The 56,036-nt window shown below is 72.2% G+C and carries 54 protein-coding genes and 1 riboswitch (1 of these 55 running past the window's edge); of the genes, 36 read left to right on the top strand and 18 right to left on the bottom strand.

The window, feature by feature from the left end:
- A protein-coding gene (locus N801_RS07205; RefSeq protein WP_169744223.1) for a D-alanyl-D-alanine carboxypeptidase/D-alanyl-D-alanine-endopeptidase crosses the window boundary here: on the top strand, positions 1–264 show its final stretch. The gene continues 1,176 nt to the left of window position 1, outside the view; only the last 264 of its 1,440 coding nucleotides appear in the window; its start codon lies off the left edge, out of view; it ends in the stop codon at positions 262–264.
- Positions 265–289: 25 nt separating this feature from the next.
- Here N801_RS07205 and N801_RS07200 read toward each other — a convergent pair whose 3' ends face one another.
- Together N801_RS07200 and N801_RS07195 are read right to left on the bottom strand one after the other, a co-directional pair.
- The gene (locus N801_RS07200) at positions 290–691 is read right to left on the bottom strand and encodes a hypothetical protein (RefSeq protein ID WP_156996593.1); all 402 of its coding nucleotides are present in this window, start codon (positions 689–691) and stop codon (positions 290–292) included.
- Positions 692–696: 5 nt separating this feature from the next.
- Positions 697–1,506: a hypothetical protein gene (locus N801_RS07195; RefSeq protein WP_052112716.1), complete on the bottom strand. Its 810-nt coding sequence runs from the start codon at positions 1,504–1,506 to the stop codon at positions 697–699.
- A 79-nt stretch (positions 1,507–1,585) separates the two neighbouring features.
- On the opposite strand from N801_RS07195, the gene hutH reads away from it, so the two are divergent.
- Both hutH and hutU read left to right on the top strand, forming a co-directional pair.
- Positions 1,586–3,151: a histidine ammonia-lyase gene (gene hutH / locus N801_RS07190; protein ID WP_035935516.1), complete on the top strand. Its 1,566-nt coding sequence runs from the start codon at positions 1,586–1,588 to the stop codon at positions 3,149–3,151.
- A 42-nt stretch (positions 3,152–3,193) separates the two neighbouring features.
- The gene (hutU, locus tag N801_RS07185) at positions 3,194–4,852 is read left to right on the top strand and encodes a urocanate hydratase (RefSeq protein WP_035935512.1); all 1,659 of its coding nucleotides are present in this window, start codon (positions 3,194–3,196) and stop codon (positions 4,850–4,852) included.
- A gap of 21 nt (positions 4,853–4,873) precedes the next feature.
- Here hutU and N801_RS07180 read toward each other — a convergent pair whose 3' ends face one another.
- Positions 4,874–5,548 carry a hypothetical protein gene (locus N801_RS07180; protein WP_035935510.1) on the bottom strand — a complete coding sequence of 225 codons (675 nt, stop codon included), beginning with the start codon at positions 5,546–5,548 and terminating at the stop codon, positions 4,874–4,876.
- Between the two features lie 132 nt (positions 5,549–5,680).
- Here N801_RS07180 and N801_RS07175 point away from each other — a divergent pair, with 132 nt between their 5' ends.
- Entirely contained in the window at positions 5,681–7,714 is a 2,034-nt protein-coding gene (locus N801_RS07175; protein ID WP_035935577.1) for an elongation factor G-like protein EF-G2, read from the top strand.
- A gap of 37 nt (positions 7,715–7,751) precedes the next feature.
- Here the strand turns inward: N801_RS07175 and N801_RS07170 are convergent, their stop codons facing one another.
- Entirely contained in the window at positions 7,752–8,252 is a 501-nt protein-coding gene (locus N801_RS07170; RefSeq protein ID WP_035935507.1) for an aminoacyl-tRNA deacylase, read from the bottom strand.
- A gap of 149 nt (positions 8,253–8,401) precedes the next feature.
- On the opposite strand from N801_RS07170, the gene N801_RS07165 reads away from it, so the two are divergent.
- From N801_RS07165 to hutI, 3 genes are read left to right on the top strand one after another with little or no spacing between them, the layout of a single operon-like run.
- Positions 8,402–9,610 (top strand): allantoate amidohydrolase, encoded by a 1,209-nt coding sequence (locus N801_RS07165; RefSeq protein ID WP_281175679.1) that lies wholly within the window; start codon positions 8,402–8,404, stop codon positions 9,608–9,610.
- A complete protein-coding gene (locus tag N801_RS07160) occupies positions 9,607–10,929 on the top strand; it encodes a formimidoylglutamate deiminase (protein WP_035935504.1) in 1,323 nt (440 codons plus the stop codon). The genes N801_RS07165 and N801_RS07160 overlap by 4 nt, the downstream gene beginning before the upstream one ends.
- On the top strand, positions 10,926–12,101 hold the full coding sequence (hutI, locus tag N801_RS07155) for an imidazolonepropionase (protein WP_084108445.1): 1,176 nt from the start codon (positions 10,926–10,928) through the stop codon (positions 12,099–12,101). Before N801_RS07160 ends, hutI begins: the two co-directional genes overlap by 4 nt.
- A 34-nt stretch (positions 12,102–12,135) precedes the next feature.
- On the opposite strand, the gene N801_RS07150 is transcribed toward hutI, so the two are convergent.
- A complete protein-coding gene (locus tag N801_RS07150; protein WP_035935502.1) occupies positions 12,136–12,414 on the bottom strand; it encodes a DUF4235 domain-containing protein in 279 nt (92 codons plus the stop codon).
- A gap of 93 nt (positions 12,415–12,507) precedes the next feature.
- Positions 12,508–12,610, top strand: a riboswitch (TPP riboswitch).
- 76 nt (positions 12,611–12,686) lie between these two features.
- Between N801_RS07150 and N801_RS07145 the strand changes: the two genes are divergently transcribed.
- The 3 genes from N801_RS07145 to N801_RS07135 all read left to right on the top strand — a co-directional run bounded on the left by N801_RS07145 (position 12,687) and on the right by N801_RS07135 (position 16,976).
- Entirely contained in the window at positions 12,687–13,355 is a 669-nt protein-coding gene (locus N801_RS07145) for an ECF transporter S component (RefSeq protein ID WP_052112715.1), read from the top strand.
- Complete coding sequence (locus N801_RS21745; RefSeq protein ID WP_281175678.1) at positions 13,336–15,621, top strand: ATP-binding cassette domain-containing protein; 2,286 nt, start codon at positions 13,336–13,338, stop codon at positions 15,619–15,621. The genes N801_RS07145 and N801_RS21745 overlap by 20 nt, the downstream gene beginning before the upstream one ends.
- Positions 15,622–15,743: 122 nt before the next feature.
- Entirely contained in the window at positions 15,744–16,976 is a 1,233-nt protein-coding gene (locus N801_RS07135) for an MFS transporter (protein ID WP_035935500.1), read from the top strand.
- A gap of 27 nt (positions 16,977–17,003) precedes the next feature.
- On the opposite strand, the gene N801_RS07130 is transcribed toward N801_RS07135, so the two are convergent.
- The 5 genes from N801_RS07130 to N801_RS07110 form a co-directional block, all read right to left on the bottom strand.
- The gene (locus N801_RS07130) at positions 17,004–17,930 is read right to left on the bottom strand and encodes a L,D-transpeptidase family protein (RefSeq protein WP_245618276.1); all 927 of its coding nucleotides are present in this window, start codon (positions 17,928–17,930) and stop codon (positions 17,004–17,006) included.
- Between the two features lie 163 nt (positions 17,931–18,093).
- Entirely contained in the window at positions 18,094–19,140 is a 1,047-nt protein-coding gene (locus N801_RS07125) for a hypothetical protein (RefSeq protein ID WP_156996591.1), read from the bottom strand.
- A 91-nt stretch (positions 19,141–19,231) separates the two neighbouring features.
- Positions 19,232–19,420, bottom strand: a complete 189-nt coding sequence (locus tag N801_RS07120) for a hypothetical protein (RefSeq protein ID WP_035935493.1) — start codon at positions 19,418–19,420, stop codon at positions 19,232–19,234.
- 54 nt (positions 19,421–19,474) lie between these two features.
- Positions 19,475–20,686, bottom strand: coding sequence for an L-2-hydroxyglutarate dehydrogenase (lhgD, locus tag N801_RS07115; RefSeq protein ID WP_035935490.1), 1,212 nt, complete (start codon positions 20,684–20,686; stop codon positions 19,475–19,477).
- Positions 20,679–21,113, bottom strand: coding sequence for a MerR family transcriptional regulator (locus N801_RS07110; protein WP_035935565.1), 435 nt, complete (start codon positions 21,111–21,113; stop codon positions 20,679–20,681). The genes lhgD and N801_RS07110 overlap by 8 nt, the downstream gene beginning before the upstream one ends.
- Positions 21,114–21,166: 53 nt before the next feature.
- Between N801_RS07110 and N801_RS07105 the strand changes: the two genes are divergently transcribed.
- The 3 genes from N801_RS07105 (at position 21,167) to N801_RS07095 (ending at position 24,028) form a co-directional block, all read left to right on the top strand.
- Positions 21,167–22,276 (top strand): DNA polymerase IV, encoded by a 1,110-nt coding sequence (locus N801_RS07105; protein ID WP_035935487.1) that lies wholly within the window; start codon positions 21,167–21,169, stop codon positions 22,274–22,276.
- A gap of 137 nt (positions 22,277–22,413) precedes the next feature.
- Positions 22,414–23,313, top strand: coding sequence for an NAD(P)/FAD-dependent oxidoreductase (locus N801_RS07100; RefSeq protein ID WP_035935484.1), 900 nt, complete (start codon positions 22,414–22,416; stop codon positions 23,311–23,313).
- 16 nt (positions 23,314–23,329) lie between these two features.
- The gene (locus N801_RS07095) at positions 23,330–24,028 is read left to right on the top strand and encodes an alpha/beta fold hydrolase (protein WP_035935481.1); all 699 of its coding nucleotides are present in this window, start codon (positions 23,330–23,332) and stop codon (positions 24,026–24,028) included.
- Positions 24,029–24,033: 5 nt separating this feature from the next.
- Here the strand turns inward: N801_RS07095 and N801_RS07090 are convergent, their stop codons facing one another.
- The gene (locus N801_RS07090) at positions 24,034–24,954 is read right to left on the bottom strand and encodes an alpha/beta fold hydrolase (RefSeq protein WP_035935479.1); all 921 of its coding nucleotides are present in this window, start codon (positions 24,952–24,954) and stop codon (positions 24,034–24,036) included.
- 148 nt (positions 24,955–25,102) lie between these two features.
- Here N801_RS07090 and N801_RS07085 point away from each other — a divergent pair, with 148 nt between their 5' ends.
- Positions 25,103–26,383 carry a hypothetical protein gene (locus N801_RS07085; RefSeq protein ID WP_035935477.1) on the top strand — a complete coding sequence of 427 codons (1,281 nt, stop codon included), beginning with the start codon at positions 25,103–25,105 and terminating at the stop codon, positions 26,381–26,383.
- Here N801_RS07085 and N801_RS07080 read toward each other — a convergent pair.
- The 4 genes from N801_RS07080 to N801_RS20665 are packed head-to-tail and all read right to left on the bottom strand — an operon-like array spanning position 26,361 to position 28,429.
- The gene (locus tag N801_RS07080; protein WP_035935474.1) at positions 26,361–27,041 is read right to left on the bottom strand and encodes a hypothetical protein; all 681 of its coding nucleotides are present in this window, start codon (positions 27,039–27,041) and stop codon (positions 26,361–26,363) included. The genes N801_RS07085 and N801_RS07080 overlap by 23 nt on opposite strands.
- Entirely contained in the window at positions 27,038–27,637 is a 600-nt protein-coding gene (locus N801_RS07075) for a hypothetical protein (protein ID WP_156996588.1), read from the bottom strand. The genes N801_RS07080 and N801_RS07075 overlap by 4 nt, the downstream gene beginning before the upstream one ends.
- The gene (locus N801_RS07070) at positions 27,634–28,254 is read right to left on the bottom strand and encodes a hypothetical protein (protein ID WP_035935467.1); all 621 of its coding nucleotides are present in this window, start codon (positions 28,252–28,254) and stop codon (positions 27,634–27,636) included. The genes N801_RS07075 and N801_RS07070 overlap by 4 nt, the downstream gene beginning before the upstream one ends.
- Positions 28,255–28,279: 25 nt before the next feature.
- Positions 28,280–28,429, bottom strand: coding sequence for a hypothetical protein (locus N801_RS20665; protein ID WP_156996586.1), 150 nt, complete (start codon positions 28,427–28,429; stop codon positions 28,280–28,282).
- A 176-nt stretch (positions 28,430–28,605) separates the two neighbouring features.
- Between N801_RS20665 and dnaK the strand changes: the two genes are divergently transcribed.
- The 7 genes from dnaK (at position 28,606) to N801_RS07035 (ending at position 36,934) form a co-directional block, all read left to right on the top strand.
- Complete coding sequence (gene dnaK / locus N801_RS07065; protein ID WP_035935464.1) at positions 28,606–30,504, top strand: molecular chaperone DnaK; 1,899 nt, start codon at positions 28,606–28,608, stop codon at positions 30,502–30,504.
- Positions 30,501–31,142, top strand: a complete 642-nt coding sequence (grpE, locus tag N801_RS07060) for a nucleotide exchange factor GrpE (protein WP_035935460.1) — start codon at positions 30,501–30,503, stop codon at positions 31,140–31,142. Before dnaK ends, grpE begins: the two co-directional genes overlap by 4 nt.
- 73 nt (positions 31,143–31,215) lie before the next feature.
- On the top strand, positions 31,216–32,244 hold the full coding sequence (locus N801_RS07055; RefSeq protein ID WP_035935458.1) for a DnaJ C-terminal domain-containing protein: 1,029 nt from the start codon (positions 31,216–31,218) through the stop codon (positions 32,242–32,244).
- A gap of 2 nt (positions 32,245–32,246) precedes the next feature.
- Positions 32,247–32,702: a heat shock protein transcriptional repressor HspR gene (locus N801_RS07050; RefSeq protein WP_035935456.1), complete on the top strand. Its 456-nt coding sequence runs from the start codon at positions 32,247–32,249 to the stop codon at positions 32,700–32,702.
- Positions 32,703–32,957: 255 nt separating this feature from the next.
- Complete coding sequence (mmsA, locus tag N801_RS07045; RefSeq protein ID WP_052112721.1) at positions 32,958–34,490, top strand: multiple monosaccharide ABC transporter ATP-binding protein; 1,533 nt, start codon at positions 32,958–32,960, stop codon at positions 34,488–34,490.
- Positions 34,487–35,737, top strand: coding sequence for a multiple monosaccharide ABC transporter permease (gene mmsB / locus N801_RS07040; protein WP_035935450.1), 1,251 nt, complete (start codon positions 34,487–34,489; stop codon positions 35,735–35,737). The genes mmsA and mmsB overlap by 4 nt, the downstream gene beginning before the upstream one ends.
- Before the next feature lie 90 nt (positions 35,738–35,827).
- Complete coding sequence (locus N801_RS07035) at positions 35,828–36,934, top strand: substrate-binding domain-containing protein (protein ID WP_035935447.1); 1,107 nt, start codon at positions 35,828–35,830, stop codon at positions 36,932–36,934.
- 111 nt (positions 36,935–37,045) lie between these two features.
- Here the strand turns inward: N801_RS07035 and N801_RS07030 are convergent, their stop codons facing one another.
- Positions 37,046–37,792, bottom strand: a complete 747-nt coding sequence (locus N801_RS07030) for a FadR/GntR family transcriptional regulator (RefSeq protein WP_035935444.1) — start codon at positions 37,790–37,792, stop codon at positions 37,046–37,048.
- 139 nt (positions 37,793–37,931) lie between these two features.
- Here N801_RS07030 and N801_RS07025 point away from each other — a divergent pair, with 139 nt between their 5' ends.
- The 11 genes from N801_RS07025 (at position 37,932) to N801_RS06975 (ending at position 50,959) form a co-directional block, all read left to right on the top strand.
- Positions 37,932–39,227 (top strand): ABC transporter substrate-binding protein, encoded by a 1,296-nt coding sequence (locus N801_RS07025; protein WP_245618274.1) that lies wholly within the window; start codon positions 37,932–37,934, stop codon positions 39,225–39,227.
- Positions 39,228–39,378: 151 nt separating this feature from the next.
- Positions 39,379–40,275, top strand: a complete 897-nt coding sequence (locus tag N801_RS07020) for a carbohydrate ABC transporter permease (RefSeq protein ID WP_245618272.1) — start codon at positions 39,379–39,381, stop codon at positions 40,273–40,275.
- A complete protein-coding gene (locus N801_RS07015) occupies positions 40,275–41,090 on the top strand; it encodes a carbohydrate ABC transporter permease (protein ID WP_035935441.1) in 816 nt (271 codons plus the stop codon). The genes N801_RS07020 and N801_RS07015 overlap by 1 nt, the downstream gene beginning before the upstream one ends.
- Before the next feature lie 6 nt (positions 41,091–41,096).
- The gene (dgoD, locus tag N801_RS07010; protein ID WP_035935436.1) at positions 41,097–42,248 is read left to right on the top strand and encodes a galactonate dehydratase; all 1,152 of its coding nucleotides are present in this window, start codon (positions 41,097–41,099) and stop codon (positions 42,246–42,248) included.
- Positions 42,248–42,892 carry a bifunctional 4-hydroxy-2-oxoglutarate aldolase/2-dehydro-3-deoxy-phosphogluconate aldolase gene (locus N801_RS07005; RefSeq protein WP_035935433.1) on the top strand — a complete coding sequence of 215 codons (645 nt, stop codon included), beginning with the start codon at positions 42,248–42,250 and terminating at the stop codon, positions 42,890–42,892. The genes dgoD and N801_RS07005 overlap by 1 nt, the downstream gene beginning before the upstream one ends.
- On the top strand, positions 42,889–43,833 hold the full coding sequence (locus N801_RS07000; RefSeq protein ID WP_035935431.1) for a sugar kinase: 945 nt from the start codon (positions 42,889–42,891) through the stop codon (positions 43,831–43,833). Before N801_RS07005 ends, N801_RS07000 begins: the two co-directional genes overlap by 4 nt.
- Before the next feature lie 125 nt (positions 43,834–43,958).
- A complete protein-coding gene (locus N801_RS06995) occupies positions 43,959–44,474 on the top strand; it encodes a gluconokinase (protein WP_035935557.1) in 516 nt (171 codons plus the stop codon).
- Positions 44,475–44,504: 30 nt separating this feature from the next.
- The gene (locus N801_RS06990) at positions 44,505–45,962 is read left to right on the top strand and encodes an LCP family protein (protein ID WP_052112714.1); all 1,458 of its coding nucleotides are present in this window, start codon (positions 44,505–44,507) and stop codon (positions 45,960–45,962) included.
- Between the two features lie 93 nt (positions 45,963–46,055).
- Entirely contained in the window at positions 46,056–48,623 is a 2,568-nt protein-coding gene (clpB, locus tag N801_RS06985) for an ATP-dependent chaperone ClpB (RefSeq protein ID WP_035935425.1), read from the top strand.
- 31 nt (positions 48,624–48,654) lie between these two features.
- A complete protein-coding gene (locus N801_RS06980) occupies positions 48,655–49,350 on the top strand; it encodes an LppX_LprAFG lipoprotein (protein ID WP_052112713.1) in 696 nt (231 codons plus the stop codon).
- The gene (locus tag N801_RS06975; RefSeq protein ID WP_035935422.1) at positions 49,331–50,959 is read left to right on the top strand and encodes an MFS transporter; all 1,629 of its coding nucleotides are present in this window, start codon (positions 49,331–49,333) and stop codon (positions 50,957–50,959) included. The genes N801_RS06980 and N801_RS06975 overlap by 20 nt, the downstream gene beginning before the upstream one ends.
- On the opposite strand, the gene N801_RS06970 is transcribed toward N801_RS06975, so the two are convergent.
- Both N801_RS06970 and N801_RS19650 read right to left on the bottom strand, forming a co-directional pair.
- Positions 50,943–51,515, bottom strand: coding sequence for a hypothetical protein (locus N801_RS06970; protein ID WP_035935419.1), 573 nt, complete (start codon positions 51,513–51,515; stop codon positions 50,943–50,945). The genes N801_RS06975 and N801_RS06970 overlap by 17 nt on opposite strands.
- Positions 51,515–52,042, bottom strand: a complete 528-nt coding sequence (locus N801_RS19650) for a superoxide dismutase family protein (RefSeq protein ID WP_052112712.1) — start codon at positions 52,040–52,042, stop codon at positions 51,515–51,517. Before N801_RS19650 ends, N801_RS06970 begins: the two co-directional genes overlap by 1 nt.
- Positions 52,043–52,226: 184 nt before the next feature.
- Between N801_RS19650 and N801_RS06960 the strand changes: the two genes are divergently transcribed.
- From N801_RS06960 to N801_RS06945, 4 genes are all read left to right on the top strand, one after another.
- Positions 52,227–52,730, top strand: a complete 504-nt coding sequence (locus N801_RS06960; protein WP_245618269.1) for an RNA polymerase sigma factor — start codon at positions 52,227–52,229, stop codon at positions 52,728–52,730.
- Complete coding sequence (locus N801_RS06955; RefSeq protein WP_035935417.1) at positions 52,727–53,362, top strand: hypothetical protein; 636 nt, start codon at positions 52,727–52,729, stop codon at positions 53,360–53,362. The genes N801_RS06960 and N801_RS06955 overlap by 4 nt, the downstream gene beginning before the upstream one ends.
- 58 nt (positions 53,363–53,420) lie before the next feature.
- Positions 53,421–55,271 carry a type 1 glutamine amidotransferase family protein gene (locus N801_RS06950; protein WP_035935412.1) on the top strand — a complete coding sequence of 617 codons (1,851 nt, stop codon included), beginning with the start codon at positions 53,421–53,423 and terminating at the stop codon, positions 55,269–55,271.
- A gap of 74 nt (positions 55,272–55,345) precedes the next feature.
- Positions 55,346–56,036: nucleotidyl cyclase domain-containing protein (locus N801_RS06945; protein ID WP_035935409.1), on the top strand; the 691-nt coding region annotated here is incomplete at its 3' end.

The following is a 56,036-nucleotide window of genomic DNA, read 5'->3' as shown; positions in this document are numbered from 1 at the left end:
ATCTTCGCAGCGAGCGGCATGCCGACCTCCGGCGTCTCGGGCACGCTCGAGAGCCGCTACCGCACCGCTCCCACGAGCTGCGCGCGCTCGGCGGTCCGTGCCAAGACGGGCACCCTCGCCGACGTCGTGGCGCTGTCGGGGGTCTCGACCGGCGTCGACGGTCGCGAGCGGGTCTTCTCGGTGATCGTCAACGGCGTCACATCGACCGACGCCGCCCGGGCCGACGTCGACGCGCTGGCCGCGACGTCGACCGGCTGTTACTGACCGCCCTCGACTCGTACGCCGAGGGTCAGTGACCCCAGGTCTCCTCGACCGCGGCCTCGAGGATGCTGCGGCGCCGGACCTCGGTCGTGCGCTCGAAGTCGAGAGGTCCGCGCCGGTGCCGCGCGAGCTGGCTCGGAGCCGGAGCGCCGAGGGCGGCCATCAGCGCCCGGTACGCGCGGTCGGGGCCCCGTGGCCTCGCGCAGGGCGCGCGCGACCGGCCGGTCCGCAGGTCCCCGAGCACGAGGAGCAGGGCCGGACCGAGGGCGCTGGCCTCCTCCGCCACGCGTTCGAGCGCCGACTGGTTCGGCTCGCCGACGTCGGCCAGGGCCCAGCCGGCCACGTCGCTGTCGACGAGGCGGACGCGGGTGCGCGCCCACGTGACCGGCCGCTGCAGCTCGGCGGCCGTCGCCCGGACCAGCAGGATCATCGAGGTCACGACGCGCCGGCCGCCAGCGCGACGATGTGGGAGCGGTGGGTGAGGAACTCGTCTCGAGCGTCGCCCCAGTAGCGCCAGGGGTAGGACGTGGCGTGGGGCCCGATGAGCTGCATCTGCTCGTACGCCTCACGGTGGCGCTCGAGGTGGAACAGCACCCGGGCCAGCACGTTGCGCGTCTGGGCCGTGAGGTGGTGGCCCGCGTCCGGGTTGGCGTCCAGGTACCCCCGGGCCCTGCCGATGGCGTCCTCGACCCGGTCGGGGTCGGCGGTGAGCGCCGACGGGTCCGAGGCGAGGTGCTCGAGCACGGCGTCGAGCAGGAGCGACTGGACCCGTGCCTCGCGCGGTGCGTTCTCGACGCTGGCGCGAGCGAACTCGAACATCTCCTCGTGCGAGCCGAACCACTTGGCGCAGAGGTACTGCATCGCCTCGTACCGGGCGCCGTAGTGGTGCGGGTCGGTCGCGTCGAGCGCCCCGAGGTAGCGGTCGAAGGTCTCCCGGTCACCCTCCGTGCCGCGGACGTGGCGCAGCACCAGCGCCCAGGGAACTGGGTCGCCGGGGGACGCGTCCACGGCCTGCTGGATGCGCTCGGTGACCTGCACCAACGTCTCGTGGAACGCGGTGAGCTGCTCGGCGCTCACCTGGCTGGCATCGTCGTGGGTGCGCTGCTCCCACGCCTTCTCGACCAGCCGGCGTGCGTCGACGACCGCGAGGTCCGGATCGTCGGGCTGAGCCTCGCGCCAGGCGTCGAGCCACTGCGGCGCGGCGAGGGCTCGTCGGCCCAGGCCGCCGCGGGTGTTGTGGGGCACCGGATCAACGTCTCGGATCCGAGACGGTATGCAGGGTTCGTGGCTGTCGCGGACGGCTCACCGGCGCTTTGCTGGGGGGATGACGGACACCCAGACCCAGCGCCGCCCGGTCATCGTCGGTGGCGACGCCCTGCGGATCGCCGACGTCGTCGACGTGGCCCGGCACGGAGCGCCCGTCGAGATCGGCCCCACGGCGCTCGACGCCGTCCGCGCGACCCGCGCGACGATCGAGGCCCTCGCGAACGACACGGTCGCGCACTACGGCGTCTCGACCGGGTTCGGTGCGTTGGCGACCCGGCACATCCCCGTCGACCTGCGAGCGCAGCTGCAGCGCTCGCTCATCCGCTCGCACGCCGCCGGCGCGGGTCCCGAGGTGGAGCGCGAGGTCGTGCGCGCCCTCATGCTCCTGCGCATCGCGACGCTCGCGACCGGACGCACCGGGGTGCGCGACTCGACCCTCGCGGCCTACGTCGCCCTGCTCAACGCCGGCATCACCCCGGTCGTGCACGAGTACGGCTCGCTGGGCTGCTCCGGCGACCTCGCGCCCCTGTCCCACTGCGCCCTCGCGCTCATGGGGGAGGGCCCGGTCCGCGACGCCGACGGCACCCTCATGGAAGCGGGTGACGCACTGGGGGCCGCCGGGATCACGCCGGTGGAGCTCGCCGAGAAGGAGGGCCTGGCCCTCATCAACGGCACCGACGGCATGCTCGGCATGCTCTGCCTCGCCATCGCCGACCTCCGACGGCTCGTCACCACGGCCGACATCTCCGCGGCGATGAGCGTCGAAGGGCTGCTCGGCACCGACGACGTCTTCGCCGCCGACCTCCAGGCGCTGCGACCGCAGCCCGGGCAGGCGCGCTCGGCCGAGAACATGCGCAAGGTGCTGGCGGAGAGCCCGATCCGGGACTCGCACCGCGACCCCGAGGCCTGCACGAGGGTGCAGGACGCCTACTCGCTGCGGTGCGCCCCCCAGGTCGCCGGCGGGGTGCGCGACACGGTCGACCACGCCGCTCGGGTCGCGGAGTGGGAGCTCGCCGCGGCGATCGACAACCCGGTGGTCACCGTCGACGGCAGGGTGGAGTCCAACGGCAACTTCCACGGGGCGCCGGTCGCCTACGTCCTCGACTTCCTCGCGATCGTCGCGGCCGACCTGGCCTCGATGTCGGAGCGCCGGACCGACCGCTTCCTCGACAAGGCGCGCAGCAACGGACTGCCGCCCTTCCTCGCCGACGACCCGGGGGTGGACTCGGGGCTGATGATCGCGCAGTACACCCAGGCCGCGATGGTCTCCGAGATGAAGCGGCTCGCGGTGCCGGCCAGCGTCGACTCGATCCCGAGCAGCGCGATGCAGGAGGACCACGTCTCGATGGGGTGGTCGGCTGCGCGCAAGCTCCGCCGCTCGGTCGACGCGCTGTCCCGCGTCGTCGCCATCGAGCTCGTCGCCGCCGCCCGAGGCCTCCAGCTCCGCGCCCCGCTCGCGGCGTCTCCCGCGTCGGCCGCCGTCATCGCCGCCCTCGCGGAGACCGTCCGGGTCGACCCCGGCCCGGACCGGTTCCTCGCACCCGACCTCGACGCCGCACACGAGGCCGTCGTCTCCGGCACCGTCGTCGCCGCCGCGGAGACCGTGACCGGCCCCCTCCACTAGCCACCCCGACCGACCCAGGCCTCGATGAAAGGACCCGCCACCATGGACGGTGCACGCCCCGTCCGCGCCCCGCGCGGCACCCAGCTCACCCACGCCACCCACTGGGGGGCCGAGGCCCCGCTGCGGATGCTCATGAACAACCTCGACCCCGAGGTGGCCGAGCGTCCCGATGACCTCGTCGTCTACGGCGGCACCGGTCGGGCGGCGCGCGACTGGAAGAGCTTCGACGCCATGGTGCGCACCCTCTCCACGCTCAAGCAGGACGAGACGATGCTCGTGCAGTCGGGGCGGCCGGTCGGCGTCATGCAGACGCACGAGTGGGCGCCCCGGGTCCTCATCGCCAACTCCAACCTCGTCGGCGACTGGGCGACCTGGCCGGAGTTCCGCCGGCTCGAGCAGCTCGGGCTGACGATGTACGGCCAGATGACCGCCGGGTCGTGGATCTACATCGGGACGCAGGGCATCGTGCAGGGCACCTACGAGACGTTCGCGGCGATCGCCGAGAAGCGTTTCGGCGGGACCCTCGCGGGCACCCTCACCCTCACCGGTGGGTGCGGCGGCATGGGCGGCGCCCAGCCGCTCGCCGTGACGATGAACGAGGGTGTCTGCCTCATCGTCGACGTCGACGAGGCGCGACTGCGGCGCCGGGTGGAGCACCGCTACCTCGACGAGGTCGCCGGCTCGCTCGACGAGGCCGTCGACAAGGCGCTGCGCGCCAAGGACGAGAGGCGCGCAAGGAGCATCGGCGTCGTCGGCAACGCGGCGGAGGTCTTCCCCGAGCTGCTGCGCCGTGGCGTCCCCATCGACATCGTCACGGACCAGACGTCCGCGCACGACCCGTTGTCGTACCTGCCCGAGGGCGTCGCCCTCGAGGACTGGACGGAGTACGCCGCGAAGAAGCCGGAGGAGTTCACCGACCGCGCCCGTGAGTCGATGGCCCACCAGGTCCGGGCGATGGTCGAGTTCCAGGACGCCGGGGCGGAGGTCTTCGACTACGGCAACTCGATCCGCGACGAGGCGCGTCAGGGTGGCTACGACCGGGCGTTCGACTTCCCGGGGTTCGTCCCCGCCTACATCCGGCCGCTGTTCTGCGAGGGCAAGGGGCCCTTCCGCTGGGCGGCCCTCTCGGGTGACCCGAAGGACATCGCCGCGACCGACCGCGCCGTGCTCGACCTCTTCCCTGACAACGACCGCCTGCACAAGTGGATCAGGGGCGCGCAGGAGCGCATCGCCTTCCAGGGCCTGCCCGCACGCATCTGCTGGCTCGGTCAGGGCGAGCGCGACAAGGCGGGACTGGCCATCAACGAGCTGGTCCGCACCGGCGAGGTGAGCGCCCCGATCGTCATCGGCCGCGACCACCTCGACACCGGCTCCGTCGCCAGCCCCTACCGGGAGACGGAGTCGATGGCCGACGGTTCGGACGCCATCGCCGACTGGCCGCTGCTCAACGCCCTCGTCAACACGAGCTCGGGCGCGAGCTGGGTCTCGATCCACCAGGGTGGCGGGGTCGGCATGGGCCGGTCCCTGCACGCCGGGCAGGTCTCGCTCGCCGACGGCACCGACCTCGCGGCCCAGAAGCTCGCCCGCGTGCTGTCGAACGACCCCGCGATGGGTGTCATCCGCCACGTCGACGCCGGCTACGGCATCGCCGACCGCACCGCGGCCGAGCACGGGGTGCGCATCCCCATGCGCGAGGGCTGATGGGCGTGGCGCCGGCCGGCGTCAGCCTCGCAGGAGCGGCCACTGCCTCCACCGTGCCGAGAGGGTGCCCGCCCTCACGTCGCCCTCCGCGGACGCCGGCACCTCGCGCTCCTCCCACGTCCGACCCCAGTCGGTGCTGATGTGGAGGATCGCCGAGATCCGCCCCGAGGCGTCCGTCCGCACGCTGTAGGCGGAGATCGCACCGTCGAGCCCGTCGGCGACGACCCCGACGGCCGGCTCTTCGGGTCGGCTCATCCGGTGGCGCTGCTTCTGGCCCGAGGGCGCGATCCAGACGGCGTCGAGCCAGCTGCTCCCGCACTCGGCGACCGCGGCGACGCCCCAGAGGCCGCGGCTGCCCTTCCTGCCCCATCGCGTCGACTCCACGACCCCACCGATCCCCACCCGGCTGGGCGAGACGTTCGAGAGCCCCGCGGACCGAGGATCCGGTGCGGCGGCACCCGGGGAACAGGTCGGCCGTGGCCGGGGCGCGTCCCCCGGGGCGGCCGCGGGCGCCCGGACGGCGACCGCCGACGGCGACCCCCCGGGTCCGCCCCCGTCGGACGCCGCCAGCGGCCACCCGAACGCGACGGCGAACGCGACGACGGCACCCCAGCCGACCCGGCGTGTCGTCCGTGGGTCCGAGCCGTCGAGCCAGTCGGCGACCCGGTCACCGACCGCCTTGGGCGTTCCTCTCATCGCGGCTCCGTCGCTGCGTGTCGTGCGGTGGCGTCGTCCGACGGTACGCCTCGGCACGGCGGCCGCGGAAGCGCTCGGCCCGAGGGAACTTGCCCCTTGTGCGGCGGAGGTGAGCGGGAGCAGGGTGTGGTCATGAACCGCTCGTCAGGTGTCGGCGACGCCCCTGCCCCCACCAGCCCGCAGCAGATCCGCAACGTCGTCCTCGTCGGGCCGCCGGGTGCCGGCAAGAGCACCCTCTTCGACCACCTCGTGGCGGCCCGCGTCGAGGGACGCCGGCCAAGGGACGACGACCGCGCGTCGTCCACCGGGCTCGTCGCGGCGAGCTTCGCCAGCGGGGAGGTGGTGGTCAACCTCCTGGACACACCGGGAAACCCCGACTTCGTCGGGGAGGTCCGTGCAGGGCTGAGGGCGGCGGATGCCGCCCTCTTCGTCGTCTCGGCGGCCGACGGGGTGGACGAGTCCACGCGGATGCTGTGGCGCGAGTGCGACGCAGCCGGTATGCCGCGTGCGGTCGCGGTGACCCGTCTCGAGCACGCGCGTGCGGATTTCGACGACACCGTGGCCACCCTGCGCCGCGTCTTCGGTGACGCCCAGCCGCTCGCGCAACCCGTCCAGCCGGACGGCCCGGGCACCGCCGTCACCGGCCTCGTCGACCTGCTCGCCGAGCGGCGGGGCGACGTCGTCGAGGCGATCATCGAGGAGTCCGAGGACGACACGTTGCTTGAGCGCTACCTCGAGGGTGAGGAGGTCGACCTCGAGACCCTGCGCGAGGACCTTCACGCCGCGGTGGCGACCGGGCGCTTCTTCCCCGTTCTCCCCACCCACGCCACCAGCGGGATCGGCATCGAGGAGCTCCTCGACCTCGTCGAGCTGGGCCTGCCCTCACCGGCCGATGCCGGCCTCCCTCGCGTCTTTCGCACCAACGGAGGCGACTTCGGTCCCATCTCCTGCGATCCCGGCGGTCCGCTCGTCGCCGAGGTGGTGCGCACGACGAGCGACCCGTTCGTCGGGCGGCAGTCGCTCGTGCGGGTCTTCTCCGGAACGCTGCGTCCCGACGACCCCGTGCACGTGTCGGGGCACCTCCAGCAGTTCGCCGGCGACCGGCTCGGGGGCCACCTCGACCACGACGCCGACCTCGACCGTGTCGGGGCGCTGTCCGCGCCACTCGGCGAGGAGGCGAGGTCCAAGCCGCAGGCGATCGCGGGCGACCTCGTGCTCGTCGCCCGGCTCGCCGGTGCCGAGACGACGGACACCCTCTCGTCGACCGACCGCCCGGCGCTGGTCGAGCCGTGGGTGCTGCCCGAACCGTTGCTGCCCGTCGCGATCCGGGCGCGGAGCAAGGGGGACGAGGACAAGCTCGCCACGGTGCTCCAGACGCTCGTGTCCGAGGACGTGACGATGCGGCTCGACCTCAACCCGGAGACCCACCAGGTCGTGCTCTGGACCATGGGTCCGGCGCACGTCGCCCTGCTCACCCAGTCGCTCGAGGAGCGACACCACCTGCCCGTGGAGGCCGAGCCGCTCCGCACGGCCCTGCGTGAGACCTTCGTCCTCGCCTGCGACGCCCATGGGCGTCAGGTCAAGCAGTCCGGTGGTCACGGGCAGTACGCCGTGTGCCGGCTGCGTGTCGAGCCGCTTCCCCGCGGCGCCGGAATCGAGTTCGTCGACAAGGTGGTCGGTGGCGCCGTGCCGCGCCAGTACATCGCGTCGGTCGAGAAGGGGGTGCGCGCCCAGCTCGACAAGGGCGTCCTCGCGGGCTACCCCGCGGTCGACGTTCGGGTCACCCTGGTCGACGGCAAGTCGCACTCGGTCGACTCGTCCGACATGGCCTTCCAGACGGCCGCCGGGACCGCCCTGCGGGAGGCGGCCAACGAGAGCACGGTCGCGATGCTCGAGCCGATCGACGCCGTGGACATCGACGTCGCCGACGAGTCCGTGGGCTCGACGCTCGCGGACCTGCGCGGGCGACGCGGGCAGGTCCACGGCACCGAGCCGTCCGCCCACGAGGGCCGCACCGTCATCCACGCCGAGATCCCCGCGCTGGAGCTGTCGCGCTACCCGATCGACCTGCGCTCGGTCTCGCACGGCACGGGCACGTTCACGAGGCGGTTCGCCCGCTACGACTACCTTCCGCCTCACCTCGTCAAGGACGTCATCTCCACCTGACGCCGCGGCCCGCCCCGCCGGGTGCCGTCAGGCACGGTCAGGCGGGGTCGGTGACGTCGACGACGTCCGCGCCGAGGATCCTCACGACGTCGTCGGCGGCCACGGTCACGGAGGTGCCGTGCGCGCCCGCGCCCATCGAGATCGTGCGCCCGGGGACAGTGGCGTCGGCGATGACCGGCCACGCGGTGCTCGACCCGAACGGCGTGATCGTGCCGCGCTCGTAGCCCGTCGCCTCCTGCGCCTGGTCGGCGGGTGGCATCGACAGCCGGTTGACCCCGAGGTGGGAGCGCAGCTTCGGCCACGAGATCTCGCGGTCGCCGGGCACGAGGACGAAGACGTGGTCGCCCGGCCCCCGGCGCACGACCAGGGTCTTGACGATGTCGCGTGGCTCGATGCCGCGCTGGCGAGCCGCCTCGGCCAGCGACCGGGCCGGTTCGGTGGAGACGAGGATCCGGTGCTCGATGCCGCTGGCCTCGATCGCCTCGCGCGCCCTGCGGGCACCATCGCTCTCGTCCGCCGCCCTGCCGATGTCGGTCATCCCCCGACTGTAGGGCTGCCCCCGCCCCCGCCCCACCGGCCCGAGGGTCTCGAATCACAGACACGGATGCGACGCGGTGCCGCGCCCGCGTGCCCTCGGGGGTGTGGAATGGGGGTGGCAGGCGGGTGACGAGGGCGAAAGGGGCAGCGGTGACGTTCGACTCGATGTGGCGGGACCTCGGTGCGGTCGGCCGGGACGCGAGGTCCGGTGGCTACCGCCGCTTCGCCTGGACCCGCGAGGACCACACGCTGCGCGAGTGGTTCGTCGGCGAGGCCGAGTCCCGTGGCCTCGACGTCACCATCGACCGGGTCGGCAACCAGTGGGCCTGGTGGGGCGACCCCGACGGCGCCTCCGCAGGGGGCCGGCGCGGAGTCGTCACCGGGTCGCACCTCGACTCGGTGCCCGACGGTGGTGCCTTCGACGGCCCGCTCGGTGTCGTCTCCGCCTTCGCCGCCGTGGACGCGCTCCGGGACAAGGGCTTCGAGCCCGACCGGCCCATCGGGATCGTCAACTTCGTCGACGAGGAGGGGGCCCGCTTCGGCGTGGCCTGCGCGGGGTCGCGCGTGCTCACCGGCGCGATGACCGCCGACCGTGCGCGATCCCTCACCGACGGCGACGGCGTCACCATGGCGCAGGCCCTCGCCGCGGCCGGTCGGGACCCCGAGCAGCTCGGGCCCGACGGGGAGACGGTCCGCCGCATCGGCGCCTTCGTCGAGCTGCACGTCGAGCAGGGTCGGCACCTCGTCGACGTCGGCGCGCCCGTCGCCGTCGGCAGCGACATCTGGCCGCACGGGCGGTGGCGCATCCGGACCCTCGGCGAGGCCAACCACGCCGGCACGACCCGGCTCGAGGACCGCGACGACGCGATGCTCGGGTTCGCCGCCGCCGTCATCGCCGCACGCCGGGCCGCCGAGACCCACGGCTGCGTCGCCACCGTCGGCAAGGTCGTCGTCACGCCCGGCGGGGTCAACGCCATCGCGAGCGAGGTCACCGCGTGGCTCGACGCCCGGGGAGCGGACCAGGCGGCCGTCCGCAGGGTCGTCGACGACGTCACCGAGGTCGTCGACGACTTCGGCGGCCTCGTGGTCGAGGACTCCTGGACCGGCCCGACCCCCTTCGACCCCGCCCTGGTGCGGCGCCTCGCGACCCGGCTGGGCGGCATACCGGTCATCGGGACCGGAGCGGGCCACGACGCGGGCATGCTCGCGAACGCCGGCGTCCCCACCGCGATGCTCTTCGTCCGCAACCCCACGGGCATCTCGCACTCGCCGGAGGAGTTCGCCACGTCGCGGGACTGCCACGCCGGGGTCGACGCGCTCGTCACGGTGCTCACCGACCTCGCGGGGGCCCGCGCGTGACGACCTACTGGTGTGAGCACGCGCAGCTGCCCGACAAGGTCCACCGAGGTGTTCGCATCACCGTCGCCGACGGACGCATCAGCGAGGTCGCCACCTCGACCGCCCAGCGCGACGGCGACGTCCGGCTGCGCGGCGTCGTCCTCCCCGGCTTCGCCAACGCCCACAGCCACGCGTTCCACCGGATGCTCCGGGGGCGTACCCACAGTGACGGCGGCAACTTCTGGACCTGGCGCAAGCAGATGTACGCCGTGACGTCCCGGCTCGACCCGGACACCTACTTCGCCCTCGCGAGAGGGGTGTTCACCGAGATGCTCGCGGCCGGCTACACCGTCGTCGGGGAGTTCCACTACCTCCACCACGGTCCCGGCGGTCGCCCGTACGACGACCCCAACGCCATGGGGGAGGCGCTCATCGCAGCCGCCGAGGAGGCGGGGATCCGCCTGACGCTGCTCGACACCTGCTACCTCTCCGGCGGACTGTCCTCGTCCGGGCACCTGCCCCTCGACGAGGTCCAGGCCCGTTTCTCGGACGGGTCCGTGCAGGCCTGGGCGGAGCGCGTCGAGGCGCTGCGCGACACCGACCTCGTCCGCATCGGTGCGGCGGCGCACTCGGTGCGGGCGCTCACCCGCGACCAGCTCGCCGAGTTCGCGAAGGCCGTCGGTGACCGCCCGGTCCACGCGCACGTGAGCGAGCAGATCGGCGAGAACCTCACGACCCAGATGGTCTACGGCGCGAGCCCGGTCGAGCACCTCGCGGACACGGGGGTGCTGGGCGAGGCGTTCACCGCCGTGCACGCGACCCACCTGTCCGACCTGGACCTGGAGCTCATGGGGCGGTCCGGCGCGGGCGCCTGCTTCTGCCCGACGACCGAGCGCGACCTCGCCGACGGCATCGGCCCGGCGTGCGAGCTCGCCGTCCAGGACGTGCCGCTCAGCCTCGGCTCGGACCAGCAGGCCGTCATCGACCCGTTCGAGGAGATCCGCGGGATCGAGATGCACGAGCGCCTCAAGAGCCACGAACGCGGCCGGTTCAGCACCGCTGCGCTCCTCGAGATGGGGACGTCTGCCGGCTACGACAGCCTCGGCTGGGACGGCGGCCGGATCGTGGTCGGCGCGCTCGCCGACCTCGTCGCCGTGCGCACCGACAGCCGGCGCACGAGCGGCGTCGCCCTCGGCCAGATCATCTTCGGCGCGACGGGCGCCGACGTCACCGACGTCGTGGTCGGCGGTCGCCGGGTCGTCTCCGGCGGGGTCCACGCCCTCGGACCGGTCGACGACCTCGTCGCCGAGTCGATCCTCGCCGTACGGGCCTCCACGTGAGCGACACCTTCGGGGGCTCCACGGCATACGTCGGGATCGGCGAGCTCGTCACGTGCGACGGCACGGGTGCGGCCGGGCTGGGCCTGCGAGCGGGCGCGGCCCTCGTCGTCGAGGGTGGGCGCATCGCCTGGCTCGGCGACGCGGGCGGCGTGCCCGACGCCGACCGCCGGGTCGACCTCGATGGCCGCGCGGTCCTGCCGGGGTTCGTCGACAGCCACAGCCACCTCGTCTTCGACGGCGACCGTGCGGCGGAGTTCGCGGCGCGGATGGCGGGGGAGCGCTACGACGGCGGCGGGATCGGGGTGTCCGTGGCGGCGACCCGGGCGGCCTCGGACGACCGGCTCCGGGAGCTCGTCGGCCGCCGGGTCGCCGAGATGCGCGCGCAGGGGACGACGACCGTCGAGATCAAGGGCGGCTACGGGCTCACCGTGGCCGACGAGGCGCGCGGCCTGCGCATCGCCGGTGAGTGGACGAGCGAGACGACCTTCCTCGGCGCGCACGTCGTGCCACCGGAGGCGCGAGGCGACCGGGCGGCATACGTCGACCTCGTCACCGGTCCCATGCTCGAGGCGTGCGCGCCGCACGCGCGGTGGGCGGACGTCTTCTGCGAGCCCGGGTCCCCGCACGCCTTCACCGAGGACGAGTCCCGCGCCGTCCTCACCGCGGCGGCCGGCGCCGGTCTGGGGCTGCGCGTCCACGGCAACCAGCTCGGCCCGGGTCCCGGGGTCCGGCTCGCCGTGGAGCTCGGCGCCGCGAGCGTCGACCACTGCACCTTCCTCGACGACGCCGACGTCGACGCCCTCGTCGCTGCGGCGGACACGACCGTGGCGACGCTGCTTCCCGGGGTGGAGTTCTCGACGCGCTCGCCCTACCCGGACGCACGGCGGCTGATCGACGCCGGGGTCGCCGTGGCGCTCGCGACCGACTGCAACCCGGGCACCTGCTACTCGAGCTCGATGCCGTTCGTCATCGCCCTCGCGGTGCGCGAGATGGGGATGACCCCCGGCGAGGCCGTGTGGGCCGCGACGGCGGGCGGCGCGCGGGCGCTGAGGCGCGACGACGTCGGCCGCATCGCGGTGGGTGGACCGGCCGACCTCGTGGTGCTCGACGCCCCGAGCCACCTGCACCTCGCCTACCGGGCCGGGGTCCCCATCGCGAGCGCGCTCGGCTGAGCGCTCCGGCCGGGGCGGGTCGGGGCCGGTCGGCTCAGAGGTCGCGGTCGACGATCTCCTGCGGCTTGTGGCCGGCCGAACGGGCGTAGAACTGGGCCGCCTTGCGGGTGGCCATCGTCCGGGCCACGCCGGCCGCGAGCCCGGTGAGGGCGGCATACGCGAGCGCCTCCCAGACCGGCGAGTCCGGGTCCTTGGGGTCGAGGGCCCTGTCGCGCCCCGCCTTCTGCCAGAGCTGGTCGGCGACCTTGGTCGCGGCGATGCCGGCGGCGATGGCCGAGCCGGTTCCGAGGATCTTCCACACCATGCTGCCCATCGGTCACTCCTGGTTCGCGGGTCGTGACGGACGAGACGGGCTCGCCTGTTCACCTCGTTCCACCCTGCCACACGTGAGGAGTAGGGTGACCACGTCAAACGACAGGGGAGCGCTTCGGCGCTGAGAGTGCGGGCAACCGCAGACCCTCACACCTGATCCGGTTCGCACCGGCGTAGGGAGTCGAGTTCTCAGGTGGCCGTGCCTCATGCGAGGTGCGTGCGGTGCGGCTCACCTCCCCGAGGTATCCATCGGACGCCACGGGAGAAGACGTCATGGCAGCACACACGACCACGCCGGCGAGCGCGCCGGCCACGAACGGCCCCCGACGGGGCCGCAGCATCCTCGCCACCCGGCCGCTCATGGCCTGGCGCACCGTCGACATCCTCACGATCGCCTTCCTCGGTGCCGCCTTCGGTGTCGCCTACTGGGGCTGGGGCCAGGCCTACGAGGTGCCGTCGACCGCCCTCACGACGGTGTACCCCCCGCTCGCCGGGATCACCGCCGCGCCCTGGCTCATGGCCGGTGTGGTCGGCGGGCTCGTCGTCCGTCGACCCGGCGCGGCCCTCCTCTGCGAGGTCGTCGCCGCGCTGGTGTCGATGGTCCCCGGGACGAAGTGGGGCTTCTCGACCTTCCTCGCCGGGGTCCTCCAGGGCCTGGGAGCCGAGCTCGCGTTCGCGATCCTCGGGTATGCCGTGTACGGGCTCGGCGCCGCCGCCCTCGCGGGTGCCCTGTCGGCGCCGCTCGAGGTCGCGTACGAGTGGGTCACCTACTACCCGGACTGGGCGTGGGACCACAAGATCGCCTACCTCGCCATCATGACGGCGGCCGGCGCGGTCATCGCGGGCGGCCTCGGGTGGCTGCTGACCCGGGCCCTTGCCGCCGCGGGCGCGCTCAACGCGTTCCCGCCCGGGCAGGAGCACCGTGAGGTCCGAGCTGTCTGACCCGGCCCCGGCGGCGTCGCCCCAGCACACGGGCGGTGCCGTCGTCGTCGCCGGGCTCAGCTGGCGGCCCTACGGGCGCCGCGAGCCGGTGCTCCGCGACATCTCGCTGTCCGTCGACCCCGGGGAACGGGTCCTGCTCGTGGGGCCCAGCGGGTCCGGCAAGTCGACCCTGCTGCGCGCCCTCGCCGGCCTGCTCACGACCGCCGACGCGGGCGAGCTCACGGGGTCGGTCACCGTCGACGGGCACGAGCCCGGCACGCGGGTGGGCGAGGTCGGCCTCGTCCTCCAGGAGCCCGGCGCGGGCGTCGTCGCGGCGACCGTCGGGCGCGACGTCGCGTTCGGGCTCGAGAACACCGGCGTCGCCCGCGACCTCATGCCGGAGGTCGTCCGGCGCAGCCTCGACGCCGTCGGTCTCGACGGGCTGCCCGAGGACACCCCCACCCACGCCCTGTCCGGCGGGCAGACGCAGCGGCTGGCCCTCGCCGGCGCGCTCGCCCTGGCCCCCGCGGTTCTGCTCCTCGACGAGCCGACGGCCATGCTGGACGCCGACAACGCCGCTCAGGTCCGGACGGCGGTCGCCGGCGTCATGGGCGGAGGGCTCACGACCGTGGTCGTCGAGCACGTCCTCGGACCGTGGGTCGACCTCGTCGACCGGGTGCTCGTCCTCGACCACGACGGCCGGCTCGTCGCCGACGGACCGGTGGGGGAGGTGTTGGCCCGCGAGCGCGACCGCCTGCTCGAGATGGGCGTCTGGGTGCCCGGCGGTGCGCGCCCGTCGCCCCTGGCCGTCACGCTGGCGCCCGTCCGCGAGGACGCCGGTCTCGTCGAGGCCCCCGCGTTGCGCGTCGACCGCGAGCTGACCCTCGTCGACGGCACACGCCGCGCGGTGCCGGCGCTCGTCAGCCCGGAGCCGCTGGCCCCGGCCCCCGGCACCGTGACGGCGCTGGTCGGCGCCTCCGGGTCGGGCAAGTCGACCCTCCTGCACGCGCTGGCCGGCTTCGTCGCCCCGACAGACGGCGGGCGTGGGGTCGAGGTCGTGGGCCCCGTCGCGGCGGGCCGGCCACGCTCCCGTGGACCGGTGGGCGACCTCGGCTCCGCCGACCTCGCCCGGGTGCTCGCCTGGTCGCCCCAGTGGTCGAGCTCGACGGTCGTGGCCCGCACCGTGCTCGACGAGGTGCTGGCGACGTCCCGGGCGCTCGGCGACGACTCGACCGCCACGCTCGAGCGCGCCCGCGAGCTCCTCGCCGTCCTGGCGATCGACCACCTCGAGGGCGCCGACCCGCGCGAGCTCTCCGGTGGGGAGCAACGGCGACTCGCCCTCGTCGCCGGCCTGCTGCACCGGCCGCCCACCCTGCTCGCGGACGAGCCCACCGTGGGCCAGGACCGGCACACGTGGGCCGCGGTGGCAGGGCTGCTCGCCGCGCATTCGGCCGCCGGCGGCTCGGTCGTCGTCGCCACCCACGACCCCGGGCTGGTCGAGCACGCCGACGACGTCCGGACCCTCGTCGCACCGCCCAAGCCGCCGCCGGACCGGACGCCACGCACCCCGCTGGTCGCGCGGTGCGGACCCCTCGCCCTGTTCGCCGGGTCGGCGCTCGCCATCGTCGCCGGCGTGGCCTCGCCCGGCTGGCGCACCTCGGTGGTCGTCATCGCCACCCAGCTCCTGCTCGCCGCGGTCGGCCTCGCCGCGCCCGGGGAGGGGCCGCGGCCGCGCCGGCGGGTGCGACGGTTCCTCGTGCGGCTGGTCCCCGGACTCATCGGGGCCGTCGGCGTCGCGTGGTCGACGTGGCTGCTGGGTGGTCACGACGTCGAGCTCGCCGCCACCGGCTTCCTGCGGGTCGTCATCATCGTGCTGCCGTCCGCGGTGCTCCTCCCGTTCGTCGACCCCGACCGGCTCGGTGACCATGCGGGGCAGGTCCTGCGGCTGCCCCCGCGCCCCGTCGTCGCGGTCGCGGCGGCGCTCCAGCGGGTGCACACCTTCGGCGAGATCTGGAGGGAGATCGCCCGGGCCCGCCGGGTGCGCGGTCTCGGCGTCACCGCGAGGTCGCCCCGCCGGTTCCTCGCCCACGTCGGCGCCCTCACCTTCGGCCTGCTCGTGCGCACGCTCCGCCTCGCCGCCGACCTCGCCGTCGCGATGGACGCCCGGGGCTTCGCGACCGTCCGGCGCCGCACGTGGTTCGCCCTGGCCGCGTGGCACGTCCGCGACACCATGCTCGTCCTCGCCGCGTCCCTGCCCGCCGTCGTCGCCCTCCTCGCCCGTCCCTAACTCGCCAATTCCCCCGTTGGGCACACGGCGTGTCGGTGCCGAACGGGGGAATTGGCGAGTTGGGGACCGGCGGAAGTGAGGGTCCAGGAATGTCCGGGGTGGGCGGCATACTTGTCTGTCTCATGGCCTCCCCGACTTCCACGCGCGTCGAGCGTGTCCGCATCCCGCGCGAGATCTGGGTCCTCGTGGCCTCCGCCTTCGTCATCGCCCTCGGCTTCGGGCTCATCACGCCGGTCCTCCCGCAGTTCGCCCAGAGCTTCGGCGTCGGCGCGACGGCCAGCGCGATCGTCGTCAGCATGTTCGCGTTCTTCCGCCTCGTCTTCGCCCCCGCCGGCGGCAGCCTCATCGTCCGGCTCGGCGAGCGCCCGATCTACCTCGCCGGCCTGCTCATCGTCGCGGCGTCCACCGCGGCGACGGCGTTCGCGCAGAGCTACTGGCAGCTCCTCGTCTTCCGCGGGCTCGGCGGCATCGGCTCAGTGATGTTCACCATCTCGGCGACCGCGCTCATCGTTCGCCTCGCGCCCCCGGCGATCCGTGGACGGGTCTCCTCCGCCTACGGTTCGGCCTTCCTCATCGGCGGCATCGGCGGGCCGGCCGTCGGTGGCGCCCTGGGCGGGTTCGGGCTCCGCGTCCCGTTCCTCGCGTATGCCGCGGCGCTCGTCGTCGCCGCGGCTCTCGTCGCGATCTTCATCAGCAGCAGTGCGTTGCGCCCGCCCGCCGACGCGCCGGTGCTCCCCGTGATGACCGCGCGGGAGGGGCTGGCGGACAGCGCCTACCGCGCCGGCCTGGTGTCGGCGTTCGCCAACGGGTGGGCCAACTTCGGCGTCCGCAACGCGATCATCCCGCTCTTCGTCGCGGCCAACATCGGCAAGGAGCCGTGGCTCGCCGGTGCCGTCCTCGCGATCTACGCCGGAGGCAACGCCGTCGGGATGAACGTCGCCGGGCGACTCAGTGACCGCCTCGGGAGGCGGCCCTTCATCATCGGCGGGCTCGCCGTCGCCGGGGTCGCGACGATCGCCACCGGCTTCGCCACGACCTTCCCGGTTCTCGTCGCCCTCTCGATCATCGCCGGTCTCGGGTCCGGAGCCCTCAACCCGGCGCAGCAGGCGAGCATCGCGGACATCATCGGCCGCGACCGCAGCGGCGGACCCGCCCTGGCGGCCTTCCAGATGTCCGCCGACGCCGGCGCGATCATCGGGCCGATCCTCGCCGGCGCCCTCGTCGACTCGGGCAGCTACGCGCTGGCGTTCGGGGTGACCGGACTGCTCAGCCTGCTCGCGACCATCCCCTGGTCGCGAGCCCGCGAGACCCTGCCCCGGGAAGCCGGCGTCGCTGCGGCCTCCTCGGTGCGCTGAGCGCGCGAGCCGAGGGCGGTGCCCGGCTCAGCGCACGAGAACGGTCGAGCCCTTCGGCATGTGGTTCTGGCTCCAGATCATGTTCATGGCCGAGTTGCTCACCCGGGCGCAGCCGTGCGAGGCCGGATGGGCCGGGATCGACGGCGAGCCGTGGACGGCATACCCGCCGTTGAAGTAGCGGGGTCGCCACATCTCGCCGAGGAACCCCTCGTCGCGTCCGTCGACGACGTAGCCGACCCGGAACGTGCCCTTCGGGGTGCGGGCGGTGGCGGTGCTCCCGTCCTTGCGCTCGTACTCGTAGCCGCCGCCGGTGCTCGTGTTGAGGATGTACTTCACCTGACCGCCGCGGACGATCATGAGGATCTGCCGCTGGAGGTCGATGTCGACGCCGGAGCCGCCGAGCCGGGTCCGGGGCCGGACGCCGTCGTCGAGCGCCCGCTGGGTCCTCGGCCCGACCCTGCCGGTGCGGGAGATGCCGGCGGACTTCTGGAGCGCCCACACGGCCTGCTGGGTGAGGGCGCCGAAGTGCCCGTCGGGCTCGCCCATCCAGTAACCGAGGGCGGACAGCCGTTCCTGCAGCGCGAGGACCGCGGGGCCCCGGTCTCCGACCCGCAGGGACGCCGTGGCCGGGGGCGTGCTTGCCGACGGCTTGGGCTTCGGCTTCGAGGTGGCGGTCGGCGAAGGCTCGGGCTTCGGCGTGACGGTGACGCTCGGCTTCGGCGTCGCGCTGATGCGGGGCGTCGGCGTCGGCGTCGTGCTGGGGGCGGTGGACGCCGTGGGCAGGGTCGGCGTGATCGGGGCGGCGGTGACGACCGGCTCCGTCATGCCCTCTGGTGCTGCCGTCGTCGGGTCGCGGTCCGGCGTCCAGCTGACCCCGGCGCAGGCCCCCAGCCCGCCGGTGAGCACCGCCACCGTCCCCACGGTGACGATCCCTCGACGCATGCTGCCTGTCATGTCGCTCCCCGCGCTCTGTCGATCGCGGCCATCCTGCACCCCTGTAGACGCGGGAGCCGGGAGGCGGGTCGCGTCCGTGGCCGGATCGTGACCACACGAGAGCCGGGCCGTCACCATGATCGGTGACGGCCCGGACTCCACTGACCTCAGGTGGGCGGCGGGCTCACCAGACGAGGCTGCGCAGCCGGTCCGTGCTCGCGACGTGCAGGTTGCGGATGTTGTGGATCCGGTCGTCGGTGGCGAACTCCGCGCTGCCGCTCTCGTTGAGCAGGTAGGTGACGCCGTTCCAGCTGACGAGCTCCTGGATCATCGCCACGGACTGGAAGCAGCGGTAGGGCGCCTGGGTGAACTCCTCGCCCACGCCGTAGGTGCGCTGGACGACGTAGACGTTGCCGCGGTTGCCGCGTCCCAGGGACGTGGAGAAGACGAAGGTGTCGGCCATGACGAGCACGCCCTGCGCCTTGGTCGGGATCTCGAGCGGGCCCCAGGACTCGTCGAGCTCGAGGTCGCCGCTGGGCTTGATGGCGTAGCGGCGCATCTCCCCACGCACGTTCTCGTCGTGCCGCCCCGCATACAGGTAGCCGCCGTCGATGTCGAAGAAGCTTGCGCCGACGACCGGTGCGGTGTCGCGCCCCGGTCCCAGCTTGCGCCTCGAGGGGTTCGTGAAGGCCTCGCGGACCCGCTCGACCGAGTAGCGCAGGATCTCGGTCTGGCTCTTCTGGACGTAGACCCAGCCGTCGTGGACCTTGACGCCGCCGGTGTGGGCCCCGATCGGGAGCGTGGCGAAGCCACGCACGGTGCCGGACGTCGTCATGCCGTAGAGCCGCGAGCGGTGGCTCACCTCGTCGTCCCCTGAGGTGGCCGGGTCGTCGAAGTAGTGCATCCCGACGAGGAGCAGGTCCTCCGTGCCCGACCCGCCCTGCCAGTTCTCCCAGACGCCGAGGCCCTGCGGGGTGAAGCTGTCGAGGTAGCGGCCAGCCGGAGCACCCTTGGAGAAGAGGTCGGCGTAGGTCTGGCTGATCCTGGCTCCTCCGAACTCGGACGAGGACTCGTCCTCCTCGCAGTCGGCCGGGTATAGCGGTCCTGCGGCGTCCGCACGGCTGGTCAGGCCGGCCTCCGGCGTCGCGACGAGCGTGGCACCCGTGAGGGCCAGTGCCCCCAGGGCTCCCGCGACGACGCGGGTGCGCAACAGGCGCGTGGTTCTGGACATGGTGGTGCTCCCCTCCCCGGGCCGCCTGGTTGCGACCGCTGGGTGGAACCTAGGGGCAGCGACGGCAAGGGGCAATGGGGAGGTCTCACCGTCACGCCAGGCCGAGGGCGAGCAGGGCGGCCGAGACGGCGGCGACGGCGCAGACCGGGCTGCGGGCGGCATACGGCCACGCGTCCACCCGCAGACCTGCGCGTCGGCAGCGGTCCCGCCAGAGCAGCGTCGCGAGCGAGCCCCGCAGCGTGACGATCGAGCCGACGTTGACCCCGACGAGCAGGGCCATGAGGCGGGTGGGCGAGCCGTCCGAAACCGGCTCGAGCCAGCAGCTCCCGGACGGTCATCCAGCCGGGGCCGCGAGGTCGGCGACGTGGGCCGCGATCGGGAAGGCGGACGTGGCCGCGGGGGAGGGTGCGTTGCAGACGTGGACGGTGCGCGCCGTCCGGCGGACGAGGAAGTCGTGGACGAGCGTGCCGTCGCGCAGCACGGCCTGGGCCCGTATGCCGGCCGGCTCGGGGAGGAGGTCGTCGACCGTGAGCTCGGGGCAGTAGCGCTGCACCAGCCGCAGGTAGCCGCGGCGCCGCCACGAGTCGCGTTGCTCCTCCAGGCCGGTGCGCCAGTGCCGCCGGGCCACGCTCCACATGCCGGGGAACCGGGCGTAGGCGGCGACGTCGCGCAGGTCGACCGACCCCTTGCGGTAGCCCTCGCGGCTGAAGCCGAGCACCGCGTTGGGACCGACCGTGATCCCGCCGTCGACCGTCCGGGTGAGGTGGACCCCGAGGAAGGGCAGGTCGGGGTCGGGCACCGGGTAGATGAGCGCGTCGACGAGGCCGGCCCGCGACGCGGGCAGGCGGTGGTACTCGCCCCGGAACGGCACGATCTGGAAGGAGTCGGCTCCGGTGTTGAGTCCGGACATCGCCGCGAGCCGGTCGGCCTGGAGCCCACCGCAGACGACGACCCGCCGCGCCGACTCGGTGGTGCGCCAGCCGTGCTCGTCGAGGGTGAGGGTCACCGCGTCGGTGGTCTCCTCGATGCCGACCACGGCGACGGAGGTGCGGACCGACCCGCCGGTCGCCACGACGTCGGCGGCGAGCGCCCGGCACACGGCGACGTAGTCGGTGATCCCGGTCGCGTGGACGTGCAGCGCGCCCAGGCCCGTCACGTGAGGCTCGCGGTCGCGGAGCTCGCCGGCGCCGAGCCGGGTGACGCTCAGCCCGTTCGCGCGGGCGCGGTCGGTGAGGTCGGCCAGGCGCCCGACCTCGACGTCGTTCGTGGCCACGACGAGCTTGCCGGTGTCGACGACGGGGATGTGCTTCTCGGCGCAGTACTCGCGCGTCCGCGCGGCGCCCTCCGTGCAGAACCTCGCCTTGAGGCTTCCCGGCGCGTAGTAGACGCCGGCGTGGATCACGCCGCTGTTGTGCCCGGTCTGGTGGCGTGCGACCTCGCTCTCCTTCTCGACGACGAGGACGTCCGCTCCCGGTCGCCGCCGCAGGATCTCGTGCGCGGTCGCCAGGCCGACGATCCCCCCGCCCACGACGACGACGTCACGCATGGGCGCGACCGAGCAGCGCGGGATGGGTCCGACCCTCCACGAGGTCCTCCACGGCGGCGACGAAACGTGGGCACGCCGTGATGTCGTGGGCCCGGCAGCGCAGGGCGTGCTCGGTCATCTCGCGCGAGCGCTCCAGGGCGAGCATCCGCTCGTCGAGGTCGCGCAGGTGGCCCTCGAGCACCTCGTGGCGGTCCTTCGCCTCGGCGTCGAGCAGCACCCGGATCTGCTCCAGGCTCATCCCGGCGAGCTTGTTGCGCTGGATGATCGCGATGCGCACGAGGTCGTCGTGCCCGTAGCGCCGGTACCCCGACGCGTCGCGTCGCGGCTCGAGCAGCCCGATCGACTCCCAGTGGCGCAGGACGTGCGTGGGCAGGTCGAAGCGGCTCGCGAGGTCGCTGATGGTCCAGTTCTCCGTGGTCGCCTTCATGTCCACCTGAACGTACCCCTCCTGCGGTCGCCCACGCACGGCACACTGGCGTCATGGCCCGCTGGGTGCTCCACGTCGACCTCGACCAGTTCATCGCGGCCGTCGAGATCCTGCGCCGGCCCGAGCTGGCGGGGCTGCCCGTGGTCGTCGGGGGGCGGGGCGACCCGACCGAGCGGGCGGTGGTCTCGACCGCGTCCTACGAGGCCCGCGCGTTCGGCGTCCACTCGGGCATGCCGCTCAAGCTCGCGGTCCGCAAGTGCCCCGAGGCGGTGTTCCTGCCGGTGGACGGTCCGGCCTACGACGAGGCGTCGGCGGTGGTGATGGAGGCAGTGCGGGCGCACCCTGGGGCCGTGGTCCAGGTCCTGGGGTGGGACGAGGCCTTCGTCGGCATCGAGACCCCCGGCCCGGACGTGGCCGAGGCGGTGGCCCACGCCGAGGCGATCCGCGCCGAGGTGCTCGAGGCGTCGCTGCTCCACTGCTCGGTCGGGGTCGGTGACACCACGGTGCGCGCCAAGATCGCCACCGACTTCGGCAAGCCCCGCGGCACGTTCGTGCTCACCCGGGAGAACTGGTTCGAGGTCATGGGCGAGCGGCCCACGACCGCGCTCTGGGGCGTGGGCACCCGGATCGCCGCCCGGCTCGCGGCCCACGGCTACGACACGGTCCGACAGCTCGCCGACGCCTCCGACGACGTGCTCGCCGCCGAGTTCGGTCCGCGGATGGGGCCGCACTACGGACGGCTGGGTCGGGGGCTGGGCGCGACGCGCATCGACGACACCCCGTGGGTCGCCAGGGCCCACGGGCGCGAGACGACCTACCAGAGCAACCTCACCGACGAAGGAGAGATCGCGGCCGCCATCGGCTCGCTCTCCGCCCAGGTCGTCGAGGACATCCGGCGGGAGGGCAGGGCCTGCGCCCGGGTGCACCTCAAGGTGCGCTTCGCCCCCTTCTTCACCACCACGCGCATCCGCAAGCTCGCCGAGCCGACGTGGGACGCGGCCGACATCGCGGCCACCGCGCTCGAGCTGCTCCGCGACCTCGGGGACGACCGGCCGATCCGGCTGCTCGGGGTCCGCGCCGAGATGGTCCCGCCCGTCGGTGGCTACGAGCCGCCGCGCACCACCGGTCGAGGCGGCCCGGCAGCCTCCCCACCCCGGGACTAACTCGCCAATTCCTCCCCTCCGGTACGCGACACACACGGCGTGTCCGGACCTCCGGGGAGGAATTGGCGAGTTGTGCACGAGCCGGAGGCGTCGGAGGGGCTTGCCTTCAGGTCGACCTGAAGGTTCATCCTCGGATCATGACGACCTCTCGCCACACCGACATCGCCGTCATCGGCGGCGGCCCCGCCGGCCTCCAGGCGGCTCTCACGGCCGGGCGCGTCCGCCGGCAGGTCACCGTCTTCGACGACGGCACCTACCGCAACGCGACCGTCAGCCACATGCACAACGTCCTCACCCACGACGGGACCCCACCCGCGGACTTCCGCGCGGCAGCGCGACGCGAGCTCACGGCATACGACACCGTCACGGTCCGCGAGGAGCGCGTCGTGACGGTCGAGCGCGACGGCGACGGCTTCCGGCTCACCCTCGCCGGTGGTGACGTGATGACCGCGTATGCCGTCGTGCTGGCCACCGGGGTCCGCGACGAGCTGCCGCCCGTCCCCGGCCTCCAGGAGGTGTGGGGGGACCTCGCCGCGCAGTGCCCGTTCTGCCACGGCTTCGAGTTCACCGACCGCAGGATCGGCGTCGTCGGGACGGCGGCCGCCGGCCACCTCACGGCGCTCCTCGCGCCGGTCGCGAGCGAGCTCGTCGTCTTCGAGGAGGGACAGGAGACGCCCGACGGCGTCACGCTCACGGTGCCTGTGGTCACCGCGCGGATGACGGCCGTCGAGCGTGCGGGGGACGGGCTGCGGGTGCGCCTCGACGACGGCTCGACCGAGGACGTCGCGGTGCTCTTCGTCGTGCCGACGCTGCACCAGTCGGCGCCGTTCGCGCAGCAGCTGGGTCTCGAGCTCAACCCGTCGGGGGCGGTGCGCATCGACGAGTTCGGGCGGACGAGCCTCGCCGGTGTCACGGCGGCCGGCGACCTCGCGCACCTGGCCGCGTTCCCGATGCCGATGGCCTCGGTCGTGCAGGCCTTGGCGGCCGGCCAGATCGCCGCGAGCTCGGCGATCGCCCGGCTCCTTGCTCGGGGCTGACGCGCACACTGGTGCCATGCCCAGCAGCCGGCGCCTCGAGTGCGGGGCGGTCGCGCTCCAGGTGCGCACGTGGTCGTGCGAGCAACCCGTGCACCCTCCGGTGGTGCTCCTCCCCGGCACGGGGCTCACGGCGAGCGACTGGGACGTCGTCGCCGCGGCCCTCGCCCGGGACCGGGTCGTGCACGCCGTGGACCTGCGTGGCCACGGGTCCAGCGACCGCCCGGGTCGCTACTCGATCGAGCTCATGGCCCGCGACGTCACGCTGCTCCTGCCGCAGCTCGGCTCCCGTCTCGACCTCGTCGGCCACTCGCTCGGCGGGCTGGTCGCGTGCCTCGTCGCGTCATCGGCGCGGGAGGTGAGGCGGCTCGTCCTCGAGGACGTCGGCCTCATGCGCCCTCGCACGCCGACGACGCCCGAGCGCTCGAACGGGACGCTGCACTCCGACTGGGCCGTGGTGGAGCAGGTGCGTCCCGAGATCGACACGCCGTCGCCGGAGTGGCCCGCCGTGCTGGGCGCGCTCCGCCTGCCCGTCCTCGCGGTCAGCGGTGGTCCCTCGAGCTTCGTCCCGCCGCTGTGGGTGGAGGACCTCGTCGCCACGGTGCAGGACGGCGCCATGGTGACGGTCGACGCGGGCCACGAGGTCCATGCGAACCGACCGGCCGAGTTCCTGGACGCCGTCCGAGCCTTCCTCACCGTGGACGACTCGACAGCCTGACCCCGTCAGTCGCCGACCTCGCCGACCTCGCCGACCTCGCCCATCTCGCCGAGGAAGCGGAGGATCTCGGCGGTGACGACGTCCGGCTGTTCGAGGTGGGGCCAGTGGCCGGCGTCCTCGATGACGACGAGCCGGCCGTCGTCGCACCGACCGAGGCTCTCCCGGGCGACGTGCTGCTCGAGGAAGTCGTCGTGCTCGCCCCAGAGGACGAGCGTGGGACGGGGGTTGCGGCCGGGTGACCACCCCGGCCACCTCAGGCGCAGGGCCCGGTAGTAGTTGAGCATCGCGGTCAGGGAGCCGGGCTGCGACCAGGCCGCGGCATAGCGGTCCAGCGCGCCCGGCTCGAAGGTGCCCTCGCGTGCGGATCGCCGCATCGCGTTCCGCAGGCCCGTGAACCCGAACGCCCGCAACGCGGCCTCCGGCAGCCAGGGCAGCTGGAAGAAGCCCGCATACGCAGTGCGCAGCCCCTGGGTCGGGTGTCGCAGGACCTGCCGGAGCATCGTGTCGGGGTGCGCCCCGTCGAGGACGACGAGGCGGTCGAGCCGTTCGGGGTGGCGGGCCGCGAACTCCCAGGCGATGACCGCTCCCCAGTCGTGACCGACGAGGTCGATGCGCTCCGCGCCGAAGGCGTCTCCGAGCCCGACGACGTCGCGGGCGAGGACGTCGAGGCGGTAGGCCCCGACGTCCTGGGGCGCGGAGCTGGTGTTGTAGCCACGCAGGTCGGGCACCACGACGTGGTGACCCGCGTCGGCGAGCGGCGCGATCTGGTGCCGCCAGCCCCACCAGAACTCCGGGAAGCCGTGGAGCAGGACCACGAGCGGGCCGCCCTCGTGCCCGGCTTCGACCACGTGCAGGTCGACCCCGTTGATGCGTCGCACGCCCTCGCGCCACCCGTGCTCGACGAGCAGGCCCTCAAACGACGGCATGGTGGTGTTCCCTTCGTGACGGGGGGCTCCCGATCTCGGCCCCACCCGGTGGTACCCCGGGTCTCGGCCGGTGACTCGATATGCTCGCGCACGACATGCGCGACGACCGCGCGGGGGGACGAGGCGCGGGGCACCGGTGGACGACGCAATGCGGGTCAGGGACATCCCCGCGGTCCTGGTGTCGGCGCTGCGGATCCTGCGCGTCCACTGGGCGCCGTTCGTCGTCATCGCGTGCCTCGGCCTGGCGGTGCGCAGCGGGGCGGTCTGGCTCGCCGTGGTCGTGAGCGACCACAACGCGTTCGTCGCCCAGCTCATCCTCGTCGTCGCACCGCTGGGCTTCCTCCTCGCGATGATCGCGATGCTCTGGATGACGCGTGGGGCGCTGCCGCACGTCGCCGAGCTGTCCCGCCGGGAGGGCCGGCAGGCGACCACCGAGAAGCGCGAGCTGCGCCTCGTCGACGTCGCGGTCAGCGTGCTCGTTCCGTTCCTCGCCGTCTACGTGTCCTACGGGCTGCTCAAGGAGGACCTCTACCGGTTCACCAACGAGGCGGCCTACGACGAGCGCAACCAGCTCAGCCTCGGGGGGGCGCCGGACGTGGACTTCGCCGGACGGCTCGCGATCTACGACTGGCAGGTCGTCCTCGCCATCGTCGCGATCGCCTGGGTCCTGCGCTACGCCCTGGGGAAGGTCGAGAGCGTCAGCCGCTTCCTGTGGCTCGCCTTCGTGGGGGCGCTCGTCGAGGTCTACTACACCTCGCAGGTCGCCCAGAAGGTCACCGCCGTCCGCGAGGCCGGGCTCGCCTGGGTCGAGGACCGTCGGGCGGCGCAGCTCGTGCTCGACCGCTACGACCGGGTCCTTGACACCCTCGGTCCCCTGGCCAACCCGGTGGACACCGTGACGACGTGGCTCTTCGGGCTGTTGGGGGCCGTCGACGCCGTCGTCGTGGTCCCGCTCGCGTGGATCACCGTCGGCGCGGTCGTCCTCGGCCACCAGCTGTCCGCACCGGCGAGCCCCGCGGCCCGTCCCGACCCGCGCTGGGAGCGCATCCCCGCGCCCGTCCGACGCTTCGGTGGGGGGCTCGTCGCCGACGTGCGCGAGCGCTGGTCGGCGTTCTGGAACGGCCTGCGGATGATGGCGAGCGCCGGGCTGCTGCCGATGCTGACCTTCTGCCTGGTCTTCCTCGTGGTCATCCGCCTCCCGTGGCTCGTCGGTCAGCTGCTCCGCCGGGCCATCGGTCCGGTCCAGACCGACACCTGGCTGGCCTTCTCGCCGATGGAGAAGTCGGTCGGGCTCGCGATCACGATGGTCCTCACGGCCGCCCTGCTCGCGGCGGCCATCGACTGGCTCCTCGGGCCGAGGCTGGGGCCGGCTCCCACCGACGGTGAGGCGCCCGCCGCGCGAGGGGTCAGCGCGGAAGCCGGAGCGTGACGTAGTCCGGGTCCTCGAACGAGATCCGCAGCTCGACGAAGGTCGCGTTCTCCGGCACCGCGATGGCCGGAGAGACCGACCACTCGCGCGGCCGTGGCTGCTCCCCCTCGGGGAGCCGACCACGCACCTCCGACTCGATGATCGGCAGGCCGGGTCCGGGGGTCTCCTCCGGCACGCACACGCGGGTCTTCGGCCCGATGCCGTCGTGGACGTGGCCCACCCGGTACTGCCGGCCCTCGTCGTCGACGAGCGTCAGGGCGCAGTTCTTGAGCGACTGGCCCGGGTCGGCGCGGAAGTCGAGCCGCACCGTCCTCGCCACCATGCCGTCAGCGAGACGGAACTCGTCGAACCGGGCGACGTATGCCGGGTCCGCACCTCCCAGCCCGGCGAGCCTCACCGAGTAGCGGCGGGTGAGGTCGCCGTGGGCATCGGAGGTCTGCTCGGCGACGGCGACCCACTCCTCGGCCTCGCCGTCGGCGATCTCGTGGTGCTGACCGGACTCCCACCAGAACACCGGGACGCGGTAGCCGCTCGCGGCCAGCATCGTCACGATGGCGACGGGCACGGCGACGATCCACCACCGGCTCGGACGCCGCGGGACGGTGGCCGTGCCGTCCTCGGCGACGGGCTCGCGCACGTCGGGTGGGGTCGCGCTCATCGCCGGGCCTCCCCGGGGGGCACGGGGCCGCTCTCCCTGACGTCGAGGGGCTCCTGCTGGGCCCACAGGTCGTCGACCTCGGATCCCGCGATGCCGAGGTCGACGTCGGCGACCGCGTCGCGGCGGAACTCCGACTCGTGCGAGGTCCAGGCACCGCGCGTCGCGACGAGGCGGGCGCCCCCGAGGGCCCTGCGGGGCACGTCGAAGCAGAAGCTCGCGTAGTGGCGGACCCCGGTTGAGAGGCTGGCGCTCGAGGCGCACTCGCTCCCGCGCGTCGAGGCGATCCACCGGTGGTCCTGAGCGTCGACGAGGAAGAACCCCGACATGAGCGTGGGCCGGGTCCGTGCCAACAGCTCGGTGTCAACCACGAGCCAGCGCCCACCCGAGGCGGAGGCGGGGTTGCCCATGACGGTCGGCGTCACGTGGACCGCGGTGACGGTGACCTCGGCGTAGTCGAGGACGACGGGTCGGCCGACCTCCCCCGTGGAGACGAACGGGCGGTCGGCCGAGTCGCCCAGCGGGACGTGGTCGTTGATGAGCCGGCCGAGCCCCATGGCGGCGATGACGAGGGCGGCCGAGGCGACGGTTCGCCTCATGTGCGCCGCACCAGCGGGAGCGAGCCCTGCCACTCGACCTCGTCGCGTCCGACCCAGGCGTCCGGGTCCAGGGTCTGCCGGTCCTCCTCGCGGAACTCCACGAGGTTGGTCCTCACCGTCACGACGTCTCCCTGCCACGGACCGGACGTCGTGAACGTCAGGGCCAGGCGGTAGGTGAGACCCGGGTTGAAGCCCGACATCCGCGACGAGTCCTCGACGAAGTAGAGGCTGGGCCGGCCCTCGACCTCGACCCCGCCGCCGGCGACCGTGACGTGGTTCGTGAGGGTCACGGCGTACTCGGGTCGGTCGCCCGTGAGCGTGACATGGGCGTCGAGGACGAGGACGCGCTCCGACGGCTGGGGCGTGACGGCCGGGGCGAGGTCGGGGAGCTCGACGACCTGGTCAATGACCATCTCGTACGGCCCGACCTGGATCGGCTGGCCGAGCCGCAGGGTCCCCGGTGGGGGCTCGGGTACCGCGGCCAGTCCGCCGAAGGGCGCGCTCGCGAGAAGCGCAGCGGCCACGCCGGCCCCCGCCTTCTGCGTCGTCGGGCGTCCGGAGACGTAGGTGCGCGCGCGTCGGAGGACCCCACGCCCCAACGCCACGTTCTCCCCCATGCCACGGAGTGTAGGGACCTCCCCGTCAGCCGGCGCGCAGACGCTCGCGCTCGGCGCGCAGCGCCCGAAGGCGCGCCCAGTACGCCTCGCGGGCCGTCTCGTCACCGCGCGCCCCGGCTGGGCGGGTGGCGGCGCCGACGACCCGCAGGTGCCTCGTGGTGCTCTGCTCTGCCATGTCGAGAACGGTAGGACCGTCCACCGACACCCCGTCGAGTCGCGGGGAACAACGGCGGCGCGGCAAGAGTTGAGTCAGGTGAACGCAAGTTTGGACGCCCGGATTTGCCATCCGGCACACGGGCTCCTAACTTGAGTGACAGCAACTCAACTCAAGCTCTACGCAAGGAGACACCCATGGCCCGTGCAGTCGGTATCGACCTCGGAACCACCAACTCCGCCGTCGCCGTCCTCGAGGGTGGCGAGCCCACGATCATCGCGAACGCCGAGGGCGGGCGCACCACCCCGTCGGTCGTCGCCTTCACCAAGGGCGGTGAGGTCCTCGTCGGCGAGATCGCCAAGCGTCAGGCCGTGACCAACTCCGACCGCACCCTGCGCTCCGTCAAGCGCCACATGGGCACCGACTGGAGCAGCCCGGACATCGACGGCAAGAAGTACACCGCCCAGGAGATCAGCGCCCGCACGCTGCAGAAGCTCAAGCGCGACGCGGAGTCCTACCTCGGCGAGCCCGTCACCGACGCCGTCATCACCGTCCCCGCCTACTTCGACGACGCCGAGCGTCAGGCCACCAAGGAGGCCGGCGAGATCGCGGGCCTCAACGTCCTGCGGATCGTCAACGAGCCCACCGCCGCCGCCCTCGCCTACGGCCTCGACAAGGGCAAGGAGGACGAGCTCATCCTCGTCTTCGACCTCGGCGGTGGCACCTTCGACGTCTCGCTCCTCGAGGTCGGCAAGGACCCCGAGGACGGCTTCTCGACGATCCAGGTCCGCGCGACGAGCGGTGACAACCAGCTCGGTGGCGACGACTGGGACGACCGCATCGTCCAGCACCTCCTCACCACGGTGAAGAACACCACCGGCGTCGACCTGTCCAAGGACAAGATCGCCATGCAGCGCCTGCGTGACGCCGCCGAGCAGGCCAAGAAGGAGCTCTCGTCCGCGAGCAGCACCAACCTCTCGCTCCAGTACCTCTCGATGAGCGAGAACGGCCCGATCCACCTCGACGAGAACCTCACGCGCGCCCAGTTCGAGCAGATGACCAAGGACCTGCTGGACCGGACCAAGCAGCCGTTCCACAACGTCATCAAGGACGCCGGCATCAACCTCGCCGACATCGACCACGTCGTGCTCGTCGGCGGCTCCACCCGGATGCCGTCCGTGACGGCTCTCGTCAAGGAGCTCACCGGAGGCAAGGAGCCCAACAAGGGCGTCAACCCCGACGAGGTCGTGGCGCTGGGCGCCGCCCTGCAGGCCGGAGTCCTCAAGGGGGAGCGCAAGGACGTCCTCCTCATCGACGTCACCCCCCTCAGCCTCGGCATCGAGACCAAGGGCGGGCTGTTCACCAAGCTCATCGAGCGCAACACGGCGATCCCCACCAAGCGCTCCGAGGTGTTCTCGACCGCCGAGGACAACCAGCCGAGCGTGCTCATCCAGGTCTTCCAGGGCGAGCGTGAGATCGCGCAGCAGAACAAGGCGCTCGGCACCTTCGAGCTCTCCGGCATCGCCCCCGCCCCGCGCGGCGTCCCGCAGGTCGAGGTCACCTTCGACATCGACGCCAACGGCATCGTCCACGTGACGGCCAAGGACCGCGGCACCGGCAAGGAGCAGAAGATCACCATCTCGGGCGGCAGCGCGCTGTCCAAGGAGGAGATCGAGCGCATGGTCAAGGACGCCGAGGCCCACGCCGAGGAGGACCGCCAGCGTCGCGAGGAGACCGAGACCCGCAACCTCGCCGAGTCGCTCGTCTTCTCGACCGAGAAGTTCCTCAGCGAGTCCGGCGACAAGCTCACCGACGACCAGCGCAAGCCGGTCGACGAGGCCCTCGCGGACCTCAAGGAGGCCATCAAGCCGGAGGCCACGACCTCGGTCGAGGACATGAAGGCCAAGATCGACACGCTCAACGACGAGTCGCAGAAGATGGGCGCCGCGATGTACGCCGCCGCGGCTGCGCAGGGCGAGTCGGCCGAGGGCGACGGCGCCCCCGGGGACGGCTCCGCGCCGACCGGCGACGCCGGCTCGTCCGACGACGACGTCGTCGACGCCGAGGTCGTCGAGGACGACGAGGAGAAGAAGTGACCGACTCCTTCCGCCAGGGCGACCCACCCGGCGACACCGAGCCGCGCGAGGACGAGATCCTCGACGGCGAGGTCGTCGACGACGCGGCCGAGCAGGGCGACGACGACTCGATCAACACCGAGTCCGTCAACGACGGTGAGGAGGTGGCTCCGGATCGGGCCGGGGCCACCGCCCCCGCGTCCGCGGAGCACCCCGACACCGCCCTCGCGGCCCAGCGCCTCGACGACCTGCAACGCCTCAACGCGGAGTACGTCAACTACAAGCGTCGGGTCGACCGCGACCGCGCCAGCGTCCAGGAGCGTGCAGTGCGCGACGTCCTCGAGTCGGTGCTCCCGGTCCTCGACGACATCCAGCTGGCCCGTGAGCACGGTGACCTCACCGACGGGCCGTTCGCGGCGATCGCCGACAAGCTCGAGGCCAGCCTCGGCAAGTTCGGCCTCGTCCGTTTCGGCGCCGTGGGCGAGGTCTTCGACCCCATGCACCACGAGGCCCTCATGCACGCCGCATGGGACGCCTCCAACCCGGAGCTGCCGACCGACGCCAGCACGACCACCGTCGTCCAGGTGCTCCAGCCGGGGTACCGCAGTGGCGACCAGGTCCTCCGACCCGCACGGGTGGCCGTCGCCGACCCTGAATGACCTGCCGGGAACGGGCGGTGACGCCCACCGTCGTTGTCCCGCAGCGGCATACGATGACTGAGAGGAGGCGCTGATGGCGAGCCAGGACTGGTTCGAGAAGGACTTCTACGCGATCCTCGGCGTCCCCAAGGACGCCGATGCCGCCGCGGTCAAGAAGGCCTACCGCAAGCTCGCGCGCACCCACCACCCGGACAAGAACCCGGGTGACACCGCCGCCGAGCAGAAGTTCAAGGACATCGGCGAGGCGCACGCGGTCCTGTCCGACCCCAAGCAGCGCGAGGAGTACGACGCCATCCGCCAGATGGCGCACGGCGGCGCGCGGTTCCGTGCGGGTGGCCCGGGCGGCAACGGGGGGTTCGAGGACATCTTCAGCGCCTTCGGCGGCGGGGGCGGCGGCTCGCGCGTCCGCTTCGACACCGGAGGCGGCTCGTCCCACGGCGGCTACCCCGGCGGAGGGGACGCGGACATCAACGACCTCCTGTCGCAGATGTTCGGTGGTGCCGCGCGCCCCGGACCGGGCGGGTATGCCGGCTACGGCGCCCCGCGTGGTCCCCGCAAGGGGGCCGACGTCCAGGCGACGACGACCCTGCCGTTCCGTGACGCCGTCGAGGGTTCGACCGTCACGCTGCGGACCGCCGAGGGCCGAACCATGACGGCCCGGATCCCCGCCGGTGTCAAGGACGGTCAGAAGATCCGCCTCCGTGGCAAGGGTCAGCCGGGGGAGCCCGGCGCCGGGGCCGGCGACCTCATCCTCACCGTCACCGTCCAGAAGCACCCGGTGTTCGGCCGCGAGGGGGACAACCTCACGGTCGACCTGCCCGTGACGTTCGCCGAGGCCGCCCTCGGTGCCACGGTCACGGTGCCCACCCTCGACGGCGCCAGCGTCAAGGTGCGCATCCCGCCCGGCACCCCGTCCGGACGCGTGCTCCGCGTCAAGGGACGCGGCGTCGCCGGCAAGGGTGCCGCCGGTGACCTGCTGGCCAAGGTGCAGGTGGTCGTGCCGGAGTCGTTGTCGGACAAGGCCCGTGAGGCCGTCGAGGTTCTGCGCGCCGAGACCGGTGGCGACCCGAGGGCGGCGCTCGCCGAGCAGGCCAAGGCCTGACGATGGCTCCGCGCCAGGGGATGCCGCGACCGGACGAGGACGCCGTCTTCGTCATCTCGGTCGCGGCCGAGCTGGCCGGCATGCACGCCCAGACGCTGCGCCAGTACGACCGGCTCGGCCTCGTGACGCCCTCGCGCACCCGCGGGGGCGGCCGGCGGTACACGGCCCGGGACGTCGACCTGCTCCGCCAGGTCCAGCGCCTCTCCCAGGAGGAGGGTGTCAGCCTCGCGGGCATCTCCCGGATCCTCGAGCTCGAGAACCACGTGGACGCGCTGCGAGCGCGCGTCGCCGAGCTCACCCACGAGGTCGAGCGGCTGCGCGCCGAGACCTCCCAGGGGTCCCGGGTGTTCTCCGTCGGGCCCGGCGGCGAGATCCTGGCGAGCCAGCTGGGGGAGCGCCCGCGCCGTCGTCCCGGCGGTGGCTCGGCCTCGCAGGCGCTCGTCCTGTGGCGCCCCTGAGCCGAGGCGGCCGGGACGACCCGCGACGTTCGGCCCCCTGACCGGTTCTCGTCGGGCCGCGTGGTCCGTTCCGTGCGCCGAACGCCAGGAAATGTCCAGTCGCCCTTGTCCAACGGACAAGCCCGCGCGTCCCGCCCCGAACCACCGCACCACGGGCAGGTTGTGGGTTTAGCATCGAGCCACTGAGGCCAGCGAGGTCCTTGGTGAACGACCGACGAGGAGACAGAAGTGGTCGATGCGGCGCCCATCCTGGAGATGACGGCCATCACCAAGACCTTTCCCGGAGTCAAGGCTCTCGACAACGTGACGCTGACCGTCCGTCGCGGTGACGTCCACGCCATCTGCGGTGAGAACGGCGCCGGCAAGTCGACCCTCATGAAGGTGCTGTCGGGGGTCCACCCGCACGGCACCTACGACGGGACGATCCGGTTCAACGGGGCCGACGTCACGTTCAACAACATCCGTGACTCGGAGCACGCCGGCATCGTCATCATCCACCAGGAGCTGGCGCTCATCCCCGAGCTGTCCATCGCCGAGAACATCTTCCTCGGCAACGAGGAGACCAAGAACGGCGTCATCGACTGGGTCCGCACCAACAACCGCGCCCGCGAGCTGCTGGCCCGCGTCGGCCTGGTCGAGGACCCCGAGACGCCGATCAAGAACATCGGTGTCGGCAAGCAGCAGCTCGTCGAGATCGCCAAGGCCCTCGCCAAGGACGTGCAGCTCCTCATCCTCGACGAGCCGACGGCGGCCCTCAACGAGGACGACTCGCGTCACCTGCTCGACCTCATCCGGGGTCTGCAGGGCAAGGGCATCACGAGCATCATGATCAGCCACAAGCTCAACGAGATCGAGGCGATCGCCGACGCCATCACGATCATCCGGGACGGTCAGACCGTCGAGACCCTCGACGTCCGCGAGGGCGCCGTCGACGAGGACCGCATCATCCGCGGGATGGTCGGCCGCTCGCTCGAGTCGCGCTTCCCCGATCACACACCCGAGATCGGCGAGGTGATGTTCGAGGTCAAGGACTGGACCGTCGCCCACCCACAGGTCCCCGACCGGCTCGTGGCCAAGCAGTCGAGCTTCTTCGTCCGGCGCGGCGAGATCGTCGGGTTCGCCGGCCTCATGGGCTCGGGCCGCACCGAGCTGATGCGCTCGATCTTCGGCCACTCCTACGGCACCTGGCTCGGCGGCGAGATGACCCTCAACGGCAAGAAGGTGGACCTGCGCAACGTCCCCGCCGCCATCGACGCCGGCATCGGCTACCTCACCGAGGACCGCAAGTCGCTGGGGCTCAACCTCCTCGACGACATCAAGACGACGACTGTCTCGGCCAAGCTCAAGAAGATCGCCCACAACTTCGTCATCGACCGGCGCGCCGAGCACTCGGCCGCCGACGACTACCGCAAGGCGCTGCGCACCAAGACGCCCAACGTCGACTACGGCGTGGCCAAGCTCTCGGGCGGCAACCAGCAGAAGGTCGTCCTGGCGAAGTGGCTGTTCACCGACCCCGACCTGCTCATCCTCGACGAGCCCACCCGCGGCATCGACGTCGGCGCCAAGTTCGAGATCTACGGGATCATCCAGCGCCTCGCGAACGAGGGCAAGGGCGTCATCGTCGTCAGCTCCGAACTGCCCGAGCTGCTCGGCCTGAGCGACCGCATCTACACCATCAGCGAGGGCCGGATCACCGGTGTCCTCGACAAGGGCCATGCGGACCAGGAGTCCCTCATGCGCCTCATGACCAAGACCTCGACGACGCCGACCCCGAAGGACGCCGCATGAACAAGCTCAAGGAGATCTTCGGTGGGGACACCCGACAGTTCGGGATGATCTTCGCCCTCGTCTTCCTCATCGTGCTGTTCCAGGTCCTCACCGACGGGCTCACGCTCGACCCCGGCAACGTCATCAACATCTTCCAGGGCAACAGCTACATCCTCGTCATGGCGATCGGCATGGTGCTCGTCATCATCGCCGGCCACATCGACCTCTCCGTCGGCTCGGTGGCCGCCTTCGCCGGCATCGTCGTGGCGATCGCCATGCGGGACTGGGGCATCCCCTGGTTCGTCGGCATCCTCCTCGGCCTCGTCATCGGCGCGCTCGTCGGTGCCTGGCAGGGCTTCTGGGTGGCCTTCATCGGCATCCCCGCCTTCATCGTCACCCTCGCCGGCATGCTCATCTTCCGCGGAGCCAACCAGTGGGTCGGCAAGTCCAACACCGTTCCGGTCGACGAGAGCTTCCAGACCATCGGTGCCGGCTACCTGCCCGAGGTGGGGCCCAAGACCGGCTACAACAACCTCACCATCCTCATCGGGCTGCTCCTCTGTGCGGCCCTCATCGGCGGTGCCGTGCGCAACCGGCGCAACCAGGCCAGGATCGGTGCCGACGTCGGCCCCGCCTCGGTGATGTGGATCCGGCTCGGCCTCATCACCGTCGCCATCCTCGCCGTCGCGATGCTCATGGCCTCGGGTCGGCGCGGCACCTCACTGCCGATCTCGGCGCTCATCCTCGGCGCGCTCGTCCTGCTCTACGGCTTCATCTCGACGCGCACCATCATCGGTCGCCACGTCTACGCCGTCGGTGGCAACCGCCACGCGGCCGAGCTGTCCGGTGTCCGCTCCAAGCGGGTCAACTTCCTCGTCATGATGAACATGTCGATCCTCGCCTCGCTCGCCGGGATGATGTTCGTCGCCCGGTCCAACGCCTCCGGCCCGTTCGACGGTGTCGGCTGGGAGCTCGACGCGATCGCCGCCGTCTTCATCGGTGGCGCCGCCGTCACCGGTGGTGTCGGCACGGTCGTCGGCGCCGTCATCGGAGGCCTCGTCATGGCCGTCCTCAACAACGGCCTCCAGCTGCTCGGCGTCGGCGCCGACATGACCCAGATCATCAAGGGTCTCGTGCTGCTCGCCGCCGTCGCCTTCGACGTCTACAACAAGTCGCAGGGCCGTCGCTCGATCACGGGCCTGCTCACCCAGAACTTCGGTCGGCGAGCAACCCAGGACACGACCGAGACGGTGAAGCAGGAGTCCTGACCCGGGCTCGCCGCACCACACAACTCCATAGTTCCGACAGGTGACCCATCCGCCCCGGGTGAGCCACGGCATACGAAAGAAAGAGACGACATGCGTTCCCTCACCAAGGTGATGGCGGCCTCCGCCGTCGCAGCTCTCGCACTGACCGGCTGTGGCCGTGCCGACGAGGAGACCCCGACCGACACCGCCGGTGGCGGCGCCAGTGGCGCGGCCGAGGCCTTCCCCAAGGACGCACTCATCGGCGTCTCGCTCCCGCAGAAGACCTCCGAGAACTGGGTCCTCGCCGAGAACCTCTTCAAGGACGACCTCGCCAAGGCCGGCTTCAAGGCCGACGTGCAGTTCGCCAACGGTGGTGTCGGCGAGCAGCAGAACCAGATCCAGTCCATGGTGACCAAGGGCGCCAAGGTCATCGTCATCGGCGCCATCGACGGTGCCCAGCTCGGCACCCAGGTCAAGGCGGCCAAGGACGCCGGCGCGACCGTCATCGCCTACGACCGCCTCATCAAGAACACCGACGCGGTCGACTACTACGTCGCCTACGACAACTTCAAGGTCGGCGAGCTCCAGGGCAACGCGCTCCTCGAGGGCATGGCCGCCAAGAAGCCGCAGGGCCCGTACAACATCGAGCTCTTCGCGGGCTCCCCCGACGACGCGAACGCCCAGGTCTTCTTCGACGGCGCGATGAGCGTCCTCAAGCCGAAGATCGACGACGGGACGCTCAAGGTCACGTCCAACCAGACGGCCTTCAACCAGGCCGTCACCCAGGGCTGGAAGGCCGAGAACGCGCAGAAGCGCATGGACACCCTCCTCTCGGCGTCCTACGCCTCCGCGACGCTCGACGGCGTCCTCTCCCCGAACGACACCCTCGCCCGGGCGATCATCACCTCGGTCAAGGCCGCCGGGAAGCCGGTCCCCGTCGTCACGGGTCAGGACTCCGAGGTCGAGTCGGTGAAGTCGATCATGGCCGGTGAGCAGTACTCGACCATCAACAAGGACACCCGCAACCTCGTCAAGGCGACCCTCGAGATGGTCGCTGCGCTGCAGAAGGGCGAGAAGCCGACCGTCACGGACGACAAGTCCTACGACAACGGCGTCAAGGTCGTCCCGGCCAACCTGCTCGAGCCGCTCATCGTCACCAAGGCCAACGCCAAGGAGGCGTACGCCAACGACCCGACCCTGTCCAAGGTCACCGGCTGACCTGACACCCGTCAGGCCCGCCCGCGGCTCGGCCCCGTCACCCCTGGGTGGCGGGGCCGAGCCGTTGCCTGCTCCGCATGCCGGCCGGGCACCCGGGTGCCCGGGTGCGGCTCACGCGGGCGTGGTCGACTGGGACTGCATGTCCCACAGATGCCTGGTCTCGTCCATCGTGCGGTTCATGATCGCCACCATCGCGTCGTGGGCGCGCTCCCCGTCGCCCCGCTGGATCGAGGAGGCGACGTCGGCGTGCATCTGCAGCGCGTCGACGTGGGGGTGGCTCGGCATGAGCCCGTAGGCGTGCCGACCGGACAGCACCTCGGCGATCGGCTGGTGGAGGTGCTCGAACATCTCGTTGCCGGAGGCGGTGAGGACGCGGTGGTGGAACTCGATGTCGAGCGCGAGGAAGTCGTCCATGCGCCCGTCCTGGCCGGCAGCCCACAGGCGACCGGCGAGCGTCACGAGCTCGCTGGCGTCGATCGGCCGCACGCGGGCGGCGGCGAGCCGGGCCGCCTGCGGCTCGACGGCGGTGCGCAGCTCGGTGATGGAGCGCAGCTGGGCGATGCGCCCGCCGGTCGCGAGCCGCCACCGGATGACGAGCGGGTCGTAGACGTTCCAGAGGCTGGCGTCGAGGACCTGGGTTCCGACTCGGCGCCGCGAGGCGACCAGTCCCATCGAGGCAAGGACCCGCAGCGCCTCGCGCACGACGGACCGGGAGACGGCGTGGCGGGAGACGAGCTCGTCGATGAAGAGGACCCGTCCCGGGGGCAGCTCTCCGCCGCAGATGGCCATGCCGAGCGTCTCCACGAGGCGGGCGTGCAGGCCGGTGGACCCGTCGGCACCGGGGCGGGAGGTGGCCATGTCACAAATCATACTCATGGCGATCGGGCCTTGCATAAGTCTGACTTAACACTCTATCGTTCCCTGATTAGACGGACATAGACGTCCGCTGCGGCGACAGCTCCAAAGGCGGAGCGGCCACCTCACGAAGGAGACCGACGTGCTGCGACGCACTGCAACCGGATCCGCTCTCGTCCTGGCCGCGGCGCTCAGCCTGTCGGCCTGCTCGGGCGGCAGCGACGAGGGGGAGGGGACCGGGTCGAAGACGATCCAGGTCACGCTCGCCAACCACGTGTGGACCGACAACATCAAGGCGGCCCTGCCCGAGTTCGAGAAGGAGACCGGCCTCAAGGTCGAGCTGACCCAGCTCGGCGAGGACCAGCTCTCGGACCAGTACAACGTCAAGCTCAACGCGGGGACCAGCGACCTCGACGTGATGATGTACCGCCCCCTCCAGGAGGGCAAGGCCTTCGGCAAGAACGGCTACCTCTCCGACATCACCGAGGACACCAAGGGTGCGTCGGAGTGGAACTGGGGCGACTTCCAGCCCGGACCCGTCGAGGCCACCACCTACGAGGAGAAGGTCGTCGGGGTCCCGATCATCACCGAGACCGAGGTCCTCTACTACCGCAAGGACCTGCTCGAGAAGGCCGGCTACTCCGCTCCGCCGAAGACGCTCGACGAGCTCAAGGAGGCTGCCGCGAAGGTCCAGGCCGCCAACCCCGGCGTCGCCGGCTTCATCGCGCGCACCGGCAAGTCCGCCGCCGTCACGCAGTTCTCCAGCTTCCTCTACAGCTTCGGCGGCCAGTGGGCCGACGACTCCGGCAAGGCCGCGGTCAACACACCCGAGGCCAAGCAGGCCTACGCGTACTACGGCGGGCTGATCAAGGACCACGGGCCCAAGAACGTCAGCACCGACATGAGCTGGCCGGAGGCGATGGCCATCTTCACGCAGGGCCAGGCCGCGTTCTACACGGAGGCGAGCTCGCTCTACAAGAACGCCACCGACCCGGCCAAGTCCAAGGTCGCCGACACGGTCGGCTTCGCCGCCTTCCCCGAGGGCCCCGCCGGCTCCAAGCCGTACAACGTCCCGTCGTGGGCGCTCGGGATCAACGAGGCCTCCGAGAACAAGGCGAACGCCTGGAAGTTCATCGAGTGGGCGACGAGCAAGGAGCAGACTCTCGCGAACCAGAAGGCCGGCGTCCCCAGCGCCCGCACGTCCGTGGCGAGCGACCCCGACGCGACGTCGACCTACCCGAAGGACCTCGTCGAGGCCGCTGCCGCCGGCGCCGCCAACGGGGTCGGCTTCGACCGCCCCCGCGTCGTCAAGGTTCCTGAGGCGCGTGAGCTCGTCGGTCAGCCGATCGTCGACGCGATCACGGGGAAGGACTCCGGCGCCTCGGCCGACGAGGCCGCCAAGGCCTTCCAGGCCCTGCTCGACGACGAGAACAAGTGACGCCCTGATCTGAGGGTCACCTCGAGTGCCGGGTGGCCGGACGCCTGACGCGTCCGGCCACCCGGCCCGAGACTCGCGGCACGGCCGCAGCATCGCTCCACCCAGCACCCACGGCAACGAAGGCGAAACCATGTCTGCTGACGCTCTCCCCGTGACGGGAACGTCCGGGTTCTCCCGATGGGCGAACGACCACCGCAAGTGGCTCTTCGCCTCTCCCGCCATGGCGTTCGTCGTCGTGCTCATCATCTTCCCGGTCGCCTGGACCGCGTACCTGAGCCTCACCGACGCCGAGGGGTCGGTGCGCGCCGACAAGGAGTTCGTCGGCGCCCAGAACTACCTCGACGTCCTCGGCGACACCGCCCGCTTCTGGCCCGCCGTGTGGCGCACGGTGCAGTTCACCGGGGTGGTCCTCCTCGTCGAGGTGGTCCTCGGCATGGCGATCGCCCTGCTGCTGTGGCGACCGTTCCGCGGCGAGAAGTGGGTGCGCGTCGCGATCCTCATGCCCCTGGTCGCCACCCCCGTCGCCGTCGGGATGATGTGGCGGCTCATCTTCGACCCCAACATCGGGATCGCCAACCAGGTGATCGGCTGGTTCGGGATCCCGGAGCAGCCCTGGCTGGCCGGACCGGGCTCGGCCCTGTGGACCACGATGCTCATCGACATCTGGCAGTGGACCCCGATGGTCGTCCTCATCCTCCTCGCCGGGCTCACCTCCCTCTCGGAGGAGCCGCAGGAGGCCGCGCTCATCGACGGTGCCAGCGGCTGGCAGCGGTTCCGCTTCATCACGCTCCCGCTGATGATGCCGACGGTCATCGTCGCCATCCTGCTGCGCGGCATCGACGCCCTCAAGACCTTCGACATCCTCTACGCGACCAAGGGCAAGGGGGGCGGCTCCTACAACGAGGTCGAGACCCTCAACGTCTACGCCTACGGCCTCGCCTTCGACTACAACGAGTACGGCACGAGCTCGACGGTGCTCATCATCTTCTTCCTCATCATCATCGGCTCCATGTGGGCCCTCACCTCTCGTCGGAAGGCGGAGTACTGATGCGCGGCGGCACGGCATACAAGGCGTTCCGCGTCGGGGCCCTCGTCCTCGTCGTCCTCGGGCTGCTCACGCCCCTCATCTGGATGGTGGCGGCGTCGCTCAAGACCAACGTCGACATCTACGACGCGAGCAAGGCGCTGCTCTTCTCCCCGACGGTCGACAACTACAAGACCGTCCTCGAGCAGGCCAACTACGTCACCTTCATCATCAACAGCCTCTGGGTGGCGTTCGCCAGCACCGTGCTGTCGCTGCTGCTCGGTGTGCCCGCGGCCTACTCGATGAGCCGGTTCACGATGAAGCGCTCCGCGCTCGTCGTCCTCATGGCGCGCGTCATCCCCGGCGTCTCACTGCTCGTCCCGTGGTTCTACGTCTTCTCCAACCTGCGGCTCGTCGGCGGTTTCACGGTCCTCGTCCTCAGCCACATGTTCGTCTCGCTGCCCCTCGTGGTCTACATCATGATGGGGTACTTCGACGGCCTGCCGACCGAGCTGGAGGAGTCGGGCCAGGTCGACGGTCTCACCCCCATCGGCGCGTTCCGCCGCATCACCCTGCCGCTCTCGACGCCGGGCATCGCGACGGCCGGGATCCTCGCCTTCATCTTCTCCTGGAACAACTTCATGTTCGCCCTCGTGCTCTCGGGTGCGAAGACGAAGACGCTGCCCGTCGCCATCTTCGACTTCGTCGGGTACGCCGCGATCGACTGGGGTGGCCTCATGGCCGCGGCGACCGTGGTCACCGTCCCGATCATGGTCATCGCCCTCCTTGCCCAGAAGTACGTCGTCTCCGGCCTCACCGCCGGCGCGACGAAGGGCTGAGCGCGGATGGCCTCCACGATCGAGCGGATCGAGACCTTCCTCGTCGCACCGCGGTGGCTCTTCGTCCGCATCGAGACCTCCGACGGTCTCGTCGGGTGGGGCGAGGCGACCTGCGAGGGTCGCTCCGAGACCGTGCGGACCGCCGTCCACCAGCTCGCCGAGATGATCGAGGGGGGCGACCCCGAACGCATCGAGGACCACTGGGCGGTCATGACGAAGGGGTCGTTCTACCGCGGCGGACCGATCCTCGGCAGCGCCGTCTCCGGCATCGACCAGGCGCTGTGGGACCTCAAGGGCAAGAGGTATGCCGCGCCGGTGCACCAGCTGCTCGGAGGCGCGGTCCGGGACCGCGTCCGGGTCTACGGCTGGGTCGGCGGGGACGAGCCGAACGAGGTCCGCGACCACATCACCGAGCAGGTCGAGGCGGGGCTGACGGCGGTGAAGATGAACGCCAGCGGCCGCATGTCGGCGCTGGGGACCGTGGCCGAGCTCGACGGCGTCATCGCCCGGGTGGCCGCGGCCCGCGAGGTGCTCGGTGACCACGGCGACGTGGCCGTCGACTTCCACGGCCGCTTCACCCTCGCGAACTCGCGGCGGGTGGCTCCGCTGCTCGAGCCCTACCGCCCGATGTTCCTCGAGGAGCCGGTGACCCCCGAGAACTCACACCTCATCGGGCAGTTCGTCCGGTCGACGACGACGCCCGTAGCGACGGGGGAGCGGCTCTACGGACGACAGGAGTTCCTGCCCGTCCTCCAGGCCGGGGTCGCGGTCGTCCAGCCCGACCTGTCGCACGCGGGCGGGATCACCGAGGTGCGCAAGATCGCCGCCCTCGCCGAGACCTTCGACGCCGCGCTGGCACCCCACTGCCCGCTCGGTCCGCTCGCGCTCGCGTCCTCGCTGCAGGTCGCGTTCGCCACGTCGAACCACCTCATCCAGGAGCAGAGCATCGGGATCCACTACAACCAGGGCGCAGACGTCCTCGACTACCTCGTGGACACGGCCCCGCTCGAGTTCGTCGACGGCCACATCGAGCGACTGACCGGTCCCGGGCTCGGCATCGAGATCGACGAGGCCGCCGTGCGCGCCGCCGACAAGGCGGGCCACGCATGGCGCGGTCCTGTCTGGCGCCAGCCCGACGGCACGTTCGCGGAGTGGTGATGGACGCCCTCGAGCTGACCACGGCCGTCCGCAGGCACCGTGTCATGGCGATCATCCGCGGAACCTCCGAGGAGGCCGCGCTCGCCACGGGCCGCGTCCTCCTCGAGGAGGGCATCCGGCTCGTCGAGGTCACCCTCACGACCCCGGGCGCGCTCGCCACCGTGACCGCCCTGCGCGAGCTGGCGCCCGATGACGCCCTCGTCGGTGCGGGCACGGTGCTGACCGAGCGTGACGTCGCCTCGGTCGTCGACGCCTGTGGCGAGTTCATCGTCACCCCGGCGGTGACCTCGGCTGTCGCTGAGGCCGCCCGTGTCGGAATCCCCTGTGTCGCAGGAGCGTTCACCCCGACCGAGGCGTATGCCGCACACGTCGCTGGTGCTGCGGTCGTCAAGCTCTTCCCCGCCTCGGGAGGCGGGCCCGGCTACCTCAGGGCGCTGCGCGACCCGTTCCCCCAGATCTCCTTCATCGCCGTGGGGGGCGTCGGCATCTCCGAGGCACGGGCCTACCTCACGGCGGGAGCGATCGGTGCGGGCATCGGCGGGCCCCTGGTCGGCGACGCGGCATCCGGGGGTTCGCTCGACGCCCTGCGCTCTCGCGCCCGGGCGTTCGCGTCGTGGGCGGAGGATGCGGGGGAGCGGCCGTGACCACGGACGTCCTCACCCTGGGCGAGGCCATGGCCTCGTTCCGGGTCGCCGGGCGGATCGGATTCGGCCGCCCGCTCACCCCGGACCTCGCCGGCGCCGAGTCCAACGTCGCGATCGGCCTGTCCCGCCTCGGGCACTCGGTCGAGTGGCTGGGACGGGTCGGGGCCGACCCCTTCGGGCCCGAAGTGCTGCGAGCACTGCGGGCCGAGGGTGTCACGGTCTCGCACACCGTCGTCGACGAGACGGCGCCGACGGGGGTGATGTTCCTCGAGCAGCGCACCGCCGACCTCACGCGGGTCGAGTACCGGCGAGCGGGTTCGGCCGGCTCCGGGCTGCGGATCGACGACCTGTGGCCGACGGCGATGGACCGGCTGCGGGTCCTCCACCTCACGGGCATCACCCCCGCGCTCTCCGACTCGGCTGCTGCCACGGTCGCGCGCGCCGCGGAGCTGGCGTCGGCCGCAGGAGTCCTCGTGTCGCTCGACGTCAACCACCGCTCACGGCTCTGGTCGCGTGATGACGCGTCCGCCACCCTGCGCCCTCTCCTTCCCCACGTCACTCTGCTCGTGGCCGGCGTCGACGAGCTGGACGTGGTCGCCGACGGTGATGAGGACCGCGCCGTCGGTGAGCTCTTCGCGACGGGGGTGCAGCAGGTCGCGGTCAAGCGCGGGGCCGTGGGCGCCTCGTTGTACACGACGCAGGGGCGGCTCGATGCCGCCGCGATTCCCGTCACCCCCATCGACCCGGTCGGGGCAGGCGACGCCTTCTGCGCCGGTCTGCTCTCGGGGATCCTCGACGACCTCGACCCGACGGCGCGTCTCGATCGGGCAGTCCTCATGGGTGCGTGGGCCGTGAGCACGGCCGGGGACTGGCAGGGGCTGCCGACCCGCGCGGAGCTGCCCGACATCGCCACCCACCGCCAAGGTGAGACGGTGCGATAGGGATGCCTACCGGACATCCCGGCATACGCCTAGCCTGACACCAACCACACCGCCTCGACAGGAGCCCTGTGAACACCTCCGCAGCAGCGGGCGCCGCGTCCGGCCCGACCAGGCACGTCGTCGTCATGGGCGTGTCCGGCTCCGGCAAGTCGACCGTCGCCAAGGGGGTCGCCGAGGCGCTCGGGTTCGACTTCGTCGAGGCCGACGAGTTCCACAGCAAGGACAACATCGCCAAGATGGAGTCCGGCACGCCCCTCACCGACGAGGACCGCTGGCCCTGGCTGCGCGCCCTCTCGACGTGGATGGGGGAGCAGGCGGCCGCGGGGCGGTCGACGGTCATCACCTGCTCGGCGCTGCGCCGTTCCTACCGCGACGTGCTGCGCGAGGCCCCGCCCTCGGTCGACTTCCTCCACCTCGACGGGCCGGCCGAGGTGATCCGCGACCGGATGTCGCAGCGCACCGGCCACTTCATGCCCGCGAGCCTGCTCGAGTCCCAGATCGACACCCTCGAGGCGCTCGACGCCGACGAGAGCGGCCTCGTGCTCGACCTGCGCCACCCCGCGGAGCGGATCGTCGCCGAGGCGGTTGCGTGGCTCGAGGCCGACCACGCCCGACCGGCGAGTCCCACCCTTCCTCACTGAGCGCACGGGTGGGCGCGGCATGATGTGCGGGTGCCCACCACCCCGCGCCGACAGGGACGTCGTCCGGACGACGGCTCCGGCCGGTTCTTCGGCCTGACCGCGCTCAGCACCCTCCTCCCGGGTGCCGGCCTGCTGCCAACACGCCGCCGGCCGCTGGGCCTGCTCCTCCTGCTGGGGTTCCTGCTCGTCGGTGCGCTCGGGCTCTTCTACGCGTGGCGCAAGGGGTTCGTCCTCACCGCCCTCAACGTCGCCGTGCGGCCCGGGATGCTCGTCACGCTGCTCGTGGTGACGGTCGTCGGGGCGCTGCTGTGGTGCGCCGGGATCCTCCTCACGGCCCGCGAGACGGCACCGGAGGGGCCGGGCCGCCTGCTGCGGGCGGGGTTCGCCGCGCTGTGCTGCCTCCTCGTGGTCGCCCCCGCGGCCACCGCGGTGCGCTACATGACCATCCAGCACGACGTCATCAACGTCCTCACCGGCGGCGCCGACGAGAAGGAGGCCAACGCCTGGGCGGGGAAGCCGCGCGTCAACGTCCTCCTGCTCGGGTCGGACGCCGCCGACGACCGGGTCGGTGTCCGGACCGACTCGATGATGGTCGCGAGCATCGACACGCGCACGGGCGACACCGTCCTGTTCGGGTTGCCCCGCAACCTCGAACGCGTGCCGATCCCCGCGTCCAACCCCCTCTCGGCCGCGTACCCGAACGGGTACGACTGCGGAGACGAGTGCCTGCTCAACGGGGTGTGGACCCTGGCGACGAACGCCGCCACGGAGGACCCGGCGCTCTTCGCCGGTGACCCCAGCCCGGGCCTCACCACCACCCGCGACGTCATCGGCGCGATCCTCGGCCTCGAGATCGACCGCTCCCTCGTCGTCAACCTGCGCGGCTTCCAGGCGCTCGTCGACGCGATGGGTGGGGTGGAGGTCAACGTCAAGGAGCGGGTGTGCATGGACTGCAAGCTGCGCAACGGGAGGATCGTCTTCGTCAGTCGCGAGGAACGCTGGATCGAGATCGGCCGGCAGCGCCTCGACGGCAAACGTGCCCTCTGGTACGCCCGCTCACGCGCCGGCAGCGACGACTTCAGCCGGATGCGCCGCCAGCGGTGCGTCACCGCGGCGATCCTCAACCAGGCCAACCCCACCGAGCTGCTGCGCAACTACCCCGACCTCGCCGCGGTCGTCAAGGACAACGTCAGCCTCGACATCCCCCAGTCCGAGCTGCCCAGGTGGGCCGAGCTGGTCGGCACCCTCCAGGAGACGGGCTCGATCCGGAGCCTGCCCATCACCAACAAGGTCGTCAGGGTCGCCAACCCCGACTTCGACAAGATCCGCGACCTCGTCCAGGCGGCGATCGACCCCCAGCCGACGCCCACCGTCACGGCCAGCCCGACACCGTCGACCTCGGCGTCGGAGCCGTCGGACTCCCCGTCACCGAGCACCTCCCCGAGTGAGCCGACCGACCAGGTCGAGGACATCGCCGCCACCTGCTGAGCCTCCCAGAGTTGAGTGGAATCAACTCAACTTTGACGGCGTTGTCCAGGGTGGGACGCTTGTCCTGCCTGCCGCTCATCGAGGAGATCGCCCATGGAACTCACCCCGACGACCAAGGTCGCCGAGGCCCTTGCCCTCGCCCAGCGCGCCGCCCAGGGCGCCGGGAACCCCGAGGTCACCCCCGACCACCTCGCGCTGGCCCTCGCCGAACAGCCCGAGACCTCCACGCCCGCGCTGCTCGAGGCCGCCGGCACCACCCCCGACGCCGTCGCCACCGCGGCGCGCTCCGCGCTGTCCCGTATGCCGGTGAGCTCCGGTCCCAGCGCGGCGGCCCCGACGCTCGGGCAGGCCGCGCTGGGCGTGCTCCAGCACGCGTCGACCCTCATGTCCGCCAAGGGGGACACGCACCTCGCCACCGACCTGCTCGTCCTCGCCCTCGTCGAGAAGGGCCTCCTGCCCGGCGTGCAGCGCACGGCGGCCACCGACGTCGAGGCCCGCATCGACGAGCTGCGAGCGGGTCGGCACGTGACGTCGGAGGCGCAGGAGAGCGGGAGCGAGTCCCTGGAGAAGTACGGCACCGACCTCACCGAGGCCGCGCGCGACGGCAAGCTCGACCCGGTCATCGGCCGGGACCCCGAGATCCGCCGTGTGGTCCAGGTCCTCTCGCGGCGCACCAAGAACAACCCCGTCCTCATCGGGGACCCCGGAGTGGGCAAGACCGCGGTCGTCGAGGGCCTCGCCCAGCGCATCGTCGACGGTGACGTGCCGGAGTCCCTGCGCGGCAAGCGGCTCATCAGCCTCGACCTCGGCTCCATGGTCGCCGGGGCGAAGTACCGCGGTGAGTTCGAGGAGCGGCTCAAGGCCGTCCTCGCGGAGATCAAGGCGAGCAACGGCCAGATCGTCACCTTCATCGACGAGCTGCACACGGTCGTCGGGGCCGGCGCCACGGGCGACGGCTCCATGGACGCCGGCAACATGCTCAAGCCGATGCTCGCCCGCGGCGAGCTGCGGCTCGTCGGTGCCACGACCCTCGACGAGTTCCGGGAGCACGTCGAGAAGGACCCGGCCCTGGAACGACGCTTCCAGCAGGTGTTCGTCGGTGAGCCCTCGGTCGAGGACACGGTCGCGATCCTGCGCGGGCTCAAGGAGCGCTACGAGGCGCACCACAAGGTCGAGATCGAGGACACGGCCCTCGTGGCCGCGGCGAGCCTCTCCGACCGCTACATCACCGGGCGCCAGCTCCCCGACAAGGCCATCGACCTCGTCGACGAGGCGGCCTCGCGCCTGCGCATGGAGATCGACTCCAGCCCGGTCGAGATCGACGAGCTCCGCCGGGCCGTCGACCGGCTCAAGATGGAGGAGCTGCACCTCGCGCGCGAGACCGACGAGGCCTCCGTCGAGCGCCTCGCACGGCTCCGGGCGGACCTCGCCGACAAGTCCGAGGAGCTCGCCGGCCTCAACGCCCGGTGGGACGCCGAGAAGTCCGGCCTCAACCGGGTGGGGGACCTCAAGGCGCAGGTCGACGACGCGCGCACCCGCGCCGAGCGACTCCAGCGGGACGGGGACTACGAGGGCGCCTCCCGCCTCCTCTACGGCGAGATCCCCGAGCTCGAGAAGCAGCTGGCGGCCGCCAACGAGGAGGCCGCGGCGACCTCCGGCCCCTCCGACCTCATGGTCAAGGAGCGCGTCGGGGCCGACGACATCGCCGAGGTCATCTCCGCCTGGACCGGCATCCCGGCAGGACGCCTGCTCCAGGGCGAGACCGAGAAGCTGCTGTCGATGGAGGCGATCATCGGGTCGCGCCTCATCGGCCAGTCGAGCGCCGTCCAAGCGGTCGCCGACGCCGTCCGGCGCAGCCGGGCCGGCATCGCCGACCCCGACCGGCCCACGGGGAGCTTCCTCTTCCTCGGGCCCACCGGTGTCGGCAAGACCGAGCTCGCCAAGTCGCTCGCGGACTTCCTCTTCGACGATGAGCGGGCCATGGTCCGGATCGACATGTCCGAGTACTCGGAGCGGCACGCCGTCGCCCGCCTCATCGGTGCGCCCCCCGGCTACATCGGCCACGAGGAGGGCGGTCAGCTCACCGAGGCGGTCCGCCGGCGCCCCTACTCGGTCGTGCTCCTCGACGAGGTCGAGAAGGCCCACCCCGAGACCTTCGACATCCTGCTCCAGGTCCTCGACGACGGCCGGCTCACCGACGGCCAGGGCCGCACGGTCGACTTCCGCAACGTCATCCTCGTGATGACGAGCAACCTCGGCAGCCAGTTCCTCATCGACCCGGTGATGGAGCCGGAGGCCAAGCGCAACGCCGTCATGGCGGCCGTGCGGTCGGCGTTCAAGCCGGAGTTCCTCAACCGCCTCGACGAGATCGTCCTGTTCGACGCGCTGACCCGCGACGAGCTGGCGCACATCGTCGACCTTCAGGTGCGTTCTCTCGCAGCCCGGCTCAGCGACCGCCGGATCGTGCTCGAGGTGACCGACGCGGCACGCGAGTGGCTCGCGGACACCGGCTACGACCCGGCATACGGTGCTCGTCCGCTGCGCCGGCTCGTCCAGAAGGAGATCGGCGACCGCCTCGCCCGGGCGCTCCTCGCCGGCGACGTCCGCGACGGCCAGACCGTCACGGTCGACCGCAAGGACGACGGTCTCGCCCTGACCTGAGCACCCGGGGCCGGGAAGTAGGGTGACGGTCATGCGACGACGCGCTCTGCTGAGCACCTCAGTCACCGTGGCCGCCGTCCTGCTGGCCGGCTGCTCCGGGGGCGACGAGCCGGAGGCCGCAGCCGACCCCCGGGCCGACCTCACCGCTGCCAAGAAGGTGTTCGACGAGGCGAAGTTCGTCGGGCTCACCCTGTCGAGCAGGGACGTCCCCCAGACCGAGAACGGCGTCACCGGCGCCGTCGGCACGGGCGAGATCAGTGCGACCGAGCCGAAGTTCAAGGGCACCGTCACCGCGACGATCAAGGGCGTGACCGGGTCGGCGGACGTCGTGACGATCGGCGACGCGGCCTGGATGAAGTTCTTCACGCCGGGCTACAACCCGACCGACCTCGCCGACCTCGGCGCGCCCAACCCGTCGAACTTCTTCGACCCGGCCACTGGCATCTCGGCGCTGCTCGTCGACACCGGCTCACCCGTCATCGGCGAGAAGGTGCGCGACGGCGCGGCGGTGCTCCAGCAGTACGGCGGCACGCTGCCCGGCGCCCGGATCAAGGAGCTGCTCAACCTCGGCGACGGGAAGAGCACCTTCACCGTCACCTACGGCATCGCCGAGGGCGACAAGCTCCAGCTCGCCGAGATGACCGGACCGTTCTTCGCCGGCACGACCTCGACCTTCACCCTGCGTCTCAAGAACTACGGAACGCCGGTTGAGATCACCCGCCCCTAGGGCGCTGCTCGCGACGGCGTCCGTCGCGGTGGCGCTCGCGGCAGCCGACACCTATGTCGTCGTGCTCGCGCTGACCGACATGATGGCCGGGGTCGGCCTCGGCATCGACAACCTGCAGCGGGCGACGCCGATCATTTCCGGGTTCCTGCTCGGCTACATCGCGGTGCTGCCGCTCATCGGCCGCCTCGCCGACCTCGTTGCGCGCCAGCGCGTCCTGCTCGCCTGCCTGGCGATCTTCGTCGTGGGGTCGGCCGTCACCGCCCTCGCGGTCGAGCTTCCGGTGCTCGTCGCCGGCCGCGTGATCCAGGGCGTCGGCGGCGGCGGACTCGTCCCCGCGACGCTCGCGATCGTCGCCCAGCTCTGGGACCGCGACCGCCGTGGCACGCCGCTGGGTGTCGTCGGGGCGGTGCAGGAGCTCGGCTCGGTCCTCGGCCCGGTGCTCGGCGCCGCGGTGCTCGCCGTCGCCGACTGGCGGGCGATCTTCTGGCTCAACGCCGTCCTGGGCGTGCTGCTCACGGCGGCCGTCGTCGCGGTCGGAGGCGGTGTGCCGTCCCGTCCCCGCGCACTGCCCGTCGTCGTCTCGCTCGTGGCGGCCGTGGTCGGTTGGCTCGCGCTGGCCGCGCCCGCGGCCCTGGCCACGGACGTGACCCTCGGCGTGCCGTTCGTACCCTTCGAGGAGTCGACGTCGAGGCTCGCCACACCGGTCGGCGTCGTGGCCCTCGCGCTCGTCGTGGCGGCGGCGGCGCTGTGGGTGCGCGGGTCGTGGGCCGTGCTGCGCCGGGCCGACCTGCTCGGTGCCCTGCTCCTCGGTGGCGCCCTCGGCTGTGTCGTCCTGACCTTCGCCGCCTCCGACCCGGAGAAGGAGGTGGTCGGGCCTCTCGGGTTCGCGCTCCTCCCGGTGGCTGCCGTCCTCGCCGGGCTCTACCTGCTGCAGCACCGCCGCGCGGAGCATCCGCTCGTGCCGCGGGGCGTCGTCGTGGGCAGGACGCGGTGGTCCTTGCTCGTCAGCCTCTGCGTCGGGGTCGCCCTCGTCGCCGTCATCGTCGACGTGCCGCTGCTCGCGCGGCTCGTCCACACCGAGAGCGAGACGGTGGCCGCGTTCGTGCTCGTCCGCTTCCTCGTCGCGGTCCCCGTGGGGGCCCTCGTGGGCGGGTGGTCGCTGCGCCGCCTCGGCGACGGGCTCGTGAGTGGCGTAGGGCTCGCGCTCGCGGCGGTCGGGCTCGTCCTCATGTCGACCTGGGGACGGGGTTCCCTCGAGGAGTGGACCTCGACGGCGGTCCTCGCGCTCGTCGGCCTGGGCATCGGCCTGGCCCTCGCGCCGGTGAACAACGCCGCGCTCGCCGACTCCCCGCAGGACGCCCACGGCACGGCCAGCGCGCTCGTCGTCGTCGCGCGGATGATCGGCATGGTGGTCGGGCTGGCCCTGCTCACCGCGATCGGCCTGCACCAGTACTACGCGGTGGTCGCGGCGCTGCCGGACCAGACCGACACCCAGGCCCTGCTCGACGCCGCGGTCGTCCAGGTCGAGTACGTCTTCCGCGGTGCGGCGGTCGCCGCCGCGGTCGGCGCCGTGGCCTCCGTCGCGCTCGGCCTCACCCGGCGGCCCTGACCTCGAGGTCGTGCCGGTGGTTCCCGGTGGCGGGCCTCGGGGCAGGCTGTGGTGACCTCGCGGCATGACCGTCGGAGGTCCACCCGCTGAGGGCCTCCCGGGCCGCCACCGCCAGCGCACCGCAGCACGCGGTCATGACGATGAACCCGGCGATCGTCCGGAGGGTGAGCGACTCCTCGGACCCCGCCGTCTCGACGACGATGAGGGCGAGGAACCCGACGAAGGCCAGCACGCCGAGGGCGCGCAGCCACCTGCTGCGCGCGCCCAGCAGAGCCAGGCCGAGGACGCCGGGTGCGAGGAACATCCCGGGCCCGAAGAACAGCACGAGCGAGGGGAGCGTCAGCAGCTTCCACCAGCGCGACCGTCCCCGCAGCTTGAGGGCGTGGGCCGCGGCCAGGCAGAGCCCGGCGACGGCGAAGACCCCGACGATGAACCCCGTTCCCGCCCAGGTGAACTCCGGGTCCTCGGCGAGCAGAGCCATGAAGCCACGGGCCACGAGGCCGAGCGCCAGCCCCAGCGCCAGCCCGGCACCGAGGTGCCGGAACAGGGCGCCCATCACCATGCCACCGTGAGACAGGCCAGGCGCGGGCCGGCGGCCCCGGTCTGGGCGTTGGTCGGGTCCGCGTGGATGACGACCGAGCGGGAGCCGGACTCGGGGACGAACGGGACGCTCGCGGTCCCGGTCCCGGTGCCGTCCTCGACGGTGAAGTCGAGCCAGATCTCGGTGCGGTCGTTGATCCCGGGGGTCGGGCTCTGGCCGTGGGCGTGCGAGTTGTAGTGCGGACCCGCCGCGGCTCCGTTGCCGGCGATGCAGGGGCCGTCGTGCAGGTGCGCCCCGAAGGTGTCGCCCTCGGCGGCCGGGCCGATTCCCTTGACGGTGAGGACCGCGTGGCTGCCCCGGGCCGACTCGACCATCTGGACGCGGGCCCGGGCACCGTCGAACGGACCGGAGGCCGTCGTGGCGAGGTCGCTGAGGACACCGGAGGTGCGCAGGAATGGCCCAAGCGCCAGCGCCGGGGTGGCGGTGAGGAGCACGATGGCGGTGGCGCCGACGGCGGTCCGCAACGGTGAGGTGGTGAGCATCGGAGTGTCCTTTCTGCGACGTCGACACGATGTCGACACCGATGCAGACGTCCCTGTGGTCGTGCCGGGTGACACCGGAAAGTCACAGGAAAAAGATCGTTCCGCACGTCACCCGACAGGCGCCCCGGACACGTCTGTCAGGGCGAAGGAGTCCGTCGCCCCCCTCGATCTGCGCTCGGTGGTCGTGGGTCACGCGGATGACGCGGGACCCGACATCGTCGAGCTGTTCGCGGCGGAGGCGGCCTCCCTCACCCGCCTGGCGAGGTTCTACCTCGACGACCGCACCGCCGCGGAGGACCTCGTCCAGGAGGCGTTCATCCGACTGTCACGCTCGGCCGGCCGGATCCGCCACGGTGGCAGCGCGGCGGCATACCTCCGGTCGATCGTCATCAACCTCGCGCGGGACCACAACCGCCGTGGCCTGGTCTCGCTGCGACACCGTCCGCCCGCCCAACCGGACGCGCCCTCCGCGGAGGAGGACGCGAGCAGCCGGGCGGAGCGGCAGGAGGTCATCGAGGCGTTGCGTTCCCTGCCGCGGCGGCAGCGGGACTGCGTGACGCTGCGCTACTACCTCGACCTGTCCATCCCCGACATCGCCCTGACGCTCGGCCTGTCGGCCAACACCGTGAAGACCCATCTCCAGCGCGGGCTCGCAGGCCTCGCCCAGACCTTGGAGGGAACCCGATGAGCAACCTCGAGGACCGGCTCACCCGCGCCCTCTCCGACTACCCGATGCAACCCTCGCCGGACCTGTTCGACCGGGTCGTCGAGAGCATCGCCGCCGACCGGGCCCGCCGCCGTGCCGTCCTGCGCTGGTCGCTCGTCGCCGTCGTCGCCCTCGCCCTGGTCGTCGCGGCCGTCCTCCTCCTCACGCCCCGATCGAACGGAGCCCTCGCCATGCCCTGGTGGATCCTCGAAGTCGCCACGAACGCCGTCCTCGTCGCCATCGCGCTGTGGCTCGGACCCTTCATCAAGCGGTTCGGGAGGGCGTATGCCGCGGACGTCTTCCACGACAACCCGCTCACCGGCAAGAGCTACATCGTGCTGACCGACATCGTCTACTACCTCATCTTCTCGGCCTACATCCTGTTCTGGGTGCACGTGGAACCCGAGTCCGGCTGGGACCCCTTCACCGGACTGGTGACCGCCCCCCAGGTCCAGCAGTCGCTCGTGCGCATCGGCGGCATCCTGCTCATCATCGGGATCCTGCACGGGCTCAACATCATCCTCATGCCCGTCCTCGGCCGGCTGTTCTCGCTCAACCGGCGGCTTCCCGACGCCGTGGGGGCGGGGCGGCTCCGGGACGACCACCTGGAGTGACCGCACCGGGACCGCGTTTCCGGTCGCGCCACGGTCGGGCCACGCCTACGTTGGGTCCATGCCCACGACCTCGCGCCCTCGTGCCTCCCGCGTCCTCGCCCTGACGACCGCCGCCGCGTGCGGCATCGGCGTCCTCGGAGGAGGCGCGGCCCGCGCGGCGGACCCCACCGTGATGACGCCGATCGGTGGTGGCTACACGCTGGAGACGCTGCAGGGCTTCGCCCGTGCGTCCGCCGACGGTGCCAGTGGCCCGAGCGTCGACCTCGTCGTCATCCCCTCGTCCTACGGTGACGCTCCCGCTGACCGCGAGGAGAACCTCACCCTCGCCCAGCAGCGCACCAGCGAGGTCGACGCGGCGTGCGACGCCGTCGTCACGGCGCCGTTCACCGGCTGCACCGCCGTCCTCGCGCCCCTGCTCGCTCGTGCGGACGCGGACGACCCCGCGAACTCGGCGATGATCGGCGCGCAGACCGACGGCATCTTCATCCTCGGCGGCGACCAGGGTCTGGCGATGTCGATCCTCGCCGACTCCCCGGCGGAGGCCGCGATGGAGGCAGCCTTCCGGGGCGGCGCGGCGGTCGGCGGCACCAGCGCCGGAGCCGCCGTCGAGTCGCGCACGATGATCAACGGCTACGTCGGTGACCTCGGGCCGTGGGACGGGCTGCAGCAGGGCAGCTCGCTCGTCTGGTGGGGCGACGACGCCGACAGAGAGCGTGGGCTGCGCTTCGGCTCCGAACGCGCCATCTACGACCAGCACTTCTTCCAGCGAGGCCGTTTCGGCCGGCTGCTCTCGACGCTCGCGACGTCGGACGCACGCTTCGACGGCGTGAGCAAGGTCGGGGTCGGCGTCGACTACGCGACCGGGATCCGCAACACGGCCGACACGACGCTGAGCGGGACCTTCGGGGCATCCTCCGTGGCCGTGCTCGACCTCGAGTCGCTGTCGTCGCCCATCGCCTGGGTCGGACCGGACGGCGTCCTGTCCACCCGCAACGTCGTCACGCACCTGCTGCCGCCGGACGGCGGCGGCAACGCCACGGCATACGACCTCGCCACCCGCACGGTCACGCGCAACGGCACCGCCGTGCCGACCGCGGCGCCGGCGCCGAGCGGTGGCCTGACGCTCCCCGGCGCCGTCGGCACGGTCTACCTCGGCGGGGACGTCGTGGGTGGCGGTTCGACGGCGGTCGTCGGCCAGCTCGTCGCGGACGCGCTCGCCGCCGTCACCGCCGGCGCCCAGCCGCGGGTCGTCGTGCTCGCGGCCTCGGCCAAGGACAAGAAGGCCACCAAGGCCTACACCGACGCGCTCAGGACTGCCGGGTGGACCGGCGCGGTCGACGTCGTCGAGCAGGGCAAGAAGTCGAAGGTCGCGACGAGCGGGGCCGCCGGTGTCGTCCTGGTCGGCGAGACGCCGGCCGCCGTCGCGACGGCACTGGCGGATGCGGGCTTCGCGGCGCTCGTGCGATCTGCCGTGCTGACCACGCCGGTCGTCCTCGCCGACCGACACCTCGGCGCCGCGCTCGGGACGTGGTTCTCCACGAAGGCGGACCCGACCGACACCACCTACGAGGACGAGGCGATCGCCAACTTCCGCACGGGAGACGGGCAGTGGCAGCGTGGACTGGGGCTCGTCACGGGTTCGCTCGTCCCGTCGCTCACGCTCGACTACCGCTGGGGCAAGCTCTTCGACCTGGGCGCCCTCGCGCCGCAGCAGGTGGCGTGGGGTGTCGGCGAGGACACCGCGGTCCGAGTCGCACCCGGGGCAGCCGCCACCGTCGTGGGTGACGGCTCCGTCGTGGCGCTGGACCCCCGGACGGCCCAGTTCTGGACCGCGCCCAACGGTGCGATCGGTGCCGTCGGCGCCCTCCTCAGCACCTTCGGTGCGGGTGAGGCGCTCGCGATCGGGTGAACGCCAGCCCCGGTGGTAGCGTCCGAAGCGGTTGATCCTCCCGACCGAGCGGCGTTGCATGAGCCAGGACCTGTGTGGCCGACGGCCTCGCTGCGGCGTGCGTCGGGACCCCGGTGCGCGCGGCTGACCGTCAGGCGTCGACGACGTTCGACGCCTACGTCCCGAGGCTGCTCGCCGCCTGGCTGACCCACGAGCCCGGAACCCGCCACCGCCGCGTCGACGGCTCGATCGCGTTCGTCGACATCTCCGGCTTCACCGCCCTCACGGAGCGACTGGCCAGGCGCGGCAAGGTCGGTGCCGAGCTGATGAGCGACACCCTGGACCGGACCTTCGACGCCCTGCTGTCGGCGGCCCGGGAGGACGGGGCCGACCTGCTCAAGTGGGGTGGCGACGCCGTCCTGCTGCTCTTCGAGGGTGAGGACCACCCGGCCCGTGCGGCGCGGGCAGCGCACCGGATGCGCGCCACCCTGCGTGACCTCGTGCGCCGGGACGCGCTGCCCGTGAGGTTGAGCATGTCCATCGGGATCCACACCGCCGACTTCGACCTGTTCCTCGTCGGGGACCCGGACAGCCATCTCGAGCTCATGGTGGCCGGGCCGGCGATGAGCGAGCTCGTCGGCATCGAGGCGTTCTGCGCCGTCGGCGAGATCGCCCTGAGCGCCGCCACGGCGGCGCGACTACCGGCCCGGCTCACCCGCCCACCGTCGGAGCCGCCCGGCGACCCGGCGCTCGCCGGGGTGCGGGTGCTGCGGGCGAGCCCGCCCG

Origin of the sequence: Knoellia aerolata DSM 18566, assembly GCF_000768695.1 — a bacterium.
GTDB classification, from domain to species: Bacteria; Actinomycetota; Actinomycetes; order Actinomycetales; family Dermatophilaceae; genus Knoellia; species Knoellia aerolata.
Note: the sequence above shows the minus strand (reverse complement) of the source record. Positions and strands in the feature narration are given on the sequence as shown.

Excerpts from the sequence above, each read along its gene's own strand:
- N801_RS07110 (WP_035935565.1), bottom strand. The coding sequence starts at position 21,113 with ATGAAGGCGACCACGGAGAACTGGACCATCAGCGACCTCGCGAGCCGC.
- mmsB (WP_035935450.1), top strand. The coding sequence starts at position 34,487 with ATGAACAAGCTCAAGGAGATCTTCGGTGGGGACACCCGACAGTTCGGG.
- clpB (WP_035935425.1), top strand. The coding sequence starts at position 46,056 with ATGGAACTCACCCCGACGACCAAGGTCGCCGAGGCCCTTGCCCTCGCC.
- N801_RS07125 (WP_156996591.1), bottom strand. The coding sequence starts at position 19,140 with ATGTCCAGAACCACGCGCCTGTTGCGCACCCGCGTCGTCGCGGGAGCC.
- dgoD (WP_035935436.1), top strand. The coding sequence starts at position 41,097 with ATGGCCTCCACGATCGAGCGGATCGAGACCTTCCTCGTCGCACCGCGG.
- N801_RS07005 (WP_035935433.1), top strand. The coding sequence starts at position 42,248 with ATGGACGCCCTCGAGCTGACCACGGCCGTCCGCAGGCACCGTGTCATG.
- N801_RS07150 (WP_035935502.1), bottom strand. The coding sequence starts at position 12,414 with ATGGGCAGCATGGTGTGGAAGATCCTCGGAACCGGCTCGGCCATCGCC.
- N801_RS07180 (WP_035935510.1), bottom strand. The coding sequence starts at position 5,548 with ATGAGAGGAACGCCCAAGGCGGTCGGTGACCGGGTCGCCGACTGGCTC.
- lhgD (WP_035935490.1), bottom strand. The coding sequence starts at position 20,686 with ATGCGTGACGTCGTCGTCGTGGGCGGGGGGATCGTCGGCCTGGCGACC.
- N801_RS07075 (WP_156996588.1), bottom strand. The coding sequence starts at position 27,637 with ATGAGGCGAACCGTCGCCTCGGCCGCCCTCGTCATCGCCGCCATGGGG.
- hutH (WP_035935516.1), top strand. The coding sequence starts at position 1,586 with ATGACGGACACCCAGACCCAGCGCCGCCCGGTCATCGTCGGTGGCGAC.
- N801_RS07130 (WP_245618276.1), bottom strand. The coding sequence starts at position 17,930 with ATGACAGGCAGCATGCGTCGAGGGATCGTCACCGTGGGGACGGTGGCG.
- N801_RS07095 (WP_035935481.1), top strand. The coding sequence starts at position 23,330 with ATGCCCAGCAGCCGGCGCCTCGAGTGCGGGGCGGTCGCGCTCCAGGTG.
- N801_RS20665 (WP_156996586.1), bottom strand. The coding sequence starts at position 28,429 with ATGGCAGAGCAGAGCACCACGAGGCACCTGCGGGTCGTCGGCGCCGCC.
- N801_RS07090 (WP_035935479.1), bottom strand. The coding sequence starts at position 24,954 with ATGCCGTCGTTTGAGGGCCTGCTCGTCGAGCACGGGTGGCGCGAGGGC.
- hutU (WP_035935512.1), top strand. The coding sequence starts at position 3,194 with ATGGACGGTGCACGCCCCGTCCGCGCCCCGCGCGGCACCCAGCTCACC.
- N801_RS07015 (WP_035935441.1), top strand. The coding sequence starts at position 40,275 with ATGCGCGGCGGCACGGCATACAAGGCGTTCCGCGTCGGGGCCCTCGTC.
- N801_RS07135 (WP_035935500.1), top strand. The coding sequence starts at position 15,744 with ATGGCCTCCCCGACTTCCACGCGCGTCGAGCGTGTCCGCATCCCGCGC.
- N801_RS07035 (WP_035935447.1), top strand. The coding sequence starts at position 35,828 with ATGCGTTCCCTCACCAAGGTGATGGCGGCCTCCGCCGTCGCAGCTCTC.
- N801_RS06980 (WP_052112713.1), top strand. The coding sequence starts at position 48,655 with ATGCGACGACGCGCTCTGCTGAGCACCTCAGTCACCGTGGCCGCCGTC.
- N801_RS07175 (WP_035935577.1), top strand. The coding sequence starts at position 5,681 with ATGAACCGCTCGTCAGGTGTCGGCGACGCCCCTGCCCCCACCAGCCCG.
- N801_RS07085 (WP_035935477.1), top strand. The coding sequence starts at position 25,103 with ATGCGGGTCAGGGACATCCCCGCGGTCCTGGTGTCGGCGCTGCGGATC.
- N801_RS07120 (WP_035935493.1), bottom strand. The coding sequence starts at position 19,420 with ATGGCCCTGCTCGTCGGGGTCAACGTCGGCTCGATCGTCACGCTGCGG.
- N801_RS07200 (WP_156996593.1), bottom strand. The coding sequence starts at position 691 with ATGATCCTGCTGGTCCGGGCGACGGCCGCCGAGCTGCAGCGGCCGGTC.
- mmsA (WP_052112721.1), top strand. The coding sequence starts at position 32,958 with ATGACGGCCATCACCAAGACCTTTCCCGGAGTCAAGGCTCTCGACAAC.
- N801_RS07100 (WP_035935484.1), top strand. The coding sequence starts at position 22,414 with ATGACGACCTCTCGCCACACCGACATCGCCGTCATCGGCGGCGGCCCC.
- N801_RS07145 (WP_052112715.1), top strand. The coding sequence starts at position 12,687 with ATGGCAGCACACACGACCACGCCGGCGAGCGCGCCGGCCACGAACGGC.
- N801_RS07170 (WP_035935507.1), bottom strand. The coding sequence starts at position 8,252 with ATGACCGACATCGGCAGGGCGGCGGACGAGAGCGATGGTGCCCGCAGG.
- N801_RS07070 (WP_035935467.1), bottom strand. The coding sequence starts at position 28,254 with ATGGGGGAGAACGTGGCGTTGGGGCGTGGGGTCCTCCGACGCGCGCGC.
- N801_RS06970 (WP_035935419.1), bottom strand. The coding sequence starts at position 51,515 with ATGGGCGCCCTGTTCCGGCACCTCGGTGCCGGGCTGGCGCTGGGGCTG.
- N801_RS07050 (WP_035935456.1), top strand. The coding sequence starts at position 32,247 with ATGGCTCCGCGCCAGGGGATGCCGCGACCGGACGAGGACGCCGTCTTC.
- N801_RS06995 (WP_035935557.1), top strand. The coding sequence starts at position 43,959 with ATGGGCGTGTCCGGCTCCGGCAAGTCGACCGTCGCCAAGGGGGTCGCC.
- N801_RS06955 (WP_035935417.1), top strand. The coding sequence starts at position 52,727 with ATGAGCAACCTCGAGGACCGGCTCACCCGCGCCCTCTCCGACTACCCG.
- dnaK (WP_035935464.1), top strand. The coding sequence starts at position 28,606 with ATGGCCCGTGCAGTCGGTATCGACCTCGGAACCACCAACTCCGCCGTC.
- N801_RS07030 (WP_035935444.1), bottom strand. The coding sequence starts at position 37,792 with ATGGCCACCTCCCGCCCCGGTGCCGACGGGTCCACCGGCCTGCACGCC.
- N801_RS07105 (WP_035935487.1), top strand. The coding sequence starts at position 21,167 with ATGGCCCGCTGGGTGCTCCACGTCGACCTCGACCAGTTCATCGCGGCC.
- N801_RS19650 (WP_052112712.1), bottom strand. The coding sequence starts at position 52,042 with ATGCTCACCACCTCACCGTTGCGGACCGCCGTCGGCGCCACCGCCATC.
- N801_RS06950 (WP_035935412.1), top strand. The coding sequence starts at position 53,421 with ATGCCCACGACCTCGCGCCCTCGTGCCTCCCGCGTCCTCGCCCTGACG.
- N801_RS07055 (WP_035935458.1), top strand. The coding sequence starts at position 31,216 with ATGGCGAGCCAGGACTGGTTCGAGAAGGACTTCTACGCGATCCTCGGC.
- N801_RS07080 (WP_035935474.1), bottom strand. The coding sequence starts at position 27,041 with ATGAGCGCGACCCCACCCGACGTGCGCGAGCCCGTCGCCGAGGACGGC.